Consider the following 55609-nt stretch of genomic DNA (forward strand, 5'->3'; position numbering starts at 1 on the left):
CGGCCGCGGCCGGCATCGCCTGGAAACAGGGCATTGCGCTCGGCATCGTGCCGGCCGGCACCATGAACCTGTTTGCCCGCTCGCTGAAACTGCCGCTCGACATTCGCCTGGCGCTGGAAACGCTGGCAAATGGCGAGATCGCCAGCGTGGATATAGCCAGTGCCAACGGCCGGCTTTTCGTTCACCAGTTTTCCGCCGGCCTGCATTCGCGCATGGTGCGTTACCGCAACAACCTCGCCTTTGCCTCCCGCCTCGGCAAGATCAAGGCAAGCATCCGCGCCGCCATCAGCGTTATCCTCAATCCGCCGGTCTTCGAGGTGGAATATACCGTCAATGGCGAAACCCAGCACCGCAAGGTCTCGGCCATTTCCGTCTCCAACAATGAATTCGGCCAGAACTCGCTGCTGGTGGCGGATAGCGTGTCAGGCGGCCATCTCGGTTTTTACCTCACCGATCCGCTGCGCCCTTCCGGTGTCGCAAGGCTTGCCTTCGACATTCTGCGCGGCAGGCTGAAGGAAAACGCCGCCGTGACAGCCATGACGGTGACGGATGTGGAGCTGCATTTTCCGAAGAAACGCCACGATGTGCGCTGCGTCATCGATGGCGAATTGCTGCCGATGGAGCGGGATGTGGCGTTGGAGGTGCATGCCGGCGAGTTGAAGGTGCTGGTGGGGCGGGCGTTTTTCGCATAGCGCGAACGGCGTGTGTTTGGATTGGGAGCGCGCCGCATGTTTCTTCTCCCCGCCGGGGAGAAGTCCGCGGCAGCGGGATGAGGGGGCGAGCTCTCCGTATACCGCTAACGTTGCCCCCTCATCCGACCCTTCGGGCCACCTTCTCCCCGGCGGGGAGAAGAAACAAGGGGCGATATCCTGCCCCTTCATTACTGCCCCAAGAATGCCAACGTCGCCAAATCAGATCCGCTTCGCCCTGTCAGGAACGATCGCGTGCCGCATGTTTCTTCTCCCCGAGGGGGAGAAGTCCGCGGCAGCGGGATGAGGGGGCAAGCTCTCCGTCTCTCGCTAACGTTGCCCCCTCATCCGACCCTTCGGGCCACCTTCTCCCCGGCGGGGAAAAGAAACGAGCGGCAACCGCCCGTTAATGCGTTGGCCCCTGAAAATCACCAGCCTTGCCAAATCAAAGCCGCCCGGCCATGTTCGGCAGGCGCGGTGGCTTGAGCGCCGTCGCCTTTATGGGAGTGCGATCTGTCATGAATGAAGTCTCCAAGCCGATATCCAACCTTGCCGCCATCGATGCCGCCCATCACCTCCATCCCTTTTCCGATATGGGCAAACTGAATGCCGCCGGCACCCGCATTATCGAACGGGCCGAAGGGGTGTTCATCTATGACAGTACCGGCAAGAAATACCTCGACGCCTTTGCCGGCCTCTGGTGCGTGAATATTGGCTATGGACGCCGCGAAATCGCCGATGTCGTTCAGAGGCAGATGAACGAGCTGCCCTATTACAACGCGTTTTTCGGAACGACCACGCCGCCCGCGACACTTCTGGCGCAGAAGATCGCCTCGCGCGCCGGGCCTGACATGAACCATGTATTCTTCACCAATTCCGGTTCGGAAGCCACCGACACCTGGTTCCGCATGGCGCGGGTCTACTGGAAGGCGCTTGGCCATCCGACGAAGACGAAGGTCATTGCCCGCCGCAACGGCTATCACGGCTCGACGGTGGCCGGCGCCTCGCTCGGTGGCATGAAATGGATGCACGAGCAGGGTAACCTGCCGATCGAAGGCGTTGTCCATATCGGCCAGCCCTATTGGTATGCCGAAGGCGGCGATCTTTCGCCCACCGAATTCGGCCTGAAAGTGGCCCGCGAACTGGATGCGAAGATCGATGAACTCGGCGAAGAAAACGTCGCCGCTTTCGTCGCCGAACCCATTCAGGGGGCAGGCGGCGTCATCGTGCCGCCGGAAACCTATTGGCCGGAAATCGCCCGCATCTGCAAGGCGCGCAATATCCTGCTCGTATCGGATGAGGTGATCTGCGGTTTCGGCCGTCTCGGCTCATGGTTCGGTTACCAGCATTTCGGCGTGCAGCCGGACTTCGCACCCGTCGCAAAGGGCCTGTCATCCGGATATCTGCCGATCGGCGGCGTCATCGTTTCCGACCGCGTGGCGGAAGTGATGTTGTCGGAAGTCGGCGACTTCAACCACGGCTTTACCTATTCCGGCCACCCCGTCTGCGCCGCCGCCGCGCTGGAAAACCTTCGCATCATCGAGAATGAGGGTCTGGTGGAGCGGGTGCGCGATGATATCGGCCCCTATTTCTCCGAAGGCTGGAAAAGCCTTGATGATCACGAACTGGTGGGCGAGGCCGTGAATGTCGGCCTGATGGGTGGGCTGCAGATAACGGCCGACAAGGCAACCCGCCGGCGTTTCGCCAAGCCCGATGATATCGGTACCGCCGTGCGCAACCATTGCCTGGCAAACGGCCTTGTCATGCGCGCGACTGGTGACCGCATGCTGGCCTCACCGGCGCTGACCATCAGTCGCTCGGAAGTCGACCAGATCATCGAGACGCTGCGCAAGGGGCTCGATCACCTGCGCGATACGCGAGAGCATTTCTAGGAAAAGTCGACACCGGTTTTCCGTTAGAGAATGCGAAAAAAGTTTCCAAGGGAGGAATAATCAGATGGCAGGACAGGAACATCATTACGCTGTGCAGGTGAAATGGACCGGCAATCGCGGCAAGGGCACATCCGGCTACCGCGATTATGAACGCGACTACACGATTTCCACCGCAGGGAAAGCCGATATCGCCGGCTCCTCGGACCCCGCCTTCCGTGGCGATCCCTCCCGCTGGAACCCGGAAGACCTGCTGGTCGCCTCGCTCTCGGCCTGCCACAAGCTCTGGTACCTGCATTTCTGCTCGGTCAATGGCATCATTGTCGAAGACTATGTCGACAACGCCGAAGGCACGCTTGTCATGGAAAAAGACGGCGCGGGGCAATTCAGCGAAGTGGTGCTGAAACCAGTCATCACCATCTCGAAAGGCGATGCCGCCCGCGCGGACGAACTGCACCATGATGCGCATGACAAATGCTTCATCGCCCGGTCGGTGAATTTTCCGGTGCGGGTGGAGGGGACGGTGAAAGTGGTTTGAGACGGAGGTGGCGCGCGATCTGCGCGAGTGGACCGCGGCGGGCAACTTCACGAGAGCATGTCCAGTAAAAGTGCGTAGTTGTTTTACTGGACATCCGTAAAAATAAAGGGAGAGAGCGCTTCCAAAGATCTCGGTTTGTCTGAAGCGCTATAGGCTCAGTCATAATTGTTGTTGTCCGCTAAATGCGTTATTTTGCTGTGATTGTATTGTTTCTCTCTCCGTCATTCCGGCCTTGAGCCGGAATCCAGTCAGCCCAAGTCCTTGGGCTGAAAAGACTCTTCTCGCCGCGCAGACGCGCGTTGGCTGGATTCCGGCTCAAGGCCGGAATGACGGAGGTTATGTTCCTTGATGGCAGTGAGAGCATTGAGTGAGTCAACTAGGACTCATCCGTTCTCCAGCTGTCGCGGATTCCATTGAGATTGCCTTCACGGCCGACGTCTCGAAGTTTCCGGTGTATGCGGATGAATTCTCTCAGAGCCATTTCAACCGCCGCTTCGGTGTTGGATAGCCCGGTAATTTCCATAATCTCTGCGATCAGTGCATCATCCAGATCGATCGTTACTCGCATTGCAACGCCTCAAGGTGTCTGGGCCACATCAGCACCTTGAGGGCGAAGATGCGCGATCTTACTGGAACGCCGTCTCGTAAAAGCTTCGAAGCTTGCGCGAGTGCAGCGTTTCCGTCGGCATGGCGGCGAGTTTCTGCACGGCGCGGATGCCGATTTGCAGATGCTGGGCGACCTGGGTGCGGTAAAACTCCGTCGCCATGCCCGGCAGCTTCAATTCGCCATGCAGCGGCTTGTCGGAGACGCAGAGGAGGGTGCCGTAGGGCACGCGGAAGCGGAAACCGTTGGCCGCGATGGTGGCCGATTCCATGTCGAGTGCTATGGCGCGCGACTGCGACAGGCGCTTGACGGGGCCGGCCTGATCACGAAGCTCCCAGTTGCGGTTGTCGATGGTGGCGACGGTGCCGGTGCGCATGATGCGCTTCAGCTCGAAGCCCTCGTAACCGGTGACTTCCGCCACAGCGCCTTCCAGCGCCAGCTGCACTTCGGCCAGCGCCGGGATCGGCACCCAGACCGGTAGGTCGTCATCAAGCACGTGGTCCTCACGCACATAGGCATGCGCCAGAACATAGTCGCCCAGCCGCTGGCTGTTGCGCAGGCCGGCGCAATGACCGACCATCAGCCACGCATGTGGGCGCAGTACGGCGATGTGGTCGGTGATCGTCTTGGCGTTGGAAGGGCCGACGCCGATATTGACCAGCGTGATGCCGGCATGGCCCTTTTTCTTCAGGTGATAGGCGGGCATCTGCGGCAGGCGGCCGAGCACGGCGTCGGTTTCCGGCCTATCGGAACCGGCATTTGTGATGATGTTGCCCGGCTCCACGAAGGCTGTGTAACCTTCGCCGCCATTCTTCATCATCTGCCGCGCCCATGCGGCGAACTCGTCGATATAGAACTGGTAGTTGGTGAACAGCACGAAATTCTGGAAATGGCTGGCGCTGGTCGCCGTATAATGGCTGAGGCGGGCCAGCGAATAATCGATGCGCTGCGCGGTAAAGGGCGCAAGCGGTGCGGGTTCGCCCGGCACCTGGTCATATTCGCCATTGGCGATGAGGTCATCGGTATTGTTGAGATCGGGCGTATCGAACAGATCGCGCAGCGGCACGTCGGAGAGCGACGATGCGGCCGCCGCCTCGACATAGGCGCCTTCGCCAAAAGCGAAGTGCAGCGGAATGGGTGTGGCCGATTCCGACACCGTGACCGGAACGCCGTGGTTCTTCATCAGAAGCCCCAGCTGCTCTTTCAGGTAATGGCGGAACAGCTCCGGCCGGGTGATCGTCGTTGTGTAGACGCCGGGCGCGGTGACGTGGCCATAAGAGAGACGCGAGTCGACATGACCGAAGGTTGCGGTCTCCAGGCTCACCTGCGGGTAGCAGGCGCGGTAGCGGCCGGCAATCGGCGCGCCCTTGGCAAGGTCGGTGAAGGAATTGATCAGGAACGCCGTATTGCGTTCGTAAAGCGCGGTCAAAGCCTCGACTGCTTCTTTCGGGTCCGTGAAGGACTGCGGCGCGAAAGGCTCGGGGCTGATGAAGGTGAAGGGCGGAATCGTTCGTTTTGCTATTGTCATGGCCCATTATAAGAGGGCAATTTCGACAGGCAAGCGACAGAAATACGAAGAAACTGAAAAGAAACGGAAAAAGCGGCTGGATCGATAAAGCGTGTGCTAGATTCAGCCGAGCGCGCCGCGCTGCAGGCTCATCAGGAGCACAAAACCGGCGCCCTTGGATGCCGGGCGGGGATCAGCCTTGTAAACTGCAAGTCCTGCCACCGGGCCGAGAAAGATCGAGGCCATCAGCACCAGCCGCAGGGCAGAGAACAGGCCGTTTGAAAAAGTGTTGGTCATGGGTCGGTCCTCAAAGTACGACGGGGCAATTGGCGGCGGGCGCCGGGCTGTGCTGGCAGGCAATTGCCGCACCGGCATTCACCCGCTGAAAACTGCGGTTCGGATTTACGACGAGCGAAGCGAAGGACATGGCGAAGATCGCCATGAGAAACGCGAAGATTGCCAACCGGCTGATCAACTTTGCCATGTCCATTCCCCTTTATTGGAGTTGATGGACAGAGTTTTGCCATACTCGGACTGAACGGACCCTGAGACCCCGGTTCATATGGTGTTCAGGGATGTTAACGGGTGGTGACAGGACAGATTGATGCCGCAATGGCCTCGCTGGAGACCTCGGTCACCCGTCTTTTGATCACGCGGAAGAGGCGGTCACGCGCGCGGCAAGATCGGCCATGAGGGTTTCGAGTGCTTGCGGTTTCGTCACATCGACGACCGGCACGTTATGTTGCTGCGCCGAGGCCAGCATCTCGGTATTTTCCCGCAGTGATCGCTCGATGAAGGCGTCCATGATCCGCCGCTGGCTGGCCGTTGCATCATCGTATCGGGCGTGAGAGCGCATCCTCTCGAGAATGAAATCATTCCCGGCATGCAGAAAGACGCCAGTGATCGCGCTGCCGAGCAGGGGTGATATGAATTCCGGGCGCAGGGCAGCACCCTCGAAGATCACGGGATTGCCGGTATTGCAGCGGTTTTCGATCAGCGAGCGGATCAGCGGCCAGATGTTCTGGTGATGAACCTTCAGAAACCAGTGGATCGTGTCTGCCGAAAGCTGCGTGTAATATTCCTCCACCGGTGCCGGTATGCCCGGCCAGGGCCTGCCGGGGTGGCGGGCGAGGCTGTCGGTCGATATCGCCTCACAGCCGAGCCTTTCACTCAAAAGACCGGCAAGGGTGCTTTTGCCCACATGCGAGGTGCCGGCAATCAGGATCGTCGAAAGGGGGAGGGGCATGCGTGGCTCTCGTTGGGGTGCGGCTGGGTGGCACGATACATCAACGGTCAGGGATGTTCCACGCGGCATCCGTTTGTGGCTCTGGGCGCAAAAAATCTCCCAATGCCGCGCTGGCTGGTCAGGCCGCGCCTGCTGGCTGGCGGGCAGCCGAAAGTCCACCCGCCGCCTATTCCGTTACAGGCGTGTCCAGGTCTGCGATTTGCACAAAACCTTCAGCACGCAGCCTTTCATGCTCAGTGAATTGCCGGAAACGGTGCCGGAACCGCTATAGGTCTTGTCGTTGGCGGGATCGGTGATCTCACCGGCGTAGCTGTTTCCCTTACCGGAAAGCTTGCCGATCTGTTTCCCGGCATGTTTGCCGGTCTTCAGCGTCACGCAAAAGGCCGTGCCGCAGGGGCCGATCACGGCGGTTTCGCCGCTAGCCGTCTTCCAGTTGCCCTCGATGGCTTCTGCGGCAACAGCAAGGTTGCTGCCCATCATGAGGGCAGCGGCAATCATCATTACACGCTTCATAAAAACTCCTCCCGAAATTTGCGCAGACCCTTCCGAACCGCACCGGTCATGAAGAATGGATGCGCATTAAACCCTGTCCTGCATTGCCGATGGTGTGGCGTCCTGCGACGCGATCACCTTTTGGCCTTGCTATCCTTTGCCTGTCTCATCCTCATAAACAGACAGCCGGATACTATTTTACGTTAACGTAAAAGGAAACAGAAATTTGCCGCCATGGAGAGGCATTTGCGACTGTTTGCGCAGTGGAGACGGTCGAATTTGAAAATCGATGTTTTTATCGTGGTGAAGGAAGGGTTTAAATCCAGATGTAAACTTTTCGTAAAAATCGCCTGAAAGTCCTTAATTTCCGCACCTCGTGATATTTAACAAAAACCCAATTTTACCAATCGTTTGCAGTTTGTTTGCGGCCCATTAATCATGCCTTTTAAGCGCCCGTTGAAAGGCTTGCGGCATAGTGAAGTCATCAAAAGCGCAGGGAAAACCTGCCGGCCCGAAGAACAAAAAAGCCGCATAAGACGGCGGTTCTGAAGGTTAGCCTCGGAAAGAAGGCGATTGATGAAACAGGCAGAAGACAGGGATTAAAACGATGGCACGCTTTGAAATTCGCGATATCGAAATGGCAGTTGCCGGTGGCGAAACCCGCGCCGACACCCTTTGCAATCTCGGCCTGGTCTATGCGACCGGCCGGGGCTGCACGGTGGATCTGGTCGCGGCCCACAAATGGCTCAACATCGCCGCGATCCGTGGATCGGAAAGAGCCGCTTCTCTGCGTGCGGATCTCGCCCGCAACATGACCAAGGCGGAACTGGCCGAAGCGCTGCGTGCCGCCCGCGACTGGATGACGATGCACTGATCCATCCAGTTTATCAGTGAGATTTCCGGTCCGGCTCCCTCCAGTCCCGATGACCGGTGCAAACGAAAGTAAACCCGAAGGGGAACGCGGCGAGGGCTTTGAAAAGAAGCTTTGGCGCTGACACATCAAACCGCGACCGGCAGGAACAAGGCCGGCGCGGTTTTCTTATGTCTGGACGTCTCGTCCGGAAAACGATTCGCAAACAGTGGTTTGCGGGGTGGTTTTGAATCGCATTCGCAGCCTATGGCTCGAGGCCGGCATGACGGAAGCGAGGAACCAGAGTTTACCCGATCGCCTTGATAACCTTCGGCAATGCCTGCTCGAAAAGATCGAGCCTGTCGTCCGGCCCGACACTCACGCGAATGCAGCGGTTGAGCGGCGCGACGCCCGGCATGCGGATGAACACGCCATGTTCCATCAGTCCATCGACGATGGCACGGGCATAAGCGCCGTCGCGGTGGCAGTCGATCGTGACGAAGTTGGTGGCCGAGGGCAGGGGCAAAAGGCCGTTGTTGCGGGCGATTGCGGAAATGCGGTCGCGGGCATCGGAAATTTTACCAACGACCTCATGCAGATAGGCCTGATCCTTCAACGCTGCCAAAGCACCCGCGACCGAAATGCGCGCCATGCCGAAATGGTTGCGGATCTTGTCGAAGGCTTCGACATTGCCGAGCGTGCCGATGGCATAACCGACGCGCGCGCCGGCCAGCCCATAGGCCTTTGAGAAGGTGCGCATGCGCAGGATGTTCGACTGGCCGATCAGCGCATCGATTGCCGGCACGGCGCTGGCGGGCGCGGTTTCGCAATAGGCCTCGTCCAGAATGAGCAGGCAGGTTTCCGGCAGCGCGCGTGCAAAGGCAACGACTTCGCTCGCCTCCCACCAGCTTCCCATCGGATTATCAGGATTGGCGAAATAGACGAGCGGCGCATTTTCCCGGATGACGAGATCGAGAAGGCCATCGAGGTCTTCGTGATCGTCGACATAGGGCGTGGTCACGAGTTTCCCGCCAAAACCGTTCACATGGTAATTGAAGGTCGGATAACCGCCGAGCGAGGTGACGACAGGCGTGCCGGGCTCGACAATCAGCCTTGCGATCTCACCCAGCAATCCGTCCACGCCGCTGCCGATGGCGATATTGCCGCGTGCAACGCCATGATGGATGGCAAGCGCTTCCTTCAATTCGAAATTTTCCGGGTCGCTATACATCCACGTATCGGCTGCAGCATCCCGCAGGGCCAGAAGCACTGAAGGGGCGGGACCAAAGCCGCTTTCATTGGCGCCGATGCGCGCTTCCACCTTCAGGCCGCGGTTCCGTTCGATGGCTTCCGGGCCAACGAAAGGAACGGTTGAAGGGAGCGAGACGGCAAGCGGGGTGAGGCGTGAAAAAGCGGACATTGGCTGAAAGTTCCGGTAGCTGTGTTTGAAAACCCGGCTCACAATAGGTGCAAAAAAACCGGACGCAAGCCGCGCCCGGTTATCCGATGACTGTTTTGGAACAGTTTTTCCGCCCCCGTGCCGCCCGTCGTGTCCGCTCAGGCGCTGGTTTCGAAACTCAGCCGGCGCACATGGTGCAGGAATTCTGCATCGATCAGCATGTTGAAACCGATGGTGACCTTTTCCTCTTCCCGGCGGATCAGCGTGCAGCCGATCTCATCACGGATGCCCAGAATTTCCAGATAGAAATTGGCGGGCATTTCCAGGTGGGGGCTGACCTCGATCTCTGCGCCATAAAGAGAAATGGTGCGCACGAGGCAGCGCAGGGTGTCGCTGGCGCTGAGATGATGCCCGATAAAGGTGATCTTGCCGGGCCGGTCGATCTGAAATTTCTCGTACTTCTCGTCCTGGGGGACGTTCTGACGGGGATCCATATGCAAAGCCATGACAACCTCCCGGATTGCCTCTCCTGATGCTGATTTTAACGCGGCTTCCTTGCCAGGTCGTGAAGGAAATCGGCGCAATTGTCTGTTGTCCGTCTCGACATGGGCCAATCTTCCTTTCGCAAGCCGATGTTTCCCTTGATAGAATGCGCTTGGCTCGGTCCGGTTGCAGGCGTGTCGCAGCCTGTGCTGATAATGTGTCATGCTTGCACCGGGCTGGCGTCGCAGCGTGGTTGACGCGGGCCGTACTTGGCGTTACGCCTGATCCGGCAATATGGCTTCGCGAGCATGGCAGGGTTGGCCCATCGCGATTCGTGTCTGGGAGTGGAATGTGACGGCAAGGCTGGTAATCGTCGGGGCGGGGCAGGCCGCTTTCGCGCTGGCGGCAAAGCTCCGGGCGCTGAAGGATGAGCGTCCCATCACCATCATCGGCTCCGAGGATGCCTATCCCTACCAGCGGCCGCCGCTCTCCAAAAAATACCTTCTCGGCGAGATGAGTTTTGACCGGCTGATGTTCCGCCCTGAGGAGTGGTACGCGGACAATAATGTCGATATCCGGCTGTCCACCTGGGTGGAAGATATCGACCGCAAGGCGAAAACGGTGCGCATGCAGGATGGTAGCACGCTTGCCTATGACAAGCTGGTGCTGGCAACCGGGGCAGCACCCCGCCTGCTGCCCGCCAGCATCGGTGGCGATCTGGAAGGGGTCTTGACCGTTCGCGACAAGCGCGACGCTGACCGGCTGATGGAAGAGATGAAGCCGGGCCGCAGGCTGCTGGTGATCGGCGGCGGTTATATCGGCCTTGAAGCGGCGGCGGTTGCCCGCAAGCTCGGCCTCGATGTGACGCTGATCGAAATGGCCGACCGTATTCTCCAGCGCGTGGCGGCGAAAGAAACCGCCGATATCATGCGCGGCATCCATCAGGCCCATGGCGTTTCCATTCGCGAAAAGACCGGCCTCGTGCGCCTTGTCGGCATGGATGGCCGGGTGGCCGCCGCCGAACTGTCCGATGGTTCGATGCTTGATGTGGATTTTGTCATCGTCGGCATCGGCGTGACACCGAATGACCGGCTTGCCCGCGAATCGGGCCTCGATGTCGGCAACGGCATTGTGGTGGATAACCATACCCGCACATCCGACCGGGACATTCACGCGGTGGGCGATTGCGCCCTGCTGCCATGGCGCGGCCAGCACGTGCGTCTCGAATCGGTCCAGAATGCCGTCGATCAGGCCGAGGCGACAGCTGCCGTGCTTGCCGGCACTGAAACCGCCTATGAGGCGAAACCCTGGTTCTGGTCGGATCAATATGAGGTGAAGCTGCAGATTGCCGGCTTCAATCTCGGTTATGACGAGACGTTATTGCGGCCCGGCGCCCGTGAAGGCAGCTGGTCGGTCTGGTATTTCCGCGACGGGCGTTTCGTGGCGGTGGATGCCGTCAACGATGCCAAGGCCTATGTCGCCGGCAAGAAACTGCTCGATAACGGTGTGGAACCGGATCGCGCCATCCTGGCGGATGCCTCCGCCGATCTGAAATTATTGCTCTCCTGAGGACATCATGCCTGCTCCCGAAAACCGTTTCAAATCCGCCATCCATGCCGGCAAGCCGCAGATCGGCCTCTGGCTTGACATGGGCGAGGCCATCGCGGCGGAAATCGCCGGAACGGCGGGTTTCGACTGGCTGGTGATTGATGGCGAGCACGGGCCGAACGATCTGCGCAGCATCATCGACCAGCTGCGCGCGCTTGCCACGTCGCCGGCAGAACCCGTGGTGCGGGTGCCGGTCGGCGAAAGCTGGATGATCAAGCAGCTTCTGGATGCAGGCGCACGCACGCTTCTGGTGCCGATGGTCGATTCGGCAGCGCAGGCGGAAGCTTTGGTCAGCGCCATGCATTATCCGCCGCGCGGCATTCGCGGCATGGGGGCAGCCGTTGCCCGTGCGTCGGCCTTCAACACCATAACCGATTACGCCGACAGCGCCTCCGATAGCGTCTGTCTGCTGGTGCAGGCCGAAACGCGCGCCGCGATCAACGATCTCGACAATATCCTTGCCGTGGAAGGTGTGGATGGCGTCTTCATCGGCCCGGCGGATCTCGCTGCCGACATGGGTTATCTCGGCAGGATCGACGAACCGGAAGTGCAGGCGGTGATCGAAGCCGCGATCGTCAAGATCGTTGCGGCCGGCAAGGCCGCCGGCATTCTCACCTTCAATGAGACCTATAATCGCCGTTATCTCGAACTCGGTGCGTCCTTCGTCGCCGTCGGCGCCGATGTCACGGAATTCGCCAACGCCCTGCGCGCCCTGTCCGGCCGCTACAAGGGCGGGGCAGCGCCGGCGCCTTCCAGATCGGGCTACTAAGCCTCAATCATCGTTGCTGGCATTCAGCTTTTCTGGCGGAATGCCTTCTTCGCCGGAAGCGAGGTAACCGCTGTTGATAAGGGCGGCGCGGACGATGCGCTGGAGGGCCTCGTCCCTGTCGATGCCATGATCTCTGGCAAAATCCGCCAATGCCTCTTCAAGATCGTCGCTGAACAGCATTTCTGGCCCCCATTCTGTTTGTCTTTAAATCAATGCAAAAAAGGCAAGGCGGGACTTTGCCGCCTTGCCTGAATTCTAACGCTCGTGCGGTATTCAGCGCCAGCGATAAAGGCTGCTGTTCGACGAGTTCTGCTGCGTGCCGGCACCAACCGCATAACCGATTGCAAAACCGAGTGCGCCGACGATCGTCAGCAGCGAGGTTGCCGTGCCGGGATTTTCCTTCACCGCTTCCACCACATTCTGGCCCTGGGCACGCACATTGCTCGCAGCCTTGCGAACACGGCCGCGTGCCTCATCCAGAAATTCGGATGCATCCTCACCCACGCCTTCCGCACGGGCGGAAACGGACTTGGAAAGCGACGAGATTTGCGAGCGCAGCTCGGCAATCTGGTTTTCGATCGTGTCTTCGACAACATTCAGTTTGGTCTGAGCCATTAGAAACACCTCTTTTGTTACCGAAGCGAGAACGTGCCGGCCTTAAAGAAGTTCCCGAATTGCCCGCAAAGTTTCGCGCGTGGCTGTTCAGCCAACAGGTTTTTCGGCTTCTTGGCGAAAAACCCTTGCATTCATTTTTTTTACGCAATAATCAGGCCGCACCGGAGAGGTGGCCGAGTGGTCGAAGGCGCTCCCCTGCTAAGGGAGTATACGTCAAAAGCGTATCGTGGGTTCGAATCCCATCCTCTCCGCCATCAAATTTTCCCAGGACTTATATTGTTGGACAAAATCAGGCTGACTGGTTTGTTGTTCATTTGTCTGTGCGTTGCAGGCCGTCTCCAGGTTGCAGCCACGCTTCGCCTTTTTTATCGTAAAGCCGAATGCGCGTTGATGGTCCCTCCAGTAGTCTGGAGTGGAGCCAGCTGCGCGATCACGCATATTTTAGAAATTTGATCCGGTGTTTTGCGCGGATGATCAAGGATACATCTCGTTCTTTGACAAAGAGCACCTATCTAGGTTTTTCAGGCATGCGAAGGAGATTTGATGATCGACGAATACGGCCCCTACGTGCAGATGGGCACGCTTGCGGAGCAGATGGCCACTCGGTTCCAGATGGACGCGAATCTTGAACTGGGATCGCATCTGTCGCACTACATGGATGAGGTCGAAGTGAACATCGCCGCCGACCGCTTTGACCATGTGGGTTTCATGAACAAGATCCGTGGGCGACTGACAATGACACTGGCAACAGCCGCCGAGCCTCGCCGCCGGGAGTTCCTGCACGCCGTTGTGGTCGCGCTTCAAGAGCGCATCGATCGACATTCGCTCGATGTGGCGGTGGATGGCGTCTAAGTGTTGTGACCGGCCCGTTCTGAGCGCAGGGGGCCGGTCAATCCCCACGGTTGATTTTTAAGGCTGGGCCAGTTCGTAAATCCAGCTGGCATCGCGGCCCCCATAGGGGCTGCCACGACAACGAGATCTCCAGGACGGAAGCACAAAAGGAAAGCGCCTGCGTCAACAAGGTACAGCCCCCGCCGAGAGCAAATCAGTTTGCCAAATCGCCGACATCTTCCGCTTCTCGAATCATTATCGGGTGAATCAGTCGTCGGGCGAAGGGTTTTCCCGCCGTTTCCTGACAGACGCATCCGCGTGGTGTCATGTGGAACGATAGATCAAAGCAAAAATTTCTCCCACATGCCGCCGGCAGAGCAACACATCGCCGAAAAGGCCGGTAGTTTAGAAAGACCTTGTTAACCGCGCTAACTAACGGATTTTCAAGGAAATTCTTAACGCATCGTAAAAGCCTAGGTCGGTCGCTGTGGCGCTGTGTGTTGTTTCCGCAACAAACCGAAATGAAGCATATACGTAAATGCTATTTATCGGATGTTCGCGATTGCAAGCGGCGAAACCTTTTGTATTTTCACGACCAGAAGCGAGGCGGTGGATCGTTTGGCTTCTAAGAACACGGGAATGGGGCAGGGAATGCTGTCCTTCAGCGAAAGAACCCAGACCCTTTTAAAAACTTTGACTGGAGGTCAACCATGAACATCAAGAGCCTTCTGATCGGCTCCGCTGCGGCTCTCGCAGCAGTATCCGGCGCCCAGGCTGCTGACGCTATCGTCGCTGCTGAGCCTGAGCCCCTCGAATACGTTCGCGTTTGCGACGCTTTCGGCACCGGTTTCTTCTACATCCCCGGCACCGAAACCTGCCTGAAGTTCCAGGGCTACGTTCGTTTCCAGACCGACTTCAACCGTGGTACTCCGGCAAACGGTCGTACGTCTGACTGGAACAGCTTCACGCGCGCTCAGTTCGAAGTTGACACCCGCACCGACACCGAGCTCGGCGCTCTGCGTGGCTTCATCGGCTTCCGTGGCAATGCTGACAACGGTTCGTCCTCTTCTTCGAGCGTTTTCGTTGACCAGGCTTTCATCGAGCTCGGCGGCCTGAAGGTCGGTAAGTTCTACAGCTGGTGGGACGATAGCCTCTCTGGCGAAACGGACGAGCTGTCCTCCAACGCTCTGTTCAACTCCATTCGTTACACCTACGACGCTGGTTCTTTCTGGGCAGGCGTTTCGGTTGACGAACTGCAGGGCGTAACTGTTGGTGCGTTCAACGAATCTGACAACAACGTTGGTGTTGCTCTCGGCGTTGGCGCCAAGCTCGGCGCTGCTTCCTTCCAGCTCATCGGTGGCTACGACACCGACCGCGAAAACGGCTCTGTACGCCTGATCGCAACGGCTGACGTTGGTCCGGGCACGCTTGGCCTGGCTGGTGTTTGGGCTTCCGGAGCAAACGCTTACTACAACGTCTCCGAGTGGGCGGTTGCTGCGGAATATGCCATCAAGGCAACCGACAAGCTGACGATCACCCCCGGCGTTCAGTACTACGGCAACTACGGCCTGGTTTCCTGGGATGACTTCTCGAACGACGACGGCTGGACAGCTGGTCTGACGCTCGACTACAAGATCACGCAGGGCCTCTCCACGAAGATCGCTGTTAACTACGTTGACATCGACAACCGTGACGACCAGGTTAAGGGTTTCGTTCGCCTTCAGCGTTCGTTCTAATCTGATCTGACATTGTCAGTGATGGAAAGCCCGGCTCTCGAGCCGGGCTTTTTCGTTTTTGTAACGCCCGTCCGGCAAGAGGGGTAGGGATGCATCGCCACGCCGGTGGCCGGGTGCCGCCAATTGGCTGTAATGTTCGACCGGCGTCGCAGCGGATGGCTGGCCTCTGACGGCAATTGCGGCTGCTGATTCGTTCGGAATCCTCTGCCTCCGGAAATGTATGAAGGCGAGACGATAAGTCGATTCTGAGCGCTACCTGTGAATTCTGAAGAGCCGCAGATCGCTTTTTGGACAATCTCACATGGCCTGATTGCGTCGGTATTTTGTTTATGCGACGGATTTGACTCATGAAGAAGATTTGCCGTTTTCCGCAAGTGTTTGAAATAAATCAAAAATTAACGATTCTTTAAGAAGTGGACCGGGGTCGGTTAGAATTGTAGCTATTTCGCAACAATGAAAAACTAAGGACACCTTACTGTCTTCCTTTCGTCATGATTACGATTGCCCGCCCGCCCGGTTTTGGCTCTAATCAGCTACATAAGCGGCACGCATTCCTTAGTGCTTTCCCACCCGCTGCTTAGAAGATTAAGCGTTTGACTGGAGGTCAACCATGAACATTAAGAGCCTTCTCATCGGCTCCGCTGCAGCTCTCGCAGCAGTATCCGGCGCACAGGCCGCTGACGCTATCGTCGCTGCCGAGCCTGAGCCCCTCGAATACGTTCGCGTTTGCGACGCTTTCGGCACCGGCTTCTTCTATATCCCAGGCACCGAAACCTGCCTGAAGTTCGGCGGTTACATCCGTTTCCAGACCGACTTCAACCGCGGTAACCCGGCTACCAATGGCCGTACGTCTGACTGGAACAGCTTCACGCGCGCTCAGTTCGAAGTTGACACCCGCACCGACACCGAGCTCGGCGCTCTGCGTGGCTTCATCGGCTTCCGTGGCAATGCTGACGGTGGTTCTTCTTCTTCTTCGAGCGTTTTCGTTGACCAGGCCTTTATCGAACTCGGCGGCCTGAAGGTCGGTAAGTTCTACAGCTGGTGGGATGACGATCTGAACGGTGAAACCGACATTCTGTCGACCAACACCCTGTTCAACTCGATCAAGTACACCTACGATGCAGGTTCTTTCCAGGCTGCACTCTCGGTTGATGAACTGCAGGGCCAGTACGGTCAGTATCAGTATGATCCCGACAACAACGTCGGCATCGGCGGCATGATCGGCGGCAAGTTCGGCGCTGTTACGGCTAACCTGATCGCTAGCTACGACTTCGACGCAGAAAACGTTGCTATCCGTGGCATGCTGTTCGCGGACATCGGTCCGGGCACCTTTGGCCTCGCCGGTGTATGGGCTTCGGGCGACAACGCTTACTACGCGAAGTCTGAATGGGCTGTTGCTGTTGAGTACGCGATCAAGGCTACCGATCGCCTGACGCTTACTCCCGGCTTCGAATACCTCAGCAAGCTGGACGTGAACCCACTTGACGGCGACTTCACTGGCGACCGTGATGCTTGGACTGCTGGTCTGACGGTTGACTACAAGATCACCGAAGGTCTGAGCACCAAGATCACCGCCAACTACTACGATGAAGATGGCGCTGACGACCAGGTCACCGGTTTCGTTCGCCTTCAGCGCACGTTCTAATCTGATCTGACATTGTCAGTGATGGAAACCCTGGCAGAAATGCCGGGGTTTTTCGTTTGGATGCTTCACATATCGAAGCGTGCGCTACTCGGATCTGGAAAATAAAAAAAAGCACCGGGCCAGCCGGTGCTCGAATGCTCTGGGATGACCTTCGCCGGTTATACCGGTTTACCCCGCACGACCATGGCGCAGATCATCGACAATATCGGCCTGTTGTCCAAGCCGGGTCTTGTAGACCTGATAATTCTCCATCACCCGCTGCACATAATTGCGCGTTTCGGGGAAGGGGATGCGTTCGATCCAGTCCACCACCTCATCGATGGGCTTGCCGCGCGGATCTCCGTAGCGGGCAATCCATTCCGGCACGCGTTTCGGACCGGCATTATAAGCGATGAAGGTGAGGATGTAGGAACCGCCGAAACTGTCGATCTGCTCGCCAAGATAATGGGCGCCGAGCGTGGCGTTGTAGCCGGCATCGCTGGTCAACATTGCCTGTGTGTAGGGCAGGCCGTGGCGCCCGGCCACGCCCTTGGCGGTTCCCGGCAGCAATTGCAGCAGCCCGCGGGCATTGGCAGCGGAGACGGCGGAGGGGTTGAAGGCGCTCTCCTGCCGGGCGATGGCATAGGCGAGCGCCTTGCCGGAGCCGGCAATATTGGCGCTGGCGGGAATGACGCCGAGCGGATAGGCAAGTGCTGCCGCATCGATGCCGCGGCTGAAGGCCGTCTTGCCGATCTGCAGCGAAACCTGATGATTGCCGTTGCCTTCCGCCCTTGCCGCCAGAATGGCAAGCTCGCCGGGGCTGTCCAGCTGGTCGGCCAGCGAGCGGTAAAGACTGTCGGCCCGCCAGCCATAACCGGCGGCCTCCAGCCGGTCGATGGCGCGCACGGCCTCACGACCGGCAAAGCGTTCCCGGTCACCGGTGCTTGGGCTCGGATAGGTGACGTTCAGCGTCGTGGTGCCGATTCGTGCGGCGGCCAGCTGGCCATAAAACGTGCCGGGGTGGGCCGCGGACTTGGTGAAGAAGTCACGGGCATTGCCCGGTCCGCCCGCTTCCGCCGACCGCCCGAGCCAGTAATAGGCGCGTGAGGCGGAAAGCGGCCGGTTTGAGGTCTGCAACAATGTGTTGAAGTGACGTGAAGCTGCCGCCGGATCGCGCAGCGCTCTCAGCGCATACCAGCCGGCATGGAACTCCGCATCGGCGATGTCGACGGGCGAGGTGGCCGAATGATTGGCGACGATGCGATAGGCTTCGGCAAAATCGCCGAGATCGGCAAGCCCGCGCGCGATGATACGCCGCTCATTCCACCACTCGCCGGCATTGACGAGTTTGGCCGCCTCTTTGGGGGCCTGCCGAAGAAGGGCGGCCGCTTCAGGATATTTCTGCTGGTTGCGCAGGTTTTCTATGCGCGCGAAGAGAAAAGCGGGATCGCTGCGCCAATTGGCGTCAACCTTGCCCAGCAAGGCGCCGGCAGTGGCGGATCGCTGCAGAACGGCGGCCCAGGCATTATAAAGCGACTGCGCCTTGCCGAGATCACCGAAACGCTTCGCCTGGCCGATGCGGCTGCGATACATCAGATAATCCATGCGCGCCTTGTGATCGGCGGGCGTCAGATAGGCGGGAAACTCGGCGAGAACACGGTCTTCCATGTCCTTGTCCATACCTTCGCTGACCCAGAGCTGGCGAATGAGGCGCTGGGAGTCCACCGCCTTGCCGGAGGAGGCGAGTGCCTTGGCGAGAACGACGGTGCCCTCGGCCGTTTCCGGCCGGCTGCTGCCGAAGGCGGCGAGTACCTGAGGTACCGGTGGATCTTCGCGATAAAGCGCTTTTTCAGAATTGGCCCGCAGGGTGGCGGCACCCGGCCAGCCGGAAAGCTCGCGCTGGGCGGCGGCAATTTCGGATGAAGGCACATCCTTCTGGCCGGAAACGGCAATTGCCCAGCTGAGAATATGCCGGTCCAGGCTGCCGGTTGGCATGGCGTTGCGCAACGCAATCGCCCGCGTCGCATCGCGGCTGGAAAGCGCGTCGAGGCCGGCCTTCAGCTGGCCTGCATCATCGGGGCGGTTGAGGCGCGGTATGGCGCCGGTAATCTCGGGCGAGGCGGGCATGAAGGCGGGAACGGTCGGCGCATTCGGCTTCACATAGGGAAGCGGCACCGCGCCTTCCGGCAGCGGCCCGGCCAGCGCGTTCCAAACGGTTGCGGCGAGGCCCGCCGCCATCAATCCCCAAACTGTTTTTTTCATACCGTTCTTCATCGCCAGACGGAAACAATCGACCTTCTTGTACTGTCGTTCTTGTATTGTCGTTTCATTGCAGCGGGATTGCGTAAATCGCTCAAGGCGTGGCCTCGTATTCCGCTCTCGTGTTCTGCATTGAATCTACGGAGATTGAGATTAACGAAACCTTAACCGCCCCCCGCGCAATCCCATCAACTTTTATTCACCGGCCCGCGAGCGGCCTGCAATTTCACCGCCGCGATTTTTTAACTGTGGTGTGACGTTTCCGGACTGTCACACTTCCGACAATTTCGGACAAAATAGGCTGCCTTTGCGCTTGTCGGCGCCAAGGGCTGGCACTAATGTGTGCCGGTTTTAACCATCGAATGCGGCCGAAGCATGAACCGGCTCGGCGCCAGGAGCTTTGCATGTTCAAGGGATCAATTCCCGCCCTCATTACTCCGTTCACGGACAATGGTGCCGTGGACGAACAGGCCTTTGCCGCCCATGTGGAATGGCAGATCGCCGAAGGCAGCAAGGGCCTTGTGCCCGTGGGTACGACGGGGGAATCCCCGACGCTTTCCCACGACGAGCACAAACGGGTCGTTGAACTCTGCATCGAGGTTGCGGCGAAACGGGTTCCGGTCATTGCGGGCGCAGGCTCCAACAATACCGATGAAGCAATAGAGCTTGCGCTGCACGCGCAGGAAGCCGGCGCGGATGCGCTGCTGGTGGTGACGCCCTATTACAACAAGCCGACGCAGAAGGGCCTGTTTGCCCATTTCTCGGCTGTTGCCGAAGCGGTGAAACTGCCGATCGTCATCTACAATATCCCGCCGCGCTCGGTGGTGGACATGTCGCCGGAAACCATGGGTGCGCTAGTCAAGGCGCATAAGAACATCGTCGGCGTCAAGGATGCAACGGGCAAGCTCGACCGCGTTTCCGAACAGCGCATTTCCTGCGGCAAGGATTTCATCCAGCTCTCGGGCGAAGATGGCACGGCACTTGGTTTCAACGCCCATGGCGGCGTCGGCTGCATTTCGGTTACGGCCAATGTGGCGCCGCGCCTCTGTTCGGAATTCCAGGCGGCGATGCTGGCAGGTGACTATGCCAAGGCTCTGGAGTATCAGGATCGCCTGATGCCGCTGCACAAGGCGATCTTCATGGAGCCCGGTGTCTGCGGCACGAAATATGCGCTGTCGAAGACACGGGGCGGCAACCGCCGGGTCCGTTCCCCCTTGATGAGCACGCTGGAGCCGGCGACCGAAGCAGCCATCGATGCGGCGCTGAAACATGCCGGCCTGATGAACTAAGAGACGCCTGAAAGCCTTAAAGGCGCGCAATGGGCCCGCTTCGCGACAGAAGCGGTTCCGCGCGCCTTTTCTTTTTGCGACGACGATACTAAATAGAGCATGTCTCCCAAAAGTGGGCACCGGTTTTGGGACAAAGACGTGCGGAAAAGCAGGAACCATATCTCGAAAACCGCTCCGGCCGGCAGGCTGCGGCGCAATAAGAAAAACAAGGGATTGAAATATCATGGCCCCCAAAGGCAGCCAGCGCGTGGTGAACAAGATCGTTGCGGAAAACCGCAAGGCTCGTTTCAACTACGAAATCATCGACACCTATGAGGCAGGCCTCGTGCTGACCGGCACCGAGGTCAAGTCGCTGCGCGAGGGCAAGGCGAATATTGCCGAATCCTATGCCTCGGATGAGGGCGATGAAATCTGGCTGATCAATTCCCACCTGCCGGAATATCTGCAGGCCAACCGGTTCAACCACGAGCCGCGCCGCCGCCGCAAGCTGCTTTTGAGCAAACGCGAAATCAGCCGCCTGCGGGCCGGTATCAACCGCGATGGCATGACGCTGGTGCCGCTGAAGGTCTATTTCAACGAAAAGGGCCGCGCGAAGCTGGAACTGGCGCTCGCCAAGGGCAAGAAGCTGCACGACAAGCGCGAGACCGAGAAGGAACGCGACTGGAACCGGCAGAAGTCCCGGCTGCTGAAGGGCAACAACGCCTGAGCGGCAGGAAATTTCGCGGCCTGGAGGATAGCGGCCTTTCGCCACTTGTTCTTCCGTCATGCCGGACTTGATCCGGCATCCAGCCACAGCGCGTCTGCGTTGTGGAGCGAGCCCTTTCAGCCCAAGGACTTGGGCTGGCTGGATCCCGGCTCAAGGCCGGGATGACGGGGTGAATGTAGTCTTGTCGTAGTTCAAGCAGCCCGATATGTCCGCTCCACATGGTTCCTCGAAGCCGAGACGCTGAACCGGCTGACAAGCGCTGCGAGGTTGGCGCTGACATCGCTCAGATTATGCGTGGCCGCATTGGTTTCTTCCACCATGGCCGCATTCTTCTGGGTCAGATTGTCCATGCTGTTGATCGCGGCGCTGATTTCCTGGATGCCGACGGACTGTTCCTGCGCCGCCTTGGTCAGCGAGGCGATATGTTCCTGAATGTGATCCACCTTGTTGCCGATCGTATTCAGTGATTCACCCGTCTTGTTGACCAGTGAGACACCCTGCATCACATCGTCGGAAGATTTGGCGATCAGCGTCTTGATTTCCTTGGCGGCGGTGGCCGAACGCTGGGCCAGTTCGCGCACCTCCTGGGCGACGACGGCAAAACCCTTGCCGGCCTCACCGGCGCGGGCGGCCTCTACGCCGGCATTCAGCGCCAGAAGATTGGTCTGGAACGAGATCTCGTCGATGACGGAAATGATCTGGGTGATCTTCTGCGACGATTCCTCGATGGCGCCCATCGCCTTGACGGCTTCCGTCACCACATCGCGGGAGCGCGCTGCCTCAACGGCCGAGCTTTCGACGATGGCCTTGGCCTCTTCCGAGCGCTGCGCTGAGAGTTTGGAAATGGTGGTGATTTCCTCGACGGCTGCGGCGGTTTCCTCAAGGGCGGCGGCCTGCTGTTCGGTTCTGCGGGCCATGTCGTCGGTCGCAGAGGTCAGCTCGCGGGTGTTGCCGGAAATCTTGTTGGCCTCTTCGACGATCTGCCCAAAGGCGCCGGAGAGATTGCCGACCGCGGCGTTGAAATTGGCGATCAGCCCTTCAAACTGCGGTGCGGTCTTTTCCGTGATGCTGGAGGTGAGGTCGCCATTGGCCAGCTTGTTCAGCGCATTGTTGAGCAGTTCGAGAACGTGCTCCTGTTCCTTCTTCATCTGCGCCTGTTCAGCCTCCACCTTCAGCCGCTCGGCGGCCAGCACGTCGAGATAGACGGAGATCGAATAGTCCATGTCGAGAAGGGCGGCCTTGATGGTTGCAGACAGCCCGTCCTTCAGCTTCCTGGCCTTCTTCTCCATGAAGAGGCCCTTCAGTTCGGATTCGATGACCGCCTTTACGATGCCATCAAGCATCAGCGCATAACCGCCAATATACCAGCGCGGCTCCAGCCCCAGCCTTGCATGGGTGCGGCCGATCGCGGTGACGGCGTCGGTGTAATCGTCGTTGAACGTGCCGGAGGCGATCCGCGCCCAGTGTTTCAGCTGCATGCTCTTGGCATGGTGGATATGCGCATCGTTGGCGAAGAACTTTGCCGTTTCCGGCACCGCGCGAACCTTGGCATAAAAACGGTCGAGCGAAGCATCGAGCGAGCCGGTGATGACACCTTTCATCTCGGAGAGATTTTGCCGCTGTTCGTGGCCAAGTCCCAGAAAATTCAGTCTTTCATCGAGCTGTCGGTCGGTTTTTGCTTGGCCATGCATGTCTAAACATCCTGATTTGGCACCCAAATCATATCGTTGGTGCCCTTACGTCTTTTAGACACGTCTAAAATTAACCAAGTTATAATTTCGACTTACCGAATTTGATGTTTGTTAATTCTAAAAAGAATTTTTACCTCGCCGGTGGAGCGCAAACAGAAACGCGCCCGTCTTTTCAGGACGGACGCGTTGATGGTTTTGTCGCAGCAAAAACCGGGATCAGATCGTCTCGGGGCTCTCGACATGCCGGGCAGGGCGCTCGTTCGGGTCGCGCCCGATCTCTGCCTTCAGCGTCATCAGATCGATGAAGTGATCGGCCTGCCGGCGCAGATCGTCTGCAATCATTGCGGGCTGTGTCGCCATGGTGGAAACCACGGACACCTTGCGGCCCTTGCGCTGCAGCGCGTCCACCAGCGTGGTGAAATCGCCGTCGCCGGAGAACAGGACGAGATGGTCAACCGTTTCGGACTGTTCCATGGCATCGACCGCGAGTTCGATATCCATGTTGCCCTTGATCTTGCGGCGGCCGAGCGCGTCGGTGAATTCCTTCGCCGGCTTCGTCACGACCTTGTAGCCGTTATAGTCCAGCCAGTCGATCAGCGGACGGATCGAGGAATATTCCTGATCCTCGATCAATGCGGTGTAATAATAGGCGCGCAGCAGGTATCCACGCTTCTGAAACGCCTTAAGGAGCTTGCGGTAGTCGATATCGAATCCCAGGCTTTTCGATGCTGCATAAAGATTGGCTCCGTCTATGAAGAGCGCAATTTTCTCCCGTGGATCGAACATTCCATCCCATTCCTTTTTTTGGAAAGGCCATTATCTGGCTTTTATATCCGGTCGATAACGCAAAAAGACATGTGGTATCAACGAGCTTTGCGCACCGCCGTTGCGTTTTAAGTAAGCTACCTTCCCCCGTATTCCAAGACAATTCTTCTAGACATTTTGTTCATCAGACGCCAAACATCGGCAATAAGGTGCCAAAAGACGCCAAAGACAGGAAAAACTTGAATTCCGCGGCCAATGGCTGTATCGGAAGCTGGAAAGCTTCGTCGCGCGAAATCCTGAATGTTTTTCGCAGGGCACGAAGCGCAGATTCAATAGGTTAGAGCATCCCTTGTGCATCCCGAAGAAAGCACGGCGCTCTGATCCACGACATTACGACACGCAAAGGACAGGCAATGGCCCGCGTCACAGTTGAAGATTGCATTGATAAAGTAGACAACCGTTTCGAACTGGTGCTTCTCGCCAGCCACCGTGCGCGCCAGATTTCCCAAGGCTCTTCCATCACGGTTGACCGCGACAACGACAAGAACCCGGTTGTGGCGCTGCGCGAAATCGCTGACGAGACGCTGTCGCCTGACGACCTGAAGGAAGACCTCATCCATTCGCTGCAGAAGCATGTGGAAGTGGACGAGCCCGAGCCCGATCCGGTCACGCTTGCCGCCTCCACTGGCGCCGATGGCGAAGACGACGACCAGCCGGAAACCGTTACTTTCGACCAGATGTCGGAAGAAGAACTGCTGGCCGGTATCGAAGGCCTTGTGCCGCCGGAAAAAAATGACGACTATTGATCTAAGTTTATGACGCCATTGGCAGGCGGTAGTTACCGTCTGTCAATATTTCCCGTCATAATCTGATCCCTATTGATGCAGCATTGTGCGCCGACCCCAAGGTTGGCGCGCTTTCTTTTTGTGGAATATCGCATGATGCGGCAATACGAACTCGTCGAGCGGGTTCAAAAATATAAACCGGATGCGAATGAGGCCCTGCTGAACAAGGCCTATGTTTATGCCATGCAGAAACATGGCCAGCAGAAGCGGGCCAATGGCGACCCCTATATCTCGCATCCGCTGGAAGTTGCCGCCATCCTCACCGAAATGCATCTCGACGAATCGACCATCGCGGTGGCGTTGCTGCACGATACGATCGAGGACACCACCGCCACCCGCGCTGAAATCGATGAACTCTTCGGTGAAGATATCGGCCGGCTGGTGGAAGGGCTGACCAAGCTCAAGAAACTCGATCTCGTCACCCGCAAGGCCAAGCAGGCCGAAAATCTGCGCAAGTTGCTGCTTGCCATTTCCGATGACGTGCGTGTTCTCCTGGTCAAGCTCGCCGACCGGCTGCACAATATGCGCACCATGGAATATATGCCGGCCGACAAGCGCAGCCGCATTTCCGAGGAGACGATGGAAATCTATGCGCCGCTCGCCGGCCGCATGGGCATGCAGGATATGCGCGACGAGCTGGAGGACCTGTCCTTCCGCTATCTCAACCCGGAAGCCTATGGAACGGTGACGAACCGCCTGCAGGAACTGGAAACGCGCAATGAAGGGCTGATCAAAAAGATCGAGGACGAGCTGCGCGAACTTCTCGTGGCGAATGGTCTGGTCGGCGCCAATGTCAAAGGGCGGCAGAAGAAACCCTATTCGGTGTTCCGCAAGATGCAGTCGAAGTCGCTTTCCTTCGAGCAGCTTTCCGATGTCTACGGTTTCCGCATTCTGGTGGATGATATTCCGTCCTGCTACCGGGCGCTGGGTGTCGTGCATACCCGCTGGCGCGTCGTGCCGGGCCGCTTCAAGGATTATATCTCGACACCCAAGCAGAACGACTATCGTTCCATCCACACCACCATCGTCGGCCCGTCGCGCCAGCGTATCGAACTGCAGATCCGCACCAAGCGCATGCATGAGATCGCCGAATTCGGCATCGCCGCCCATGCGCTCTACAAGGATGGTGAAAACGGGGAGGGCGATCTGCTCTCGCCGGAATCGAATGCCTATTCCTGGCTGCGCCACACCATCGAATCGCTGGCCGAAGGCGACAGCCCGGAAGAGTTCCTCGAGCATACCAAGCTCGAGCTGTTCCAGGATCAGGTGTTCTGCTTCACGCCCAAGGGCAAGCTGATTGCGCTGCCGCGCGGCGCGACGCCCATCGATTTCGCTTATGCCGTTCACACCAATATCGGTGACACCACGGTTGGCGCCAAGATCAACGGGCGGATCATGCCGCTCGTCACCCGGCTCAACAATGGCGACGAGGTGGAGATCATCCGCTCCGGCGTGCAGGTGCCGCCGGCCGCTTGGGAAGAGGTGGTGGTGACCGGCAAGGCCCGCTCGGCCATCCGCCGTGCCACCCGCATGGCCATCCGCAAACAATATTCCGGCCTCGGTTACCGTATTCTCGAACGCACCTTCGAGCGCGCCGGCAAGGCCTTCTCGCGGGAAGCCCTGAAGCCCGTGCTGCATCGTCTTGCGCAGAAGGATGTCGAAGACGCCATCGCCGCCGTCGGTCGCGGTGAGGTTTCCTCGCTGGATGTGCTGCGGGCGGTCTATCCAGATTATCAGGATGAGCGCGTCACGGTGAAGATGACCGGTGATGATGGCTGGTTCAACATGCGCAGCGCCTCCGGCATGGTCTTCAAGATCCCCGGCAAGTCGCGCTCGGTGCTTGAGGACGATGGCGCGGCCGAGATGCTGGATGGGCCGGACCCGCTGCCGATCCGCGGCCTTTCCGGCAATGTCGATGTGCATTTCGGTGCCGCCGGCGCCGTTCCGGGAGACCGCATCGTCGGTATCATGGAAAAAGGCAAGGGCATCACCATCTATCCCATTCAGGCGCCGGCGCTGCAACGCTTCGATGATGAACCGGAGCGCTGGATCGACGTCCGCTGGGATCTCGATGAGGCCAACAAGTCGCGCTTCATGGCGCGGGTGATGATCAATGCGCTGAACGAGCCGGGCACGCTCGCCTCGGTGGCACAATCGATCGCGACGCTCGATGTCAATATTCGCGGGCTGAACATGGTCCGCATCGGTACTGACTTCTCCGAACTGGCGCTGGATGTCGAAGTCTGGGATCTGCGGCAGCTGAACCAGCTTCTGTCGCAGCTGAAAGATCTCGACTGCGTATCAACAGTGGCGCGTGCCTTCGATTGAGGCATTTTTAGTCGCCATCGTAACTCAAAAGGCCGCTGTTATGCATTCATTGCATGGCAGCGGCCTTTTCCTGTCTCTGGTCGCAGACAGGGTTTGAGACTATCTTCCTTTCAGAAATTGAAGACGGGAAACGCGGCGTGCCGGTGGAATTTACACCGATGAGAAACGCCACTCCCAAACCGAAAGGACCTAAAATCATGTTTACTCCGCTTCGCAAGATCGCCCGTGCCGTTCGTGGCAAGACCACGCAGGAACGCGAATTTGAATATCTCAGCGGCTCGGTGTCGAATGTCGACCTCGAGTTCCGTCAGCGCGAAATTGACCGCGGCATGTTCCGCCGGTAATGCGCTCAGCGCATGGCAGCCCTTCGCCATGCGTATGAGACTTGGAGGGTGTGCGGCCGTTGTTGGCACGCTCGTCCCTGCATCTTGCAAAACCATGTGAATGCGCGCTTCAAGCGGTTGTCCCAAACTGGTTGACCAATACGCCGCAAAAAATCCCGGTTCAGTCCCCTGTCGCAATAGACGACACTAAATTGGGACTGATATCGAAGGCTCGATATTCACTGTATTCGTGACATCCCGCGTCCGTCATGCCGGACTTGATCCGGCATCCAGCCAGCCCAAGTCCTTGGGTGGGAAAGAGTCTTCTCGCCGTGCAGACGCATGTCGGCTGGATTCCGGCTCAAGGCCGGAATGACGGAAGCGGAGAATACACCTGCAAAAGAAATCCCTGCGTCGTCTATGATGCTCTTGGCTGCGCCCGGGCGATGAAATAGACTGTCTCCATGCCGTTTCGCCGCCGTGAACCCGTTGGTTTTTCAGAAAAGATTCGTGACCTCTTCTGGCCGCGCACGGGTTTTTCCCGTTCGCTGCGCTATATGAAGCTGCGTCTGCTCAGGCTTTCCGCCTCTCCACATTCGGTTGCTGCCGGTGTTGCCCTCGGTGTCGGCGTGGCCTGGACGCCGTTTCTCGGCGTTCATATGCTCATAGCCATGGCGCTCGGTTTCCTCACGCGCGTCAATCTGGTTGCGGCCGCGCTTGGCACCACATTCGCCAACCCGCTGACATTTCCCTTCATCTGGGCGTCCACCTGGGAGATCGGCCACTTCATCCTCGGCCGGCAGAAAATGGAAAGTGCCGAACACGTGGATTTCGTAGCACTGTTCAGTCATCTCGAATTCCGGCAGATATGGACGCCGGTGCTGGAACCCATGACCGTCGGCGCGCTGCTTCCAGCCGCAATCAGCGCGGTCATCGTCTATTTCGCGGTTTATAGCCTGATCAGCGGCTTCCAGCGGCGCAAGATGGAAAATCTTGCCCACCGTGCCGCAAACAGGAATGCTTCTCTGGAGATGTTGAAATGATCATTGGATTGGGCAGCGACCTGATCGACATTCGCCGCGTTGAAAAGTCGATCGAGCGTTTCGGCGAACGTTTCACCCATCGCTGTTTCACCGATATAGAGCGCGCCAAATCCGACGGCCGCAAGAACCGCGCCGCCTCCTATGCCAAGCGTTTCGCCGCCAAGGAAGCCTGTTCCAAGGCGCTTGGAACCGGGCTTGCGAATGGCGTCTTCTGGAAGGACATGGGCGTCGTCAATCTGCCGGGCGGCAAGCCGACCATGCTTCTGACCAATGGGGCAGGGGAAAGACTGGCGGCCATGCTGCCCGCCGGCCACCGCGCCAATATCCACCTGACGATCACGGATGATTTCCCTTATGCTCAGGCATTTGTGATTATCGAGGCGCTTCCCGTGAATGGCTGAGACCCGGTGCGGCCGCATTGGCGGCCTATTTGCACCCGTGTCATAGAAGCGCTTCCCTTCGGGCTGGAAAGGTTCTAGAGAAGTCGCAGAAATATGAAAGCGTTGCCGGCCGTGTGAAGACTGCTTCATGCGGCGCAGGCACGACAAAACAACGGCCCCGATGCCTTCGTCAAACCGAAGAAGCCGGGAAACAATCAGGCAGGTCTTTAAGTGTCCGAAAAAGCTGAGAAGAAGCAGAACGCCCTCTGGGAGAACGTCAAGGTCATCATTCAGGCGCTGCTGCTGGCCATGGTCATCCGCACCGTTCTGTTTCAGCCCTTCACGATCCCATCGGGCTCGATGATGCCGACGCTTCTGGTTGGTGACTATCTTTTCGTCAACAAGTTCTCCTACGGCTATTCGAAATATTCGCTGCCCTTCTCGCCGAACCTGTTTTCGGGTCGTATTCTGGAATTCAGCAAGCCCAAGCGTGGCGATGTCGTGGTGTTCCGCCTGCCGCCAAATCCGGAAGTGGATTACATCAAGCGTCTCGTCGGCCTGCCGGGGGATCGCGTTCAGGTGACGAATGGCGTGCTGTTCATCAACGGCCAGCCGGTGCCGAAGCAGCCAGACGGCACCTTCACCTCGGATTACCGCGCCGATCCGGGCGCCAATGTCCCCGTCTTCCGCGAAACGCTGGATAACGGCGTCACCTATGACACGCTTGACCAGTCGCCCGACTCGCGCGGCGACAACACCCGGGAATTCCTGGTGCCGGAAGGCCATTATTTCATGATGGGCGACAACAGAGACAATTCGCTCGACAGCCGCTTCGATGTCGGCTTCGTGCCGGAAGAAAACCTGATCGGCCGCGCCAGCGTCATCTTCTTCTCGCTGGGCAATGACACGCCGTTCAGCCGCATTTGGGAATGGCCGGCCAACATGCGTTGGGATCGCCTCTTCAAGGTTGTGGAATGAGCAAGACCAAGCCGCTTTCGGCGGACGAGATTTCGCGTCTGGAAGCGTTGATCGGATATGAATTCAAGGACAAGGCCCGGCTGGACCGGGCCTTGACCCATGCCAGCGCGCGCTCCGCCGCCGCCGGCAATTACGAACGGCTGGAATTTTTAGGGGATCGTGTCCTCGGCCTCTGCGTGGCGGAGCTGCTGTTTTCGACCTTCCGCAATGCCACCGAGGGTGAATTGTCCGTTCGCCTGAACCAGCTCGTCAGTGCCGAATCCTGCGCCGCGATCGGTGACGAGATGGGCCTGCACAATTTCATCCGCACCGGATCGGATGTGAAGAAACTGACCGGCAAGGCGATGCTGAACGTGCGCGCCGATGTGGTCGAGAGCCTGATCGCCACCATCTATCTGGATGGCGGGCTGGAGGCATCCCGCCGGTTCGTTCTGAAATATTGGCAAAGCCGGGCAACTAGGGTTGATGCCGGGCGGCGCGACGCCAAGACCGAGTTGCAGGAATGGGCGCATGCCAGATTTGCGACGACGCCCGCTTACCGGGTTGACGATCGCTCCGGACCGGATCACGATCCAAGCTTCACAGTGACGGTGGAAATTCCCGGCGTGAAGCCGGAAACCGGCGTCGAGCGCTCCAAGCGCGCGGCCGAACAGGTGGCGGCCACCAGATTGCTGGAGCGCGAAGGCGTCTGGCAGAAAAGCCCCACCAAAAACTGAGCACCCACCATAGGGTGCCAAAATCGAGCGCATGGCGGACCCGCGGGCCGCATGTTGAATACCTCTGACCTTGATGGATAACATGACCGATCACGAAAACCCCGCCATTGAAGGCGAAGACAACAACCTTCCGACCCGTTCCGGCTTTGTGGCCCTTATCGGCCCGACCAACGCCGGCAAGTCGACGCTGGTGAACAGGCTGGTTGGCGCCAAGGTTTCGATCGTCAGCCACAAGGTGCAGACGACGCGCGCCGTGATGCGCGGCATCGCCATTCACAAGAATGCGCAGATCGTTTTCATGGACACACCCGGCATCTTCAAGCCGCGCCGCCGGCTTGACCGCGCCATGGTCACCTCCGCCTGGGGTGGGGCAAAGGATGCCGATCTCATCCTGCTGCTGATCGACAGCGAGCGTGGCCTGAAGGGCGATGCCGAGGCCATTCTTGAAGGGCTGAAGGACGTTCCGCAGAAGAAGATCCTCTGCCTCAACAAGATCGACCAGGTGAAGCGCGAAGACCTGCTGAAGCTTGCCGCCGCCGCCAATGAGACGGTGGCTTTCGATCGCACTTTCATGATTTCGGCCACCAATGGTTCGGGCTGCGAAGACCTGATGGATTATCTGGTGGAGGCGCTGCCGGAAGGCCCGTGGTATTATCCGGAAGACCAGATTTCCGATTTGCCGATGCGCCAGCTCGCCGCCGAAATCACCCGCGAGAAGCTGTTCCTGCGCCTGCACCAGGAACTGCCCTACGCCTCGCATGTCGAGACGGAAAAGTGGGAAGAGCGCAAGGACGGCTCCGTACGCATCGAGCAGGTGATCTATGTCGAGCGCGACAGCCAGAAGAAGATCGCGCTCGGCAAGAACGGCGATGCGATCAAGGCGATCTCCACCGCCTCGCGCAAGGAGCTTTCGGAAATCCTCGAGCAGCCGGTCCATCTCTTCCTGTTCGTCAAGGTGCGCGAGAACTGGGGCGATGACCCCGAGCGCTTCCGCGAAATGGGACTGGAATTTCCGCGGGGGTAACGCGCAGGCGCGATATGCGCAATGCGAAAACACACCCGCTTCCGTCATTCCGGCCTTGAGCCGGAATCCAGCCAGCCCAAGTCCTTGGGCTGAAAAGAGTTGTCCCGTCGCGCCGACGCGCGTCGACTGGATTCCGGCTCAAGGCCGGAATGACGGGCGGGAAATGTCGCGAACCGACGAGAACGTCGAGGTTGCCCAAGCCCTTCGCTTTTGTGTGTTCGAGGGGGGGCGCGACGCAATCCTTGAACGAACTGAATATCTTCAGCCACTATCGGGAACCGAATGCGTTCGGGCGGGTTGTTCCAAAACAATTGGGCGCAACCTTTTTTCGATGACGGATATTCATGTCGCCAAAAAAACCGAACGGGATTTCCACAACGCCGTGCCAGCAATGTCCCCTGCGGGACCTGCCGCATTTCAGGGATTTCGCCCCTTCCGAACTCGATTTCGTCTCCCGTTTCAAGACGGGGGAGCTGGCGGTGGAAAGCGGCTCTGTCATTTTGATGGAAGGGTCGCACAGCGCCCACCTTTATACCGTGCTGCATGGCTGGGCCTTTCGCTACAAGACGCTGGAAGATGGCCGGCGGCAAATCCTCAACTATGTCATGCCGGGCGATCTCGTTGGCCTGCAGGGCACGGTGATGGGGGAAATGCAGCATTCGGTCGAAGCGCTGTCACCGGTAACGCTGTGCGTTTTTGAACGATCGCGCCTCAACAACCTCTTCACCGATCACCCGACCCTTGCTTATGACCTGACCTGGATTGCTGCGAGCGAGGAACGCATGCTCGACAGTCATCTGCTCAGCATCGGCCGACGCACTGCGCTGGAGCGCGCCGCCTATCTCATCGCCTTTCTTTACAGCAAGGCGAAGGCTGTCGATCTCATGCGCGGCGAAACGCCTATTCCCGTCACCCAGCAGCATGTGGCCGATACGCTCGGCCTTTCCATCGTCCACACCAACAAGACCTTGAGAAAGCTTGTTGATCGCGGCCTCATCCGCTGGACGGACAAGGGCTGTCTGGTGCTCGACAACGCCGGATTGAGCCATGTGGCCGGCTGGGAAAGCGACGAAAAGCGGCAAAGACCCTTCATCTGATCTTCTTTTGACATGTCTTTTTTAAATGACGGTGGGGTCGCAATTTGCGACTGCTAAGCCATGGCGCTGGAACATCACGTTGAAGGGAGCGGCGCGCAGCCAGTTGGCTGCCCCTCCTGTTGAAAGAAGAAAACATATGGTGCCACAACGGGTTATCATCGTTGAGGATGAATATCTGGTGGCGCTTGATGTCGAAGCGGTCCTCCAGTCCATGGGTGTCGAAACCATCGTCATCGCAACGACGCTTGCGCAGGCAAGACAGACCGTCGAGCAGGACGGTGCCGATTGCGTGCTTCTCGATGTCAGCCTTTCCGACGGCATGAGTTATGATTTTGCGCGCCAGCTGCGCGAGGCCGGCATTCCCTTCGGTTTCGTCAGCGGTTACGGCGATACGACAGGGTTTCCCGACGATCTTTCGCAGGCGCCTCTGCTCGGCAAGCCCTTCGGAGAAAATGAAATCATGGATTTCGTTCTCGGCCTTCTCGGCGTTTCGAATGACGCCGTAAAAGAATAACGTTTCGCCGCCGGATCGGTTATGATCCGGCTTGAATCGAAATTCGGACAGGTTTCATGCAGTGGCAGGATGAGGCAATCATTCTCGGCGTAAAACGCCATGGCGAGACGAGCGTCATCGCCGAGGTGATGACCCGTACGCGCGGCCGCCATCTGGGCATGGTGCGCTCCGGTCGCTCTCGCAGCATGCAGCCGGTGTTGCAGGCGGGAAACCGGGTGGATGTCATCTGGCGGGCGCGACTTGACGACCATCTTGGCGAATACCGCATCGAGCCGCTGCAATTGCGCGCCGCACAGCTGATGGAAACGGCGACCGCCGTTTACGGCGTGCAGGCCATGGGCGCGCTTCTCAGGCTTCTGCCGGAACGTGATCCGCACCCGCATCTCTATCAGGCGCTCGATATCATCCTCGACAATCTCCACGATCCGGCCGATGCCGGGGAATTGTTCGTGCGTTTCGAACTCGCCGTGCTGAACGATCTCGGTTTCGGGCTTGATCTCACCGAATGCGCGGCAACCGGGCTGCGCTCCGATCTCATCTACGTGTCGCCGAAAACCGGCAGGGCGGTCTGCCGCACGGCAGGCGCGCCCTATGCCGCCCGGATGCTGTCACTGCCCGCTTTCTTGAGCGAAGGCCAGTCAACGGCCGCCGATCCCGAAAGCCTCGCGGCGGCCTTCCGCCTGACGGCCCATTTTCTTAACCGGCATGTCTATGATCCGCGTGGCCTGAATGAAAACGCCGCCCGCGACGGTTTCGTGCAGGCGGCGCTGAAGGCGCTGCAGCGCAGGGCGTCACCGCCCGCGCTTGATAAGGCCGTGTAGTCTCAGGCCATGGCCGGGCGCGGTGCGGGCCGCTCCTGAATGGGCCAGTGCACGATGGCCGCAAAAATCCCCATGCCGACGCCAAGCCACCAGACGAGGTCATAGGAGCCCAGCCGGTCGTAAAGGAAGCCGCCGAGCCAGACGCCGAGGAACGAGCCGATCTGGTGCGACAGGAACACGACGCCGCCGAGCATGCCGAGATGGCGTGTGCCGAACATGATCGCCACCAGCGCATTGGTGGGCGGCACGGTGGAAAGCCAGAGAATGCCCATGACGGCTGCGAAGAGGATGACCGAAAGCGGTGATTGCGGCAGGAGCAGGAAGGCCGTCACGACAACCGAGCGGGCGATATAGATATAGGCCAGCATATAGGGTTTCGAATAACGCTGGGCGATGACGCCGGCGGCGAGCGACCCGATGATATTGAAGAAGCCTATCAGCGCCATGGCAATGACGGCGTAGCGCGGCTCGATGCCGATATCGCCGAGATAGGCCGGGAAATGCGCGGTGATGAAGGCCACCTGGAAACCGCAGACGAAAAAGCCTGTCGTCAACAGGAGATAGCTCTTGTGGCCAAGTGCTTCCCGCAACGCTTCGCCCGCCGTCTGCTGGAACTGCGTCTGTGACTGGCTGCCGGAAGAGGAGTTGCCACGCATCGGGAAGGCGAGCAGCGGCACCAGCATCATCATCACGGCAAGCCAGACGAGGCTGTCCGACCAGCCATAGGCGGAAATCAGCCCCTGGCTGACCGGTGCGAAGAGGAACATGCCGGCAGAGCCTGCCGCCGTGCCGATGCCGAAGGCAAGCGAGCGCTGCTGCGGTGTCACATGGCGTGCAAAGGCCGACAGGATGACGCTGAAGGAGCCGGCGGCAATGCCAAGCCCGACAAGCACGCCGCCGCCGAAATGCAGCCAGAAGGGAGAGGTGCCGAAGGACATGCAGATGAGGCCGGCGGCATAAAGAAAGCCTGACAGAACGAGCACGCGGCCCGTGCCGTATTTATCGGCGATTGCGCCGAAGAAGGGCTGGCCAAGGCCCCAGAAGAGGTTCTGCAGGGCCATGGCGAGGCCGAAGGTGGAACGATCCCAGCCGGTGTCGGCCAGCATCGGCAGCTGAAAAAAGCCCATGGCCGAACGCGGACCGAAGGTCATGACGGCAATCAGCGACCCGGCGGCGATAATCAGCCAGGGCATGGTCTGGCGTGTGGCTTGCGACATGAAATTCTCCTGCTGCAGCATGCGCCTTGGAGATGGCACAAATCTTCTGCAGATTCCCTCTGATCGGGATGAATATTAGCTTTTGTCAGCCGTCCCCACTAGCGACTTTTCTTGACCCCCATTATTCATGGGATTGATGGGATGCCCGCACATTATTGCCGGAATTCCGGAGAGATGACGATGAAGCAGAATATTTACGACGACCCCGGGTTCTTCGAGCGCTACAGCGCCATGCCGCGCTCCGTTGAAGGGCTGCGGCAGGCCGGCGAATGGCACGAGCTGCGCGCCATGCTTCCGCCGTTGCAGGGCCGCAACCTTCTCGATCTCGGCTGCGGTTTCGGCTGGCATTGCCGTTATGCGGCAGAGCAGGGGGCGGCCCGTGTCGTCGGCGTTGATCTTTCGGAAAACATGCTGCGCCGTGCCGCCGAAATAAATGGCGGCCCCGGTATCGAATATCGTCGGGCGGCAATCGAGGACATCGATTTTCCGCCGGAAAGTTTCGATGTGGTGCTGAGTTCTCTTGCCCTGCATTATGTCCGCGATCTCGACCTGGCATTCGCGAAAGTTTCCGCCGTGCTGAAATCCGGCGGTGAGTTCATCTTTTCCATCGAACATCCCGTTTTCACGGCGCTGGAAAAACAGGACTGGTTCTATGACGAGAAGGGCGAAATCCTCCACTGGCCGCTCGACGATTACCAGAACGAAGGCGTGCGCCATTCCAACTGGATGGCGGATGATGTCGTCAAATATCACCGCACGGTGTCAGGCATTCTCAACAGCCTGCTTTCTGCCGGTTTTGCCCTGACGCGTCTGGCCGAACCGAGGCCCGATCCCGCCTTGCTCGCGGAGCGACCGGAGATGAAGCACGAAGATCGCCGTCCGATCTTTCTGATCGTCAGCGCTCGCAAGCCGTGATCGATTCCATCCTCTCCTCATCCCTGTGCTTGTCACAGGGATCCAGTCGACACGCGTCTGCGTGGCGGAAAGAGTCTTTTCAGCCCAAGGACTTGGGCTGACTGGATTCCTGTGACAAGCACAGGAATGAGGGAGGACATCCGCGTCCCTTAGGCTCGATCTGGCCTGGACCGGCCTACCGCCTCTTGATCGCCCAGCCTTCCGGCCGTTCCTCGACCACCTTGGCCACGTCGCCGACCGACAGTCTGCCCTGACTGCGCGGTGTCACGTTCCAGCCGAACAGCGGGCCGGGTACGCGCCGATCACCCGACATGCGGATGCGGCCCATGGCTTTCATGGGCGAGGGCACATCGCGGGAGCCGGTTATCTGGTCCTGCGTGGTCATGATGCAGCGGGCGCAGGGCTTGACCAGATCAAAACGAATGCCGCCGATCTCGATGGTCGCCCAGCGGTCTTCCGCCCATGGCTCGTCCGTATCCAGCACGATATTCGGCCGGAACCGCTCCATGCCGACGGCATCCTCGCCATTGGCGCGCATGTTGTCGTTCAGCGCGGCAAGCGAGGCGGTGGTGGTGACGAGGATCTGGTAGCCATCCGCAAAGGTGACGGGCGTTTCGTTGCCGGTCCATTCGAGGCTTGCAATTCGTTTCGAGGCATCATCGAAGAATGCCAGCTTCACCTCGCGCCCCAGCCACGCCGAGAGCGTATCGTTGGTCTCGTCATCGGCAATATTGGCGCTGACGATCGATTTCCACACCGCCACATCCATGCGCTCGCCGGACGGTCTTGCGACGATCTCGTCGTCCTTTTCCCGCGCAAGCGCCATGCCGCCATCCTCATGCCGCGCCAGAACCGTGGCGAGAGCAGGCAATTCGCGCTGGGTGATGAAATGGCCGGAAGGGTCGATCAACATGGCACGACGGTCGCCGGGCAGGCCCTCGGCCGAAACAGCGCTCTCGGAGAGGGGAATGCCGCGCGCGCTTTTCAGCGGATAGATGTTGAGTTCGGTCACACGCATCTTGGATATCCTCAAATCTCGTCGAGAAACAGGTCGAGTACTTGTTGCAGTCGCTCATGGCGGGCCTTGGCCATTTGCCGCCCCGTCCCGGTACGAAAGCCGTCCGCCAGTTTGAAAAGCTTGGTTTCGAAATGATCGATGGCAAAGGCGCGGTCGTCAAGCGGCCGGTCCTTCGCCAGCGGATCGGCCGGATCGTAAAGCGCCGAGCCCATGCGTCCGGCAATGTAAAAGCAGCGGGCTGCCCCCACCATGCCGATGGCATCCAGCCGGTCGGCATCCTGAAGGATTTTTGCCTCCAGCGTCTGTGGCTCGATATTGGCGGAAAAGCTGTGGGTGGTGATGGCGTGTGCGGCGGCGTCGATATCTTTCTGCTGCCAGCCGAGCCCGGCCAGAATGCCGGCTGCCTTTTCCGCCGCCAGCCGTGAGGCCTGCGCGCGGAGCGGCGAGTTCTTTTCCACCGCCACGCAATCATGCAAAAGCACGCTCGCCGCCAGCACGGTGCCATCGCCGCCTTCGCCCGCATGGATGCGCATGGCGTTGCGGAAGACGCGGTGAATATGGGCAAGATCATGCGAGCCGTCGCCGGCATCGGCGGCGTGCGGTATCAGGTCCTGCGCAAGCGCTGCATAGGGCGCGAAAGCCTCGGCCGCGATCATGCCTGCGGCTTCCGGGTCAGGATTTTCTGGTAGAACAGGCCGATGCCGATCAGCACTGCGCCAAGCCCGATGAAGGACAGGGCTCTCAGCACGCCTTCAAGGTTGCTCATGTCGATCAGGAATGCCTTGGCGACAGAGATCAGCACAAAGGCGGCCGATGCCAGACGCAGGCTGCGGGCATTAAAGCGCGAGCCAAGCACCAGCAGCAGCACGCCGATCAGCAACCAGACCACCGAATAGCTGTAGGTCTCGCCCTGCATAAAACCCTTCCAGTCGGCGATGTTTTCGCCCTGCCAGAACCGGCGGACCGAAAGCGTTGCCCAGGCAAAACCGAGTGCCGCACCCGCCACCGCCAGCATGCTGACATAGGGCGGCGGACGTTTGCCGCGCGCATAATAGGCAAGGCCGCCATAGGCGAGCGCCGGCAGGAGGTAACCGATCAGCAGCAGGTTGAGGACCGGAATGCGCCCGGTATTTTCGCCGGTGAAATAAGGGTTGAGTGTGAAGAAATGCATCGTCAGCACGTTGATGACGGCGATCACGCCGGCAATCATCGAACCGTAACGGAAGACGGGGCTGGGGCTCTTTAGATCCAGCGTCATCAATACACCCGAGAAGCCGATGGTCAGCAGCGTGTAGATCGACTGTTCGCCGAGCGTCGGCACGCTGTTATCAAGCGTGCCGCCATTCATCGCGTGGCGGATGAGAATCGCGACGGCCAGCAGACCCATGACGCTGGCAATCGCCTGCAGGAAGTTCTTCGCCCTGACCCCCGGCCAGTCGCGCAGCAGCCAGGCCGAGGCGACGGCCAGCAGTGCGGGAATGCCATAACCCGGCAGAAGCGCGTTGAAGACCGGCGTGGTCCCAAGATTTTGCGGCCCGACAATGGTGGGTTCCCAGGCGATGCGGCCGAGAACGGCAACGCTTGCCACCGCCATGACCCAGGGCAGCACATCCCAGTTGCGGTAACGGCTGGCCAGCACATAAACAAAACCGATGACCGAAAGCAGAACGGTTGTCGCGAGCCCTTCCGTCAGCGTGTGCAGGCTGAGCGCGAAGGCGGCAAACGAGCCGAGCACGAGAATGTTGAGAGGCTTGCGATAGACCTCTTTGTCCTGCCGGTGCAGCCACTCGGCCCCGGCAATCAGCACCAGGCCGAGGCCGAGACCATAGGCGGCGTGCAGCCAGTCGCGGCCGAGATTGCCATATTCAACGAAGCTTGCGGTTGCCAGCCAGACCGGGAACAGCGCGGCAATACCTGCCCAGAGCTGGGCAAAATCCGCATCGTCAGCGCCCTTGCGTTTCAGGAAGGAGAAGGCGCAGAGCACGAAGACTGCGCCGAGGCCAAGCGCCATGGCGATTTCAGCCGTATAGCCTGTTCCGACGGGCGGAAGCGTTACGCCGGTATCGTTGATAAGGCCGATGAAATCGATGCCCTGCCGCGACATCAGCGCGACCGCCGTCTGCGCGCCGAGCGCGGCGATGATGGCCGGCCAAACCGCGTAGTGGCGGGCGGCGCCAAGGGCCGCAAGCGCTGCGATGAGCGCCGAGACGATCAGCGCCGGGTGGGTGTCGATGCCGCCACTGGCGAACAGGAAGCCGATGGCCGGCAGGATGACGGCCATCGATACCGTGAGGTTGATGGCAAGCGACGGGCGCAACAAAAGCCGTAGCGCACGGATGGCGCGCCGCTCCGGGGCTGCGGTTTCGCCGGTTTCTACCGGCGGCGTGTCGAGGTGTTTTCCGGGCCACAGGAAGATCGTGCCGGCCAGCATGACGAGCAAAGCGAGCGTCGGTGGTTCGGCATTGATCGTCTCGGAAAAGCCGATATAGCCGAGCGCCCAGAGGCCAAGGCCGGCATTGGCAAGGGACGGAACCACGGTCCAGCCCTGCCTGCGCGCTGCGGCCGCGGTCGCCAGCCACGAGATGGTCAGGAAAACGAACAGCGCCCAGATATTTGGCGTTTCGCTGGAAATCAGCGCCGGCGTCAGCATCGAGCCAAGAAGACCGAGACCGGCCAGCGCCTGCCCATGCAGAAGCGACAGGCCAATGGTGGCAAAGGCGACAAGCCCGAGCAGGATGAAGGCGGTTCCGGAGCCGATATAGTCATAAATTCCATAGGCCGCATAAACCACGCCGAACAGCGTTAATGCGCCGGCCGCCGTCAGCACGCCGGGTATCATCGCGTTGGAATAGGCGGTGGCGATGCCCGGCACCGCCTTGCGGCGGATCGCTTCGCCGGCAAGCCCGAGAACGAGGCCGAAAATGGCGGCAAGCGAAAGCCTGACCGCTGGGCTGAGCAGCCCCGATTCGATCGAATATTTGACGAGGAAAATACCGCCCAGCGCCAGCGCCAGCCCGCCGGCCCAGACCGCCCAGCGTGCGCCGAGCAGACTTTCGAAGCTTTCTTTTGTGGCCGGCGCGGACGCGGTCTCGTTGGCGAGCGCCGGCGGCGCTTCTTCACGGGCTACGTCCCCAGCTTCCACTATCGCGGCAGCTTCTTCCGGCTTTGAGGCATATTCAGCTTGGGAAGCCGCTGCTTCGGGCAAATCTCCATTTGTCTCTTCCGCTTCGAAATCCGTCTTTTCCGAGGATTCCGCGCTTTCAGCCCGTGCAGCCAAGGGAGACGTGACCCCGGCAGCCATCAGCCGCTTGAGGCTGAGGACCTCACGTTCCAGCGACTTGATTCGGCTTGAATTACGGATGCTCGCGACCAGCGTGTAGATAAAGGCCGCGATGAGGGCGAGGATGAGAAACGGGATTTCCAAACGGGCTCTCCAATTACGAAGCTGTTTTTAAAGCTCTTTTGGCGAATTTATGCAAGGCCCGGTTGATGTATGGCAGGGGGTAACATGGAGCGAGCGGGTGTCACTTGTTTCTTCTCCCCGCCGGGGAGAAGTCCGCGGCAGCGGGATGAGGGGGCGAGGGTGGGGTCTATCGTTGGCGTTGCCCCTCATCCGGCGCTTCGGGCCACCTTCTCCCCGGCGGGGAGAAGAAATGGGCGGCATCCGCTCGGCGCATGCCCATCTATCGAAAATCAGGAGCATCCGCCAGCCAGAGCCGTGCCGCTTCTATATCGGCAAGCCCCAGTTCATGCCCGTCATCCAGCATTTCCACCCGTGCCTCCGCGCCGCTCGCCGCAAGCCGGCCTTGCAGCTCGGTTGCTCCGTCGCGATATTTGTCGCGTTCACCGGCGACGAGCAGGAAATTTCGGCCGGAAAGATCAGTTTGCGGCCATGTGTCGAGAACCGGCATGGGCCGGTAGAGCAGGGCGTCTCCGGCAAGGTCGGGATAAAGTGCGGCAAAGGCCGCATAGAAATTTGCACCATTCGAATGGCCGATAAACCGCAGCTTCGAACGATCAAGACCGTAGGAACGGATTGCACCTTCGACAAAGGTGGCAAAGGCCTCTGCTTCTGCAGCAATATCAGTCTGGTCGAAGCTGAAATCGGGGAAACGCCGGAACCAGCGGGCGATCTCTTCTTCCGTGCTGCGGCCGCGCACGCCTAAAAGTGTCGCGCCGCGCGCGGCCCTGTGCGCCAGCGGCATCAGGCTCGTTTCGCTGGCGCCCGAGCCGTGCAGCAGGATGATGGTGCTGCCATCCGGTTCCTCCGGCGTATAGAACCGGTGCACGAAGGGCAGGTCGCGATAAATGATGCGTTCCTCGCCCGGCATGGAAAATTGCGGCAGGGCGACGCGCACATCCGCCTCGTCCTTCATGAACAGCGGCGGAATGAACAATTGTTCGCCGAGCGCTTCCAGCGGTTCGTCGATCGTCATGCCGGGGCCATCGGTTGCCATTTCGATCAGCACGCCGCCCGGTTCGCGGACATAGAGCGAATGGAAATACTTTCGATCATGGGCATTGGTGGTGCTGGAATTGAGCGATTTCAGCCCGGTGAGAACGGCGTTCAGCTCATCGATGTCCTCGGCGCGGAAGGCGATGTGATCGACCGTGCCGGTGCCCGGTGCGCTGGACCAGAAGCCGGTCGCGTCGCGCACGTCGATGATGTCGCCGCTGTCGGAGACGAGCCGGCGGATCGCGCCGGTCTGGCTTTCCTGCCGGTAGCCGAAATGTTTCTCCAGAAACGCCACGGTTTCTTCCGGTACCTCGCTCAGCATCGTCGCACCATAGATGCGGCGAATCGCGTCCTGCGCGGAAATGTCGTCCGTCACATGCGGCGTCGCATTGGCAAAGGCATGGGTACCGACCAGCTTGACGATCAGGCCGTCAGGATCTTTCAGCCGGATGACCGGCTCGCCGAATTCGTCGGATGGCCCCTCGGCGCGGATGCCGAATTTCAGTGCCCGCGTCAGCCAGAAGCCGATCGCGGCCGGATCGATCACTACCGAGACTTCCAGTGTCTGGCCGTAACCGACGCGGCCCTGGCCGCCATCTTCCCAGACGAGAAATGTCAGAAGCGAACCGGGCGAGGCGATGTCGTCACCATAAAGCAGGTGAAGCTGCATGGCGTCTTCGAAGCCGGCGGTGCGCTTGACCAGCTTCAAACCGAGAAAGCCGGCGTAGAAATCCACATTCGCCTGCACCTTCCGGGTGATCATGGTGATGTGGTGTATGCCCAGTGCAGAATTCATCTTGCCGTCCCGTCGTTTCGCCTGCTGTTCGTGGCCCTATTTGTCCTACGCTGCGCCTGATCCGCAACCCCGGCAAATGAGAACGCTGTGTTCTCTGCGTGAACGATGTTGCTTCCGCTTCGTTGCACGCACGCTGCGCAGAAACCGGGCTTTTTGCCTCCATATCGATCCATAATGCACATAAAGTAAGCATATAAAATAATGGCTATTTTGTATGCAATTTTATCTTGCCTTGCGGGTGGGAATTGGCTCTTATGCAACCAATCCAACAAAACCATCAGGGGGAATAGATGATCTTAACGCGCAGGTTGTTGTCCAAAGCTCTGGCCATTGCTGCCATCGGCGTTACGGCCGGAATGGTGCTGCCGGTGACGGGAGCTTATGCCGAAACGCCGGTCAAATTCACGCTCGACTGGAAATTCGAAGGCCCCGCCGCCGGCTTCCTGCTGGCGCTCGACAAGGGTTACTTCAAGGCGGAAGGCCTCGACGTCACGATCGACAGCGGCAACGGTTCGGTGGAAGCCATTCCGCGCGTGGCAACTGGCGCCTATCAGATGGGGTTCGGCGATATCAACTCGGTGATGAAGTTCCTCGACGAGGATCCGAGCCAGAAGATCAAGGCCGTTTACATGGTCTATGAGCGCCCGACTTTTGCCGTCGTCGGCCGCAAGTCACTTGGCGTCACGGGTGATCCGAAGTCGCTGGAAGGCAAGAAGCTCGGCGCGCCGCCGCCGGATGGCGCCTTTGCGCAATGGCCGGCCTTCAAGCAGGTCGCGGGTCTCGATGAGAGCAAGATCAAGATCGAATCGATCGGTTTTCCCGTGCGTGAACCGATGCTTGCCAAGGGCGATGTCGATGCCGTCTTCGGTTTTGCTTTTTCTGTCATCCTCAACCTGAAGAAGCAGGGCATTGCCGATGACGACATCTCGACCATCCTGATGGCCGAGCACGGCTTGAATCTCTATGGCAATGCGGTGCTGGTAAACACTGATTTCGCTGAGAAAAACCCTGAAGCCGTCAAGGGCTTCCTCAAGGCGCTGGCCAAGGGCTTCGCAGATTCCGTCAAGACCCCGGAAGAGGGCGTGGCGGCGGTGCTGAAGCGCAATGAGACGCTCGACAGTGCCATCGAGCTGGAGCGCCTCAACATGGCCAACAGCATGAACATCAAGACGCCCTATGTGGTGGAAAATGGCATGGGCGGCGTCGATCCGGCCCGGCTTGCCGCCTCCATCGAGACGTTGAAGGTTTCCATGGGCCTGAAGGGCAATGTGAAGGCGGAACAGGTGTTCGATGCGACCTACCTGCCGGCCAAGGAAGAGCGCATGCTTCCCTAAAGGATGGAGCGAGTGGGTGCGGCAAGCTTCTTCTCCCCGCCGGGGAGAAGGTCGCGGCAGCGGGATGAGGGGCAAGCTCTCGGCCTATCGCTGACGTTGCCCCCTCATCCGACCCTTCGGGCCACCTTCTCCCCGGCGGGGAGAAGAAACAAGCGGAACGGTTTTGCCATGCTCTTGAAGCGGTAGCCTCCGCAGGACAATCGAATGGGCCGAGTGGGCGCCGCTCACTTCTTCTCCCCGCCGGGGAGAAGTCCGCGGCAGCGGGATGAGGGGGCAAGCTCTCGGTTTCTCGATGGCGTCGCCCCCTCATCCGACCCTTCGGGCCGCCTTCTCCCCGGCGAGGAGGAGAAACAAGCAGCAACGCTGCGGGATTAAACGGCCCGATCAGCAACTGAAAACGGGGACTGCGATGTCACATCTCGTGGAAATAGACAATGTCGACATGCGTTATGGCGGGTCGGCCGGCACGCTGGCCGTATCCGGTTTGAACCTGGCGGTCGACAAGGGTGAATTCGCCGCCGTGGTCGGCCCGTCGGGCTGCGGCAAGTCAACGCTGATGAAACTGGTGACGGGGCTGCATATTCCGCAAAAGGGCAATGTCATCGTTGCCGGGCGGCAGGTCACGGAGCCGGTCTCCATCGTCGGCATGGCGTTTCAGAACCCGACGATGCTGCCCTGGCGCACGACGTTGGAGAACATCCTGCTGCCGTTGGAAATCGTCGAAAAACACCGCCGTCGTCTGCGCGCCCACAAGGCGGAATATGTCGCAAAGGCCGAGCGCCTTCTGGAGATCGTCGGCCTGAAGGGTTTTGGCGCGAAATATCCATGGCAGCTTTCCGGCGGCATGCAGCAGCGCGCCAATCTCTGCCGCGCGCTGATCCACGAGCCGGATTTGCTGATGCTGGATGAGCCATTTGGCGCACTCGATGCCTTCACCCGCGAGGAATTGTGGTGTGTCATCCGTGACCTGCACGCCGCGCAGCGCGTGACCATCATTCTGGTAACCCACGATCTGCGCGAAGCGACCTTTCTCGCCGACAAGATTTTTGTGATGAGCACAAGGCCGGGCCGCGTCCTGGCGGAGCACCGCGTGCCGTTTGCCCGTCCGCGCCAGCTCGATCTTATGTATGACAAGGGTTTCAACGACATGGTGCAGGCACTGCATGGCGAAATCGCGCAGGCGAGGGTGGCGGCATGAGCGCGATCATGGAAAGCACCGTCACGGCCGAGCCGCGCAAGCCGCTGATTGCCCGCGTCAACTGGGTGAAGGCCGCCCCCTGGCTTTATACGCTGGCGCTCTTCGCGCTGTGGGAATTGCTGGTCTACGCGCTGAAAATGCCGCCCACCATCCTGCCGTCGCCGGTAAGGGTAGGTCAGGCCATCCTGCAATATTGGTCGCCGATCTGGAAGAATTCGCTGCAGACGCTTTATACGACGACTTTGGGCTTTGCCATCGCTGTTGTCGCCGGCCTTGCCATCGGCCTGTTCATCGGCTGGTCGAAAACCATTTATGCCGGGCTTTATCCTTTGATGATCGGCTTTAACGCCATCCCCAAGGTGGCGCTGGTGCCTATCCTCGTCATCTGGTTCGGCATCGGCACTGTTCCCGCAGTGTTGACCGCCTTCCTGATTTCCTTCTTCCCCATCGTCGTCAATGTCGCCACCGGACTTGCCACCATCGAGCCGGAAACCGAGGACGTGCTGCGGGCGCTTGGCGCGAAGAAGATGGATATCATGCTGAAGGTCGGCATTCCGCGTTCCATGCCGTATTTCTTCGGCTCGCTGAAAATCGCCATCACGCTCGCCTTCGTCGGCTCGGTCGTCTCGGAAACCGTCGCTTCCAATTATGGCCTCGGCAACATGATGAGTTCGGCGCAGAGCCAGTTCAACGTGCCGCTGGTTTTTGCCGGCCTCCTGATGCTCGCCGTGGAAGGCATCGTCATGTACGCCATCATGGCCTGGCTTGAAAAACGCATGACCGGCTGGGCGCATCGCTCGACCATGGGACAGTGAACGGTTGTCGCTTGTTTCTTCTCCCCGCCGGGGAGAAGGTGGCCCGAAGGGTCGGATGAGGGGCGACAGCAGAGATATGCGGAGAGCTTGCCCCCTCAACCCGCTGCCGCGACCTTCTCCCCGGGGGAGAAGGCGAAAGAGGCACGCGGTCGGCATTCCTCACGCTCCGGAAAGCCGTGAGCCTGCTAGGGCTCAATGCGCCGCCACTTCCTTGACGATATCCGCGCCGTCCATCAGGAAGGGATAATAGGTCGGCCAATTGGTGACTTCGTCCAGCAGGGCCTTGCGGTCATTCCCCCAGTAGAGGTGGTAATGGCCGGCCTTTACCGGGGCGATGGAGTGGTCGCTGAACTGGATGAACTGCGGAGCGGCCTCGTCGCCGGCGGTCTTCTTGAAGATGTATCTTACGCCGCGATTACCCTTCTTGTAGGTCAGGATTTCCTGGCCGTCACTGGCATAAGTACCCTCGACCGGTTTGCCTTCCTTGTAGAAAGCCACGCTGTCGCCCTTGATGACGATGCGGTTCACATCCGTCTTGTAACCGATGTCGTAATAGGCGCGATATTCTGCGGCCGTCTTGTCGCCATGGGCGGCTTTTTCGGCCATGACGGAATCAAGCGAACCGTTCAGCAGGTAAGGATAAACGGACTGCCAGTCGCCGCCCCAGTCGGAAAGCGTGCGCGGCTTTACCTGGGCATCCTCGAAATAACCGCTGTAAATCTTCTTTTCCGCCTCGGTCATCTGGTGGCCGTGATCGTGCCCATGGTCATGGCTGTGGGCGGCGGATTTGTTGCCGCCGGCGGCCGTGGCAGCGGCTGCCACCAGCAGCATGGAACCAAGCGCGACCGCGCCGGTGACGCGGATGAGTGTCTTCTGCATTGTTTGGCCCTCTCATATCTGTCGTCGAAAAGTCAGTTACGTAATAACATTACAATCCGACCTATAGAGACGTCTTTTGCAGGACGCAAGGGCGGGAGCTGGCGGGCGGTAATGAAAAAAAGCGCGATGGCCGGGAAAGCCACCGCGCTTGAGACATGAAGGGTGGGGAAGAGAGTTTCGAGGCCTCAGGCGGGCTGTGCGCTCACTTCCGCCTTGCGTTCATCAAAGGCAAGCTTCATCGCCTTCGTCACATCGCGGGTCGTTACGAAATAACTGTCGCTGCGCACCCAATAGCGCAATTTGACCGTCGCGCTGTCGGCGCTGACGGAATCAACGAAGGTGACGGGGGCAGGGTCCAGCAGCACCCGGCTTTCGGAGCGCACCACGCGCATCAGCATATCCTGCGCAGCAGCCAAATCCTCGTCATTGTTCACCGTCAGGCTAAGCTCGTGGCGGCGCGAGGGAAAGCGGCTGTAATTGGTGATCGGTACATTCCAAAGCGTGGAGTTGGGCGCGAGGCGATAAAGCCCGTCACTGGTCTTAAGCTCGGTGGCAAACAAACCGATTTCCACCACGGTGCCGCTGACCGTGCTGGTCTCGATATATTCACCGACCCGGAAGGGGCGCAGCACCAGAAGCATGATGCCGGCGGCAATGTTCTGCAGCGTGCCCTGCAGCGCAAGGCCGATGGCGAGACCTGCGGCACCCAGCGCCGCGAGAATGGAGGCCGTCTGCACGCCGAACTGGCCAAGCACCATGACCAGCACCAGAATAAGCACGACGTAGCGGATCGCGCCCGCGAAGAAACCGGCGAGCGTCGCATCGAAACCGCGAATGCGCGACAGGCCCTGAAAGGCCCATCGCTGCAGGAAGGTGGCGGCCAGCCAGCCGACGATCAGCAGCAGAAGCGCGCCGACGATCGAAAAGGAATATTGCACCGCCAGCGCGCTCGCCTGCCGCACGGCCGCCTGCGATGCGACGATGATATCCGTTGCCTGTTGTTCCATGAATTATCCCGTGATTTTCATTGCTGTTCAGGGTTGGTAACGAATGGGTGCCGCAGGGGTTCCGCCAAAAATCGGGCGTCAGCCGGCAAGTGGCAACACAAAAGGCACATTGCCGTCGGTATCTGCTCCCCTGCCGATCGTCTTGATTGCCTTGACCAGCCGGCCCTCACGCGCCAGCAGCCGGTCGCCGATCGCGATGATGCGGGCATTGGGGGTGATATAGGGCGAGACGGCGCGCAGGCGAAGCGCAAGCGCCATTTCGTCCTGATCCGGATAAAGGCAAAGTGCGGCAATGACGGCGGCGGCCGGCGAGCGCGAAATCCCCATCCAGCAATGGATGAGCAGCGGTGCTGACTGATCCCATTCCCGGGCAAAATCGATGAGCTTCAGCACATGCGCATCATCAGGGGCGATAAGATTGCCGGTGCCCTTGAAGGCGATGTCGTTCATGGCAAGCGTCAGATGCCGGTCGGCGGCAATCACCGCCGGGCGGTGAAAGCTCTGCTCCTTGGCGATCAGCGTCACCATCTCGCGAGCCTTGTGCTTCACGGCCATTTCCGCGATCCGCGACAGCGGCGATACCACGATGGCCGTCATGTCGTGCTCCCGGTCCCGGTTGCGCGCAGCGCCTCGATTGCTTCGAAACGTTGGATGAACAGTTTCTGTGCTTCCGTCGAGGGCAGGGGCGTGATGGTGAACATGTCGCGGGTGATGCCGCGCGGCAGGCCGAAGAATTTCTGCGCCTCGGCAGTGGAAAAACCGGCAAGCTCCGTCGCCTCGAAAAAGGCGGCCACCGTATCGGCCTTCTTTATGCGGTCCTTCAGATCGCGTGATGCATGCGGCGGCAGGCCGAACCGCAGATGCACGGCGGCCTCCAGCCGCTTCTCGACGGTCTTGTAACCGCCGCCGACCACGGATTTAAACGGTGAGATCATGTCGCCGATGACATACTCCGGCGCATCATGCAGAAGCGCCATCAGCATGTCGCCGGGCGTCGCATCCGTGCACATGCGGCAGAAAATCGTCTCGACGATGAGGCTGTGCTGGGCGACGGAAAAGGCATGATCGCCGCGCGTCTGGCCGTTCCAGCGGGCAACGCGGGCAAGACCATGGGCGATATCGGCGATTTCCACGTCGAGCGGCGAAGGATCAAGCAGATCGAGCCGTCGACCGGAAAGCATGCGCTGCCAGGCGCGCGGACTTTTTGCGGGTGCCACGCCTAGTCCTCCGCCCGCGCCGCCGGATCGGCGGCCGGGAAGGAAAGGCCACTCCAGGCGGGCAGGGCCACGGTTACGGTGGCATCTTCCGCAAGAAGCGGGGTGTCGGAGGCAAGCGCATCGGCAATGCGATCGATCCGCACGATGGCGAGCGCTGTGCTGCCGCAAACGGTCCCGAGCGTGCCGACCGGTTTCCCATTGGCGGTAATCTCTGTCCCGCTGTCTGGAAGCGGACCTTCGGCCGAAACGGTAACCACGCGCCGCCTTGCCGTGCCGCGATGTTTCATGCGTGAGACGACTTCCTGGCCGACGAAGCAGCCTTTCTTGAAGGAAACGCCGTCATTCACATCCATCAGCACATCATGGGGAAATGCATCCTGCAGCGCATAGTCCCGTCCGGATTCGGCAATGCCATGTTCGACGCGCAGCGCATCATAGGCCGCAACGTCGCCGGTGGCGGACGCGCCCGGCAGGCGGAACAGATCAACGCCGGCCTTGGCAAAACGCCCATCCCGGATGCCTGCCTCGGGCGCTTTCTCGTTCCAGAAAACGCTGACACCCTCAGTCGCTTCTGATTTCAGATCAACCGGCGCGCGCAGCTTGTACATGGTCAGGCGGCGCAGCAGCGCATCCTGTTCTGCAGCACCCGTCTCGATCAGGTAATCCGTTCCATCGCGCGCAATCAGGAAATCGAACAGGATCTTGCCCTGCGGCGTCAGCAGCGCCGCAGCGCGGGCTCCGCCCTCGCCCAAATTTTCAACATCGGCGGTGATGAGATTATTCAGAAATTCCTCGGCGCCTGTGCCGGAAACTCTGATCAGGCGGCGGTCGGCAAGAAAGGCGGAAGGCATGGCGTCACCGTTCGGTTCATCGAGACTGCGCGATCTCCGGCAAAATGCAGATGCACTTCGCCGGACGGCTCATTCCGCACAGTTAGGATTTTTACCGGAGAACGGCAAGCACTTGGAGGCGTTCAATCGCCGGCGGTGAAGAACTTCCACTTGCCATCGGGCGAAATGCCGATGCGGTAAAAGCTGTAATTGCCATATTCCTGCATATCCGCCAGATCGCCCGCCGTGATGATGCGCAGCAGTTCCACCTTCTCCGGCGGTGTCAGCGTATTCAGCGGCTTCCCGGCAAAATAGGGGAAGACATAGGCTTCATCAGGCGTGCCGGCATCGATATGGGCATAACCGGTCGACAACAGGTCGATGATGATCGCCAGCACTTCCAGCCCGTCGGGATCGCCGGAATAGCTTTTCAGTGCCGCGATCGGGTCTTCGCTGTCGCTGCCGTCGATGCGGAATTCGTTCTGGCCGGCGGCGATGAAGGGCCGCAATTTTTCGATGTCACCCGAAGCGGCGGCGTCGATGATCTGCTGGCGCAGCTTGCGAACGGCTTCCGGGGCCTTGGAAATGTCGTGCTCGATGACGACGGACATTTCCGGAGCATTGTCCGGCTTGGAGGATTGCTGTTTGGTCTGGGCAGCGGAACGGTCGACCAGGGGGTCGGGCAGGGGAATGCCTTCCGAATCGCCTTCGATTTCGTCCGGCTCCGCGGGCTGGGCCTGCTGCGGCTGGTCACCATTCTGGGCCTGCGGCTCGCTTTCGGTGTTTTGCGCCGGTTTCAGCTCGGAAAGGGCGAAAGCGCGGTTCGGCAAGCCAATCGACCCGGCGGTCAACGCAAGCACGATGGACAGCATGGCGGAAGAGCGCAAAAGCCCCTTGCTCAGGCAAGACATGATAGACCCCGGCTTTACTGTATCACCCGCTGCGGAGAAAATTCGCCTTCAAGCATACGCTGGCGCAGCGATTCCAGCATTGCTTCCGCACCGGCTTCGCCATGCATGCGGATGGTTTCGCGCATGGCCAGAGCAATGGCGGCATCGGCGATGATCTCAGGCTCGATGCCGTCGGCCATGCCGTCAGCCCATGCCTCGTTCTGGTGTTCCAGAGCGACCTGCATCTTTTCATGCACGATCATGTCGTCGATTTCGTTACGGCTCGTCTGCATTTTTCATCCTCGACAGGGCGGGCAAGTCCTTACCACCCTGTTAACAACACTAGCAGCCTTTTATCAAAACGGCACGGGCTGCGGCGAAAAGAGGTTAACAATCCTCTAATTTCCGAACCTGGACGCGATTTCCTGAGCGAGTGTTGCCCCTTCGTTACGGTAGTTCTCTTCTGCCATGACGGCGGCGCGTGTGCAACTGGTGTGGATGGCCGCAAAGGAGCGGTATCCACGGTTGAATGCAGCCGTCATGCGCTGGCGTCTTTCGGGTTCGTTGGCCGTGTCCGCAGCCAGAAGATCGCTCATCGATCCGCGCCAGTCCTCCGGACCGGAAGAGGGGCACAGGGTTCTCAGATATTGCACCGCGCCCAGTATTTCGGAAAGCCGTGCCAGCTTGTCGTCATAGGGAGCGGGTTTGGGCGGCGTCACTTCCGCAGGGCGTACTTCCTTGGAAGCCGCCTTTGAAGGCTGCGCATAAGCGATGCCTTCTTGCCCGGCCGGCAACATGGCCAGGAAAAGAGACAGGAAAATGGTTGATCTTATCAAAATTCTATTCTGCCCCACACATACGCGTGAACTGCTGGCTGGTGAACATCCGGCGGGCGGACATGCCCTAAATAATCGCGATTCTGGCTGGCTGGCAATCATGCAAGCAGGCGCTCGGCGCATTCGACCACGCTTTCAGGCGCCGGCAACCGGCGGATTTCCGCCAATGTGTACCAGCCCGCATCCGCCGCATCGTCGGCCGCCGTCACTGCCGGATCGGCATCCGTTTCCACTGTGAAGACCGACAGGAAATAGTGGCTGGTCAGTACGCCGTCTGCGTCGCGCGACGGCAGGTCGTAGGTCGCGAAGAGTTGCGGTTTGCGTGCGATGATGCCGGTTTCCTCGTGAAGTTCGCGAATTGCCGTCTCCGCCGGTGTTTCCCCCTCTTCGCCGCGCCCGCCCGGAAACGCGAACATGTCCTTTGACGGCGGATTGATTCGGCGCACGAGAAGCAGCCGGTCGCCATTCCTGACGATGGCAGAGGAGGCGGGGCGGGGCTTGATGCGAAGGGTCATTGATAGTTTCACTCGTTTCGGCCGTCTGGGGCCTGTCTGCATATTGTGGTGCGAGAGCGCCGATGCGCCCTTTCGGATAAGGCGCGGAGGCTCTAACCTGTTGCGAACAACACGCCCCATTGTGCACGCAGAAGACGGTGGAATGAAGGTCTATCTTATCTATGTATTGGCGGCACTTGCGGAAATCGCCGGTTGCTTCTCCTTCTGGGCCTGGCTGAAACTCGGCAAGCCGGTCTGGATATTATTGCCGGGCATGCTGTCGCTTGCCGCTTTCGCCTGGCTATTGGCACTGGTGCCGACCGAGACGGCGGGCAGAGCCTATGCCGCCTATGGTGGGATTTACATCGCCGCATCGCTTCTCTGGCTCTGGGGCGTTGAAGGGCAATTGCCGGATAAATGGGATGTCGCCGGCGGCGCCGTCTGCCTCGCCGGCACGGCCATCATCCTGTTCGGACCACGCGCCTGAGGAGAAGAAGATGTGCGGACGTTTTGTCCTGAAGGCGACGCCGGAAGAAATCGCCGATTATCTCGATCTGATCGGGCTTGAGGATTTTCCCGCCCGTTTCAACATTGCGCCCACCCAGCCGGTTCTGGTGGTGCTGGAAGGCGAGCGGCAGGAGCGCGGTAGCAACCTGCCCAACCGCCGGGCGGTGCTGGTCCGCTGGGGCTTTCTGCCGGGCTGGGTGAAGGACCCCAAGGATTTTCCCCTGCTCATTAATGCCCGTTCGGAAACCGCCATCGGCAAGGCCTCCTTCCGCGCCGCCATGCGCCATCGCCGCGTGCTCATTCCAGCCACCGGCTTTTACGAATGGCGTCGACCATCAAAGGAGGAGGGCGGCAAGCCGCAACCCTATTTCATCCGCCCGAAAAACGGCGGCATCGTCGCCTTTGCCGGCCTCATGGAAACATGGTCTTCCGCTGACGGATCTGAAGTTGATACCGGCGCAATCCTGACGACGGCCGCCAATGCCGCGGTCGGCCGCATTCACGACCGCATGCCTGTCGTCATCGCGCCCGAGGATTTCAGTCGCTGGCTGGACTGCAAGACGCAGGAACCGCGCGAGGTGGCCGATCTGATGCGGCCGGCCCAGGACGATTTCTTCGAGATGATCCCGGTGTCAGACAAGGTCAACAAGGTCGCCAATGTCGGCGCCGATCTCATCGAGCCGGTGCCGGAAAGCGCGCCTCTGGCCAAGATCAAGCCGCCGAAGGACGAGGGGCAGATGTCGCTGTTCTGACGTGATTCCCTAGGCCCGTGATTCCAAAGGCCAATGAATAGGGCCGGACGTTGCCGCATATTTCTTCTCCCCGGTCGGGGAGAAGGTGGCCCGAAGGATCGGATGAGGAGGCGACGCCAGCGAGAGACGGAGAGCTTGCCCCCTCATCCCGCTGCCGCGGACTTCTCCCCTCGGGGAGGAGAAACAAGCGGCATTCGCTCATTTCTAACATGGTGAAGCGGATTCGATTTGGCGACGCTGGCGTTCTTGGGACAGTAATGAAGGGGCAGGATATCGCCCCTTGTTTCTTCTCCCCGCCGGGGAGAAGGTGGCCCGAAGGGTCGGATGAGGGGGCGACGCCAGCGAGAGACGGAGAGCTTGCCCCCTCATCCCGCTGCCGCGGACTTCTCCCCGGCGGGGAGAAGAAACAAGCGGCATTCGCTCGGACCACGACCCTGTCTACGGGAAAATCTTAGCCGTTCTGCCCCATCTTCTGCAGGCCTTCCTGGATCATCACGTCGGAATACACCCGGTTGCGGCCATTCGCCTTGGCGAGATAGAGCAGCTGGTCGGCGGCATTCAGCTGGTTGTCGAAAGGTTCGCCCTTTTCGATTTCCACCACGCCGAGCGAAATCGTCAGCGCCAGGCTGCTGCCGCTCAGCTGGCGGCCGTTGCTTTCAACAGCGCAGCGCAGTTCCTCGCAAAACTGATAGGCGGCATGGGCATCCAGGCCGCGCAGGAACACGGCGAACTCCTCGCCGCCGAGGCGGGCGGGAATATGGCGCTTCTCATGACACATGTCGTGCAGCAGTTCGGCAAGCTTCTTCAGCGCCCGGTCGCCGGCATCGTGCCCGAGCGTGTCGTTGATCTTCTTGAAATGGTCGATGTCGAGAATGGCGACCGCACCGTTTTCGTCGTTGTCGTTGATGATATCCATTAACGCCCGGGTACGCTCGAAGAAGGAGCGGCGGTTCGGCAGGCCGGTCAGATGGTCTCGTTCGGCCAGTTCGCGCAGGCGTTTCAGCTGCTTCAGCGTTTCGATATTATTGTCGATACGGCACTGCAACTCTTCCGGCACGAAGGGGCGATAAACGAAATCCGATGCGCCTGCCTTGAGGAAACTGGCCGAAAGCAGCCGGTCGGTGGAGGACGAGATGCCGATCACCCGCAGATCCTCCGAGGAACGGCTGTCGCAGATGCGGCGCGTCAGCTCATAACCGTCCATGTCAGGCATATGATAATCGGTGATGACGAGCTGGATCGAGGGATCCTGTGACAGGATTTCCAGCGCCCGGTTGCCCGAATGAGCCTCGCTGACCTTGAAATTCTGCCGTTCCAATATTTCCACCAGGCCGGAACGCGCCGTGCGCGCATCATCGACCACCAGAACGGAAAAGCGCCGGTTGGTCAAAATCCGGTCGACGGTCTTGACCACCGCATCGACGGTGCGATGCCCGTCCTTGACGATATAATCGATGATCTTCTTTTCGGCGTAACGTTTGCGCGCCTCTTCATCCACCGTTGCGGTGAAGACGATCGCCGGCACCTTGCGCTCGGAAAGAAGGCCTAAAATCTCGCCCTTCGGCGCGTCAGGCAGGTTGAGCCCCGTCAGCGCCAGCGTAAAATCATGGACGCTCAGAAGGGCATCGGCGGTAGCCATGCTGTCACAATGAATGACCTCAGCCTCGGTCTCTTCCGAGAGCCGCGACTTCAGCAGCATGGAAAGAGCAACGGAATCTTCAATCAGAAGGATTTTATCCTGCATGGCCGTCCCAAGCCCCCCTGGCCTGTCTTCACAATCTTTCCTGAACACCGGATATTCGTCATCCGCATGTCTGCGGATTTGGAAGTCGGCTTATGCATTGTTTTGGAAAAAACTGCGAAAAATAGAAAATTCTTTGTTATTCACTAGTCTATACGTTTGCGCTCGTACAGACGTTTCGTAGAGGCCGCGCTTTTTACTTCATTTTCGTTGCGGCTTCGTTACAAAAAGTTCCTGAATTTATGAATACCGGTCGTTCATGCTGCATGCCGGATAAAAAACGGCGCCGTTAAAGGCGCCGCGCGATTGCTGAAGTTCTGCCGGGGAATGTTGATTCTTGACCCGATGCACCAGATGATCCGAAAACCGCTGGCCAAAAAAACTTAATGTTTTCAGGCGGGTTTGACGGCTGGCTTGCGCTTCAGCATCAGGGCTGCGGCCGCGACGGCCTTCAGTCCAAGCGGGCGGTAGTGGCTTTTGAGGTCCGGCTTCGCCTGCGGCTGTGCCTTCGTCTCGTTCGTCATTTCTTTTCTCCATAATTCACGCCATTCGCCGGTGCGAAGCGTGTGAAGCCCCTTTCTCGGGGGTAATCTTGACGGATTCGAGGCGAAAAAAAATGAAGCCGGCTTTGAGGGATGCGACATTTTGCGCCACATCCGCCGGCAAGGTCCCGCAGGAAAAATAAACCTATGGTTTCAAATACCGCGATCGAGGCCGTTTCCGCCATTCGCCTCATCATGCGCGTCTTCTTCGATGGTCAGCGTGCCATAGCGGCGATGCCACAGGCGGGCACTGATGGGAATGAAGACGAGATAAGCGGCAACGGTCAGAACCAGCACTTCCCAGGTGAAGCTCATCAGCATCGCCACGTAGAGCACGACGACGAGGATCATCGGCAGCACCAGATCGCGGCGAATGCGGCTGGTGCCTGATTTCCCCGACCAGACCGGCAGGCGGCTGATGAGGAGATAACCGATCAGTACGGTATAGGCGGCGGCGACATAGGCGAAGGGCTTGTCCGGCTCCACGCCGAGGAAGCCGAGATAGA

General features: G+C 59.5%; 58 protein-coding genes and 1 tRNA gene (2 of these 59 only partly in view). 29 read left to right on the plus strand and 30 right to left on the minus strand.

The window, feature by feature from the left end:
* The 3 genes from EXN68_RS02005 to EXN68_RS02015 form a co-directional block, all read left to right on the plus strand.
* Positions 1-692: the 3' portion of a diacylglycerol/lipid kinase family protein gene (locus EXN68_RS02005; RefSeq protein WP_142839431.1), read on the plus strand. 217 nt of this gene lie to the left of the window's left edge; the window shows 692 of its 909 coding nt (coding positions 218-909); its start codon lies off the left edge, out of view; the stop codon is at positions 690-692.
* Positions 693-1207: 515 nt separating this feature from the next.
* A complete protein-coding gene (locus EXN68_RS02010) occupies positions 1208-2581 on the plus strand; it encodes an aspartate aminotransferase family protein (protein WP_161991161.1) in 1374 nt (457 codons plus the stop codon).
* Between the two features lie 64 nt (positions 2582-2645).
* Positions 2646-3116 carry an OsmC family protein gene (locus EXN68_RS02015; protein WP_065654149.1) on the plus strand — a complete coding sequence of 157 codons (471 nt, stop codon included), beginning with the start codon at positions 2646-2648 and terminating at the stop codon, positions 3114-3116.
* Positions 3117-3492: 376 nt separating this feature from the next.
* On the opposite strand, the gene EXN68_RS02020 is transcribed toward EXN68_RS02015, so the two are convergent.
* The 6 genes from EXN68_RS02020 to EXN68_RS02040 all read right to left on the minus strand — a co-directional run bounded on the left by EXN68_RS02020 (position 3493) and on the right by EXN68_RS02040 (position 6986).
* Positions 3493-3684 (minus strand): type II toxin-antitoxin system VapB family antitoxin, encoded by a 192-nt coding sequence (locus EXN68_RS02020; protein ID WP_142839433.1) that lies wholly within the window; start codon positions 3682-3684, stop codon positions 3493-3495.
* A 58-nt stretch (positions 3685-3742) separates the two neighbouring features.
* Positions 3743-5248, minus strand: coding sequence for an AMP nucleosidase (gene amn / locus EXN68_RS02025; protein ID WP_142839434.1), 1506 nt, complete (start codon positions 5246-5248; stop codon positions 3743-3745).
* Positions 5249-5350: 102 nt separating this feature from the next.
* On the minus strand, positions 5351-5524 hold the full coding sequence (locus EXN68_RS27550) for a hypothetical protein (RefSeq protein WP_193559488.1): 174 nt from the start codon (positions 5522-5524) through the stop codon (positions 5351-5353).
* A 10-nt stretch (positions 5525-5534) separates the two neighbouring features.
* Positions 5535-5717: a hypothetical protein gene (locus tag EXN68_RS27350; protein WP_035218142.1), complete on the minus strand. Its 183-nt coding sequence runs from the start codon at positions 5715-5717 to the stop codon at positions 5535-5537.
* Between the two features lie 159 nt (positions 5718-5876).
* Complete coding sequence (locus tag EXN68_RS02035; RefSeq protein ID WP_142839436.1) at positions 5877-6473, minus strand: hypothetical protein; 597 nt, start codon at positions 6471-6473, stop codon at positions 5877-5879.
* 174 nt (positions 6474-6647) lie between these two features.
* Positions 6648-6986, minus strand: a complete 339-nt coding sequence (locus EXN68_RS02040; protein ID WP_142839437.1) for a DUF2147 domain-containing protein — start codon at positions 6984-6986, stop codon at positions 6648-6650.
* A 586-nt stretch (positions 6987-7572) separates the two neighbouring features.
* On the opposite strand from EXN68_RS02040, the gene EXN68_RS02045 reads away from it, so the two are divergent.
* Positions 7573-7839, plus strand: coding sequence for an SEL1-like repeat protein (locus EXN68_RS02045; protein ID WP_046798706.1), 267 nt, complete (start codon positions 7573-7575; stop codon positions 7837-7839).
* Between the two features lie 283 nt (positions 7840-8122).
* Here EXN68_RS02045 and EXN68_RS02050 read toward each other — a convergent pair whose 3' ends face one another.
* Complete coding sequence (locus tag EXN68_RS02050; protein ID WP_142839438.1) at positions 8123-9235, minus strand: pyridoxal phosphate-dependent aminotransferase; 1113 nt, start codon at positions 9233-9235, stop codon at positions 8123-8125.
* Positions 9236-9372: 137 nt separating this feature from the next.
* The gene (locus tag EXN68_RS02055; protein ID WP_142839932.1) at positions 9373-9720 is read right to left on the minus strand and encodes a hypothetical protein; all 348 of its coding nucleotides are present in this window, start codon (positions 9718-9720) and stop codon (positions 9373-9375) included.
* Positions 9721-10048: 328 nt separating this feature from the next.
* Between EXN68_RS02055 and EXN68_RS02060 the strand changes: the two genes are divergently transcribed.
* Positions 10049-11266 carry an NAD(P)/FAD-dependent oxidoreductase gene (locus EXN68_RS02060; RefSeq protein WP_142839439.1) on the plus strand — a complete coding sequence of 406 codons (1218 nt, stop codon included), beginning with the start codon at positions 10049-10051 and terminating at the stop codon, positions 11264-11266.
* A gap of 7 nt (positions 11267-11273) precedes the next feature.
* Entirely contained in the window at positions 11274-12074 is an 801-nt protein-coding gene (locus EXN68_RS02065; RefSeq protein ID WP_142839440.1) for an aldolase/citrate lyase family protein, read from the plus strand.
* A 3-nt stretch (positions 12075-12077) separates the two neighbouring features.
* Here EXN68_RS02065 and EXN68_RS27555 read toward each other — a convergent pair whose 3' ends face one another.
* Positions 12078-12254 carry a hypothetical protein gene (locus EXN68_RS27555; protein ID WP_193559489.1) on the minus strand — a complete coding sequence of 59 codons (177 nt, stop codon included), beginning with the start codon at positions 12252-12254 and terminating at the stop codon, positions 12078-12080.
* 93 nt (positions 12255-12347) lie between these two features.
* A complete protein-coding gene (locus EXN68_RS02070; RefSeq protein ID WP_142839441.1) occupies positions 12348-12689 on the minus strand; it encodes a hypothetical protein in 342 nt (113 codons plus the stop codon).
* A 163-nt stretch (positions 12690-12852) separates the two neighbouring features.
* Between EXN68_RS02070 and EXN68_RS02075 the strand changes: the two genes are divergently transcribed.
* The 4 genes from EXN68_RS02075 (at position 12853) to EXN68_RS02095 (ending at position 16901) form a co-directional block, all read left to right on the plus strand.
* A tRNA-Ser gene (locus EXN68_RS02075) sits at positions 12853-12943 on the plus strand.
* A gap of 289 nt (positions 12944-13232) precedes the next feature.
* The gene (locus tag EXN68_RS02080; protein ID WP_142839442.1) at positions 13233-13541 is read left to right on the plus strand and encodes a hypothetical protein; all 309 of its coding nucleotides are present in this window, start codon (positions 13233-13235) and stop codon (positions 13539-13541) included.
* 689 nt (positions 13542-14230) lie between these two features.
* Positions 14231-15256 carry a porin gene (locus EXN68_RS02090; protein ID WP_142839443.1) on the plus strand — a complete coding sequence of 342 codons (1026 nt, stop codon included), beginning with the start codon at positions 14231-14233 and terminating at the stop codon, positions 15254-15256.
* A gap of 610 nt (positions 15257-15866) precedes the next feature.
* On the plus strand, positions 15867-16901 hold the full coding sequence (locus EXN68_RS02095) for a porin (protein WP_142839444.1): 1035 nt from the start codon (positions 15867-15869) through the stop codon (positions 16899-16901).
* Positions 16902-17069: 168 nt separating this feature from the next.
* On the opposite strand, the gene EXN68_RS02100 is transcribed toward EXN68_RS02095, so the two are convergent.
* Entirely contained in the window at positions 17070-19142 is a 2073-nt protein-coding gene (locus tag EXN68_RS02100) for a lytic transglycosylase domain-containing protein (protein WP_161991162.1), read from the minus strand.
* A 401-nt stretch (positions 19143-19543) separates the two neighbouring features.
* Between EXN68_RS02100 and dapA the strand changes: the two genes are divergently transcribed.
* Positions 19544-20428, plus strand: a complete 885-nt coding sequence (gene dapA / locus EXN68_RS02105; protein WP_046798749.1) for a 4-hydroxy-tetrahydrodipicolinate synthase — start codon at positions 19544-19546, stop codon at positions 20426-20428.
* Positions 20429-20651: 223 nt separating this feature from the next.
* On the plus strand, positions 20652-21134 hold the full coding sequence (gene smpB, locus EXN68_RS02110) for an SsrA-binding protein SmpB (RefSeq protein WP_046798750.1): 483 nt from the start codon (positions 20652-20654) through the stop codon (positions 21132-21134).
* 191 nt (positions 21135-21325) lie between these two features.
* Here smpB and EXN68_RS02115 read toward each other — a convergent pair whose 3' ends face one another.
* Positions 21326-22825, minus strand: coding sequence for a methyl-accepting chemotaxis protein (locus EXN68_RS02115; RefSeq protein ID WP_142839445.1), 1500 nt, complete (start codon positions 22823-22825; stop codon positions 21326-21328).
* 216 nt (positions 22826-23041) lie between these two features.
* Complete coding sequence (locus EXN68_RS02120) at positions 23042-23611, minus strand: LabA-like NYN domain-containing protein (RefSeq protein ID WP_035218078.1); 570 nt, start codon at positions 23609-23611, stop codon at positions 23042-23044.
* Positions 23612-24003: 392 nt separating this feature from the next.
* Here EXN68_RS02120 and rpoZ point away from each other — a divergent pair, with 392 nt between their 5' ends.
* From rpoZ to recO, 11 genes are all read left to right on the plus strand, one after another.
* The gene (rpoZ, locus tag EXN68_RS02125; RefSeq protein ID WP_046798752.1) at positions 24004-24396 is read left to right on the plus strand and encodes a DNA-directed RNA polymerase subunit omega; all 393 of its coding nucleotides are present in this window, start codon (positions 24004-24006) and stop codon (positions 24394-24396) included.
* A gap of 132 nt (positions 24397-24528) precedes the next feature.
* Positions 24529-26763, plus strand: coding sequence for a RelA/SpoT family protein (locus tag EXN68_RS02130; protein WP_142839446.1), 2235 nt, complete (start codon positions 24529-24531; stop codon positions 26761-26763).
* Positions 26764-26960: 197 nt separating this feature from the next.
* Entirely contained in the window at positions 26961-27107 is a 147-nt protein-coding gene (locus EXN68_RS02135; protein WP_052679647.1) for a hypothetical protein, read from the plus strand.
* A 443-nt stretch (positions 27108-27550) separates the two neighbouring features.
* Positions 27551-28129: a DUF2062 domain-containing protein gene (locus tag EXN68_RS02140; protein WP_142839448.1), complete on the plus strand. Its 579-nt coding sequence runs from the start codon at positions 27551-27553 to the stop codon at positions 28127-28129.
* Positions 28126-28530 carry a holo-ACP synthase gene (gene acpS / locus EXN68_RS02145; RefSeq protein WP_046798755.1) on the plus strand — a complete coding sequence of 135 codons (405 nt, stop codon included), beginning with the start codon at positions 28126-28128 and terminating at the stop codon, positions 28528-28530. Before EXN68_RS02140 ends, acpS begins: the two co-directional genes overlap by 4 nt.
* Before the next feature lie 210 nt (positions 28531-28740).
* Positions 28741-29487 carry a signal peptidase I gene (lepB, locus tag EXN68_RS02150; RefSeq protein ID WP_046798756.1) on the plus strand — a complete coding sequence of 249 codons (747 nt, stop codon included), beginning with the start codon at positions 28741-28743 and terminating at the stop codon, positions 29485-29487.
* The gene (gene rnc, locus EXN68_RS02155) at positions 29484-30203 is read left to right on the plus strand and encodes a ribonuclease III (RefSeq protein WP_142839449.1); all 720 of its coding nucleotides are present in this window, start codon (positions 29484-29486) and stop codon (positions 30201-30203) included. The genes lepB and rnc overlap by 4 nt, the downstream gene beginning before the upstream one ends.
* Positions 30204-30276: 73 nt before the next feature.
* The gene (era, locus tag EXN68_RS02160; protein WP_035218044.1) at positions 30277-31227 is read left to right on the plus strand and encodes a GTPase Era; all 951 of its coding nucleotides are present in this window, start codon (positions 30277-30279) and stop codon (positions 31225-31227) included.
* A gap of 344 nt (positions 31228-31571) precedes the next feature.
* Positions 31572-32324, plus strand: coding sequence for a Crp/Fnr family transcriptional regulator (locus tag EXN68_RS02165; RefSeq protein WP_046798760.1), 753 nt, complete (start codon positions 31572-31574; stop codon positions 32322-32324).
* A 136-nt stretch (positions 32325-32460) separates the two neighbouring features.
* Positions 32461-32838, plus strand: coding sequence for a response regulator (locus EXN68_RS02170; protein WP_142839450.1), 378 nt, complete (start codon positions 32461-32463; stop codon positions 32836-32838).
* Positions 32839-32894: 56 nt separating this feature from the next.
* Positions 32895-33659: a DNA repair protein RecO gene (gene recO, locus EXN68_RS02175; protein ID WP_142839451.1), complete on the plus strand. Its 765-nt coding sequence runs from the start codon at positions 32895-32897 to the stop codon at positions 33657-33659.
* A gap of 2 nt (positions 33660-33661) precedes the next feature.
* Here recO and EXN68_RS02180 read toward each other — a convergent pair whose 3' ends face one another.
* The gene (locus tag EXN68_RS02180; RefSeq protein ID WP_142839452.1) at positions 33662-34876 is read right to left on the minus strand and encodes an MFS transporter; all 1215 of its coding nucleotides are present in this window, start codon (positions 34874-34876) and stop codon (positions 33662-33664) included.
* Positions 34877-35056: 180 nt separating this feature from the next.
* On the opposite strand from EXN68_RS02180, the gene EXN68_RS02185 reads away from it, so the two are divergent.
* Positions 35057-35791: a class I SAM-dependent methyltransferase gene (locus tag EXN68_RS02185; protein ID WP_142839453.1), complete on the plus strand. Its 735-nt coding sequence runs from the start codon at positions 35057-35059 to the stop codon at positions 35789-35791.
* Positions 35792-35966: 175 nt separating this feature from the next.
* Here EXN68_RS02185 and EXN68_RS02190 read toward each other — a convergent pair whose 3' ends face one another.
* From EXN68_RS02190 to EXN68_RS02205, 4 genes are all read right to left on the minus strand, one after another.
* Positions 35967-36809, minus strand: a complete 843-nt coding sequence (locus EXN68_RS02190) for an MOSC domain-containing protein (RefSeq protein ID WP_142839454.1) — start codon at positions 36807-36809, stop codon at positions 35967-35969.
* Positions 36810-36820: 11 nt separating this feature from the next.
* The gene (locus tag EXN68_RS02195) at positions 36821-37465 is read right to left on the minus strand and encodes an HD domain-containing protein (protein WP_142839455.1); all 645 of its coding nucleotides are present in this window, start codon (positions 37463-37465) and stop codon (positions 36821-36823) included.
* The gene (locus EXN68_RS02200; RefSeq protein ID WP_161991163.1) at positions 37462-40233 is read right to left on the minus strand and encodes a DUF2339 domain-containing protein; all 2772 of its coding nucleotides are present in this window, start codon (positions 40231-40233) and stop codon (positions 37462-37464) included. Before EXN68_RS02200 ends, EXN68_RS02195 begins: the two co-directional genes overlap by 4 nt.
* A 259-nt stretch (positions 40234-40492) precedes the next feature.
* Positions 40493-42061 carry a VOC family protein gene (locus tag EXN68_RS02205; RefSeq protein WP_142839456.1) on the minus strand — a complete coding sequence of 523 codons (1569 nt, stop codon included), beginning with the start codon at positions 42059-42061 and terminating at the stop codon, positions 40493-40495.
* A 290-nt stretch (positions 42062-42351) separates the two neighbouring features.
* Between EXN68_RS02205 and EXN68_RS02210 the strand changes: the two genes are divergently transcribed.
* The 3 genes from EXN68_RS02210 to EXN68_RS02220 all read left to right on the plus strand — a co-directional run bounded on the left by EXN68_RS02210 (position 42352) and on the right by EXN68_RS02220 (position 45408).
* Positions 42352-43395: an ABC transporter substrate-binding protein gene (locus EXN68_RS02210; RefSeq protein ID WP_142839457.1), complete on the plus strand. Its 1044-nt coding sequence runs from the start codon at positions 42352-42354 to the stop codon at positions 43393-43395.
* 409 nt (positions 43396-43804) lie between these two features.
* Positions 43805-44593, plus strand: a complete 789-nt coding sequence (locus EXN68_RS02215; RefSeq protein ID WP_161991164.1) for an ABC transporter ATP-binding protein — start codon at positions 43805-43807, stop codon at positions 44591-44593.
* Entirely contained in the window at positions 44590-45408 is an 819-nt protein-coding gene (locus EXN68_RS02220; protein ID WP_142839458.1) for an ABC transporter permease, read from the plus strand. The genes EXN68_RS02215 and EXN68_RS02220 overlap by 4 nt, the downstream gene beginning before the upstream one ends.
* A gap of 192 nt (positions 45409-45600) precedes the next feature.
* Here EXN68_RS02220 and EXN68_RS02225 read toward each other — a convergent pair whose 3' ends face one another.
* From EXN68_RS02225 to EXN68_RS02265, 9 genes are all read right to left on the minus strand, one after another.
* Complete coding sequence (locus tag EXN68_RS02225) at positions 45601-46287, minus strand: metal-binding protein ZinT (RefSeq protein ID WP_142839459.1); 687 nt, start codon at positions 46285-46287, stop codon at positions 45601-45603.
* Between the two features lie 185 nt (positions 46288-46472).
* Positions 46473-47294: a mechanosensitive ion channel family protein gene (locus tag EXN68_RS02230; RefSeq protein ID WP_142839460.1), complete on the minus strand. Its 822-nt coding sequence runs from the start codon at positions 47292-47294 to the stop codon at positions 46473-46475.
* A gap of 78 nt (positions 47295-47372) precedes the next feature.
* Positions 47373-47891 carry a tyrosine phosphatase family protein gene (locus EXN68_RS02235; RefSeq protein ID WP_142839461.1) on the minus strand — a complete coding sequence of 173 codons (519 nt, stop codon included), beginning with the start codon at positions 47889-47891 and terminating at the stop codon, positions 47373-47375.
* The gene (locus EXN68_RS02240) at positions 47888-48511 is read right to left on the minus strand and encodes an HD domain-containing protein (protein WP_161991165.1); all 624 of its coding nucleotides are present in this window, start codon (positions 48509-48511) and stop codon (positions 47888-47890) included. The genes EXN68_RS02235 and EXN68_RS02240 overlap by 4 nt, the downstream gene beginning before the upstream one ends.
* Before the next feature lie 2 nt (positions 48512-48513).
* Entirely contained in the window at positions 48514-49362 is an 849-nt protein-coding gene (gene ygfZ, locus EXN68_RS02245) for a CAF17-like 4Fe-4S cluster assembly/insertion protein YgfZ (protein WP_142839462.1), read from the minus strand.
* Positions 49363-49484: 122 nt separating this feature from the next.
* A complete protein-coding gene (locus EXN68_RS02250) occupies positions 49485-50252 on the minus strand; it encodes a hypothetical protein (RefSeq protein WP_142839463.1) in 768 nt (255 codons plus the stop codon).
* A 14-nt stretch (positions 50253-50266) separates the two neighbouring features.
* A complete protein-coding gene (locus EXN68_RS02255) occupies positions 50267-50524 on the minus strand; it encodes a hypothetical protein (RefSeq protein ID WP_003496894.1) in 258 nt (85 codons plus the stop codon).
* A gap of 105 nt (positions 50525-50629) precedes the next feature.
* Positions 50630-51067 (minus strand): TIGR02301 family protein, encoded by a 438-nt coding sequence (locus tag EXN68_RS02260; protein WP_142839464.1) that lies wholly within the window; start codon positions 51065-51067, stop codon positions 50630-50632.
* Positions 51068-51165: 98 nt separating this feature from the next.
* Entirely contained in the window at positions 51166-51582 is a 417-nt protein-coding gene (locus EXN68_RS02265; RefSeq protein WP_142839465.1) for an NUDIX hydrolase, read from the minus strand.
* A gap of 142 nt (positions 51583-51724) precedes the next feature.
* Between EXN68_RS02265 and EXN68_RS02270 the strand changes: the two genes are divergently transcribed.
* Together EXN68_RS02270 and EXN68_RS02275 are read left to right on the plus strand one after the other, a co-directional pair.
* On the plus strand, positions 51725-52048 hold the full coding sequence (locus tag EXN68_RS02270) for a YnfA family protein (protein ID WP_142839466.1): 324 nt from the start codon (positions 51725-51727) through the stop codon (positions 52046-52048).
* Positions 52049-52058: 10 nt separating this feature from the next.
* Complete coding sequence (locus EXN68_RS02275; RefSeq protein ID WP_142839467.1) at positions 52059-52820, plus strand: SOS response-associated peptidase; 762 nt, start codon at positions 52059-52061, stop codon at positions 52818-52820.
* Positions 52821-53271: 451 nt separating this feature from the next.
* Here the strand turns inward: EXN68_RS02275 and EXN68_RS02280 are convergent, their stop codons facing one another.
* From EXN68_RS02280 to pssA, 3 genes are all read right to left on the minus strand, one after another.
* Complete coding sequence (locus EXN68_RS02280) at positions 53272-54564, minus strand: GGDEF domain-containing response regulator (RefSeq protein ID WP_142839468.1); 1293 nt, start codon at positions 54562-54564, stop codon at positions 53272-53274.
* A gap of 389 nt (positions 54565-54953) precedes the next feature.
* The gene (locus EXN68_RS28055) at positions 54954-55085 is read right to left on the minus strand and encodes a hypothetical protein (RefSeq protein WP_256367995.1); all 132 of its coding nucleotides are present in this window, start codon (positions 55083-55085) and stop codon (positions 54954-54956) included.
* A 171-nt stretch (positions 55086-55256) separates the two neighbouring features.
* Positions 55257-55609, minus strand: the 3' portion of a protein-coding gene (gene pssA / locus EXN68_RS02285; protein ID WP_142839469.1) for a CDP-diacylglycerol--serine O-phosphatidyltransferase. 517 nt of this gene lie beyond the right edge of the window; only the last 353 of its 870 coding nucleotides appear in the window; its start codon lies off the right edge, out of view — the gene reads right to left on this strand; it ends in the stop codon at positions 55257-55259.

It is taken from the genome of Martinezella rhizogenes (assembly GCF_007002745.1).
Lineage (GTDB): Bacteria > Pseudomonadota > Alphaproteobacteria > Rhizobiales > Rhizobiaceae > Agrobacterium > Agrobacterium cucumeris.

Coding starts and splice junctions, on each gene's coding strand:
- EXN68_RS02090 (WP_142839443.1), top strand. CDS start 14,231: ATGAACATCAAGAGCCTTCTGATCGGCTCCGCTGCGGCTCTCGCAGCA.
- era (WP_035218044.1), top strand. CDS start 30,277: ATGGATAACATGACCGATCACGAAAACCCCGCCATTGAAGGCGAAGAC.
- EXN68_RS02135 (WP_052679647.1), top strand. CDS start 26,961: ATGTTTACTCCGCTTCGCAAGATCGCCCGTGCCGTTCGTGGCAAGACC.
- EXN68_RS02235 (WP_142839461.1), bottom strand. CDS start 47,891: ATGACGGCCATCGTGGTATCGCCGCTGTCGCGGATCGCGGAAATGGCC.
- ygfZ (WP_142839462.1), bottom strand. CDS start 49,362: ATGCCTTCCGCCTTTCTTGCCGACCGCCGCCTGATCAGAGTTTCCGGC.
- EXN68_RS02210 (WP_142839457.1), top strand. CDS start 42,352: ATGATCTTAACGCGCAGGTTGTTGTCCAAAGCTCTGGCCATTGCTGCC.
- rpoZ (WP_046798752.1), top strand. CDS start 24,004: ATGGCCCGCGTCACAGTTGAAGATTGCATTGATAAAGTAGACAACCGT.
- EXN68_RS27350 (WP_035218142.1), bottom strand. CDS start 5,717: ATGGACATGGCAAAGTTGATCAGCCGGTTGGCAATCTTCGCGTTTCTC.
- EXN68_RS02165 (WP_046798760.1), top strand. CDS start 31,572: ATGTCGCCAAAAAAACCGAACGGGATTTCCACAACGCCGTGCCAGCAA.
- EXN68_RS02080 (WP_142839442.1), top strand. CDS start 13,233: ATGATCGACGAATACGGCCCCTACGTGCAGATGGGCACGCTTGCGGAG.
- EXN68_RS02095 (WP_142839444.1), top strand. CDS start 15,867: ATGAACATTAAGAGCCTTCTCATCGGCTCCGCTGCAGCTCTCGCAGCA.
- EXN68_RS02230 (WP_142839460.1), bottom strand. CDS start 47,294: ATGGAACAACAGGCAACGGATATCATCGTCGCATCGCAGGCGGCCGTG.
- EXN68_RS02045 (WP_046798706.1), top strand. CDS start 7,573: ATGGCACGCTTTGAAATTCGCGATATCGAAATGGCAGTTGCCGGTGGC.
- EXN68_RS02140 (WP_142839448.1), top strand. CDS start 27,551: ATGCCGTTTCGCCGCCGTGAACCCGTTGGTTTTTCAGAAAAGATTCGT.
- EXN68_RS02275 (WP_142839467.1), top strand. CDS start 52,059: ATGTGCGGACGTTTTGTCCTGAAGGCGACGCCGGAAGAAATCGCCGAT.
- EXN68_RS02130 (WP_142839446.1), top strand. CDS start 24,529: ATGATGCGGCAATACGAACTCGTCGAGCGGGTTCAAAAATATAAACCG.
- EXN68_RS02015 (WP_065654149.1), top strand. CDS start 2,646: ATGGCAGGACAGGAACATCATTACGCTGTGCAGGTGAAATGGACCGGC.
- EXN68_RS02100 (WP_161991162.1), bottom strand. CDS start 19,142: ATGAAAAAAACAGTTTGGGGATTGATGGCGGCGGGCCTCGCCGCAACC.
- EXN68_RS02055 (WP_142839932.1), bottom strand. CDS start 9,720: ATGGCTTTGCATATGGATCCCCGTCAGAACGTCCCCCAGGACGAGAAG.
- EXN68_RS02265 (WP_142839465.1), bottom strand. CDS start 51,582: ATGACCCTTCGCATCAAGCCCCGCCCCGCCTCCTCTGCCATCGTCAGG.
- EXN68_RS02220 (WP_142839458.1), top strand. CDS start 44,590: ATGAGCGCGATCATGGAAAGCACCGTCACGGCCGAGCCGCGCAAGCCG.
- EXN68_RS02225 (WP_142839459.1), bottom strand. CDS start 46,287: ATGCAGAAGACACTCATCCGCGTCACCGGCGCGGTCGCGCTTGGTTCC.
- EXN68_RS02170 (WP_142839450.1), top strand. CDS start 32,461: ATGGTGCCACAACGGGTTATCATCGTTGAGGATGAATATCTGGTGGCG.
- EXN68_RS02250 (WP_142839463.1), bottom strand. CDS start 50,252: ATGTCTTGCCTGAGCAAGGGGCTTTTGCGCTCTTCCGCCATGCTGTCC.
- amn (WP_142839434.1), bottom strand. CDS start 5,248: ATGACAATAGCAAAACGAACGATTCCGCCCTTCACCTTCATCAGCCCC.
- EXN68_RS02185 (WP_142839453.1), top strand. CDS start 35,057: ATGAAGCAGAATATTTACGACGACCCCGGGTTCTTCGAGCGCTACAGC.
- EXN68_RS02280 (WP_142839468.1), bottom strand. CDS start 54,564: ATGCAGGATAAAATCCTTCTGATTGAAGATTCCGTTGCTCTTTCCATG.
- smpB (WP_046798750.1), top strand. CDS start 20,652: ATGGCCCCCAAAGGCAGCCAGCGCGTGGTGAACAAGATCGTTGCGGAA.
- EXN68_RS02120 (WP_035218078.1), bottom strand. CDS start 23,611: ATGTTCGATCCACGGGAGAAAATTGCGCTCTTCATAGACGGAGCCAAT.
- EXN68_RS02040 (WP_142839437.1), bottom strand. CDS start 6,986: ATGAAGCGTGTAATGATGATTGCCGCTGCCCTCATGATGGGCAGCAAC.
- EXN68_RS02070 (WP_142839441.1), bottom strand. CDS start 12,689: ATGGCTCAGACCAAACTGAATGTTGTCGAAGACACGATCGAAAACCAG.
- EXN68_RS02010 (WP_161991161.1), top strand. CDS start 1,208: ATGAATGAAGTCTCCAAGCCGATATCCAACCTTGCCGCCATCGATGCC.
- EXN68_RS02270 (WP_142839466.1), top strand. CDS start 51,725: ATGAAGGTCTATCTTATCTATGTATTGGCGGCACTTGCGGAAATCGCC.
- EXN68_RS02255 (WP_003496894.1), bottom strand. CDS start 50,524: ATGCAGACGAGCCGTAACGAAATCGACGACATGATCGTGCATGAAAAG.
- EXN68_RS02180 (WP_142839452.1), bottom strand. CDS start 34,876: ATGTCGCAAGCCACACGCCAGACCATGCCCTGGCTGATTATCGCCGCC.
- EXN68_RS02020 (WP_142839433.1), bottom strand. CDS start 3,684: ATGCGAGTAACGATCGATCTGGATGATGCACTGATCGCAGAGATTATG.
- EXN68_RS02215 (WP_161991164.1), top strand. CDS start 43,805: ATGTCACATCTCGTGGAAATAGACAATGTCGACATGCGTTATGGCGGG.
- EXN68_RS02065 (WP_142839440.1), top strand. CDS start 11,274: ATGCCTGCTCCCGAAAACCGTTTCAAATCCGCCATCCATGCCGGCAAG.
- acpS (WP_046798755.1), top strand. CDS start 28,126: ATGATCATTGGATTGGGCAGCGACCTGATCGACATTCGCCGCGTTGAA.
- EXN68_RS27550 (WP_193559488.1), bottom strand. CDS start 5,524: ATGACCAACACTTTTTCAAACGGCCTGTTCTCTGCCCTGCGGCTGGTG.
- dapA (WP_046798749.1), top strand. CDS start 19,544: ATGTTCAAGGGATCAATTCCCGCCCTCATTACTCCGTTCACGGACAAT.
- EXN68_RS02190 (WP_142839454.1), bottom strand. CDS start 36,809: ATGCGTGTGACCGAACTCAACATCTATCCGCTGAAAAGCGCGCGCGGC.
- recO (WP_142839451.1), top strand. CDS start 32,895: ATGCAGTGGCAGGATGAGGCAATCATTCTCGGCGTAAAACGCCATGGC.
- EXN68_RS02195 (WP_142839455.1), bottom strand. CDS start 37,465: ATGATCGCGGCCGAGGCTTTCGCGCCCTATGCAGCGCTTGCGCAGGAC.
- EXN68_RS02205 (WP_142839456.1), bottom strand. CDS start 42,061: ATGAATTCTGCACTGGGCATACACCACATCACCATGATCACCCGGAAG.
- rnc (WP_142839449.1), top strand. CDS start 29,484: ATGAGCAAGACCAAGCCGCTTTCGGCGGACGAGATTTCGCGTCTGGAA.
- EXN68_RS02035 (WP_142839436.1), bottom strand. CDS start 6,473: ATGCCCCTCCCCCTTTCGACGATCCTGATTGCCGGCACCTCGCATGTG.
- EXN68_RS28055 (WP_256367995.1), bottom strand. CDS start 55,085: ATGACGAACGAGACGAAGGCACAGCCGCAGGCGAAGCCGGACCTCAAA.
- EXN68_RS02050 (WP_142839438.1), bottom strand. CDS start 9,235: ATGTCCGCTTTTTCACGCCTCACCCCGCTTGCCGTCTCGCTCCCTTCA.
- EXN68_RS02115 (WP_142839445.1), bottom strand. CDS start 22,825: ATGCATGGCCAAGCAAAAACCGACCGACAGCTCGATGAAAGACTGAAT.
- EXN68_RS27555 (WP_193559489.1), bottom strand. CDS start 12,254: ATGCTGTTCAGCGACGATCTTGAAGAGGCATTGGCGGATTTTGCCAGA.